The organism is Nesterenkonia sp. F (assembly GCF_000220985.1).
GTDB lineage: Bacteria > Actinomycetota > Actinomycetes > Actinomycetales > Micrococcaceae > Nesterenkonia.
Genome location: NZ_AFRW01000119.1, coordinates 1 through 41,992 on the forward strand (window position 1 = coordinate 1; position 41,992 = coordinate 41,992).

The 41,992-nt window shown below is 71.5% G+C and carries 32 protein-coding genes and 5 pseudogenes; 5 read left to right on the forward strand and 32 right to left on the reverse strand.

Translation table 11 applies throughout. The annotated features are described in order from the left end of the window. The 21 genes and pseudogenes from GU5_RS15355 to GU5_RS15400 all read right to left on the reverse strand — a co-directional run. A pseudogene (locus GU5_RS15355) lies at window positions 1-1,049 on the reverse strand (primosomal protein N'); the annotation flags it as partial. Window positions 1,050-1,058: 9 nt separating this feature from the next. Beyond that, window positions 1,059-2,288 (reverse strand): methionine adenosyltransferase, encoded by a 1,230-nt coding sequence (metK, locus tag GU5_RS0111000; RefSeq protein WP_010525627.1) that lies wholly within the window; start codon window positions 2,286-2,288, stop codon window positions 1,059-1,061. 49 nt (window positions 2,289-2,337) lie between these two features. Continuing rightward, window positions 2,338-3,663: a phosphopantothenate--cysteine ligase family flavoprotein gene (locus GU5_RS0111005; RefSeq protein WP_010525628.1), complete on the reverse strand. Its 1,326-nt coding sequence runs from the start codon at window positions 3,661-3,663 to the stop codon at window positions 2,338-2,340. Window positions 3,664-3,689: 26 nt separating this feature from the next. After that, window positions 3,690-3,953, reverse strand: a complete 264-nt coding sequence (gene rpoZ, locus GU5_RS0111010; protein WP_010525629.1) for a DNA-directed RNA polymerase subunit omega — start codon at window positions 3,951-3,953, stop codon at window positions 3,690-3,692. Between the two features lie 67 nt (window positions 3,954-4,020). Further along, window positions 4,021-4,653 (reverse strand): guanylate kinase, encoded by a 633-nt coding sequence (gmk, locus tag GU5_RS0111015; protein ID WP_033228197.1) that lies wholly within the window; start codon window positions 4,651-4,653, stop codon window positions 4,021-4,023. A gap of 166 nt (window positions 4,654-4,819) precedes the next feature. Then, window positions 4,820-5,137, reverse strand: a complete 318-nt coding sequence (gene mihF, locus GU5_RS0111020; RefSeq protein ID WP_010525631.1) for an integration host factor, actinobacterial type — start codon at window positions 5,135-5,137, stop codon at window positions 4,820-4,822. A gap of 181 nt (window positions 5,138-5,318) precedes the next feature. Next, a complete protein-coding gene (gene pyrF, locus GU5_RS0111025) occupies window positions 5,319-6,266 on the reverse strand; it encodes an orotidine-5'-phosphate decarboxylase (RefSeq protein WP_033228198.1) in 948 nt (315 codons plus the stop codon). Further along, window positions 6,263-9,562: pseudogene (gene carB / locus GU5_RS16020) on the reverse strand (carbamoyl-phosphate synthase large subunit). Before carB ends, pyrF begins: the two are co-directional and overlap by 4 nt. Continuing rightward, window positions 9,555-10,736 (reverse strand): glutamine-hydrolyzing carbamoyl-phosphate synthase small subunit, encoded by a 1,182-nt coding sequence (gene carA / locus GU5_RS15365; protein WP_010525634.1) that lies wholly within the window; start codon window positions 10,734-10,736, stop codon window positions 9,555-9,557. The pseudogene carB and the gene carA overlap by 8 nt, the downstream one beginning before the upstream one ends. Continuing rightward, window positions 10,733-11,362 (reverse strand): hypothetical protein, encoded by a 630-nt coding sequence (locus GU5_RS15370; protein ID WP_010525635.1) that lies wholly within the window; start codon window positions 11,360-11,362, stop codon window positions 10,733-10,735. Before GU5_RS15370 ends, carA begins: the two co-directional genes overlap by 4 nt. After that, window positions 11,359-12,768: a dihydroorotase gene (locus GU5_RS0111045; protein WP_010525636.1), complete on the reverse strand. Its 1,410-nt coding sequence runs from the start codon at window positions 12,766-12,768 to the stop codon at window positions 11,359-11,361. Before GU5_RS0111045 ends, GU5_RS15370 begins: the two co-directional genes overlap by 4 nt. Then, window positions 12,765-13,808, reverse strand: a complete 1,044-nt coding sequence (locus GU5_RS0111050) for an aspartate carbamoyltransferase catalytic subunit (RefSeq protein ID WP_010525637.1) — start codon at window positions 13,806-13,808, stop codon at window positions 12,765-12,767. Before GU5_RS0111050 ends, GU5_RS0111045 begins: the two co-directional genes overlap by 4 nt. Beyond that, window positions 13,805-14,377 carry a bifunctional pyr operon transcriptional regulator/uracil phosphoribosyltransferase PyrR gene (pyrR, locus tag GU5_RS0111055; protein WP_010525638.1) on the reverse strand — a complete coding sequence of 191 codons (573 nt, stop codon included), beginning with the start codon at window positions 14,375-14,377 and terminating at the stop codon, window positions 13,805-13,807. Before pyrR ends, GU5_RS0111050 begins: the two co-directional genes overlap by 4 nt. Before the next feature lie 198 nt (window positions 14,378-14,575). Continuing rightward, window positions 14,576-14,983: a transcription antitermination factor NusB gene (gene nusB, locus GU5_RS0111060; protein WP_010525639.1), complete on the reverse strand. Its 408-nt coding sequence runs from the start codon at window positions 14,981-14,983 to the stop codon at window positions 14,576-14,578. A 66-nt stretch (window positions 14,984-15,049) separates the two neighbouring features. Further along, on the reverse strand, window positions 15,050-15,613 hold the full coding sequence (efp, locus tag GU5_RS0111065) for an elongation factor P (RefSeq protein WP_010525640.1): 564 nt from the start codon (window positions 15,611-15,613) through the stop codon (window positions 15,050-15,052). Window positions 15,614-15,758: 145 nt separating this feature from the next. Beyond that, window positions 15,759-16,779 (reverse strand): annotated as a pseudogene (gene aroB / locus GU5_RS16025) (3-dehydroquinate synthase). Window positions 16,780-17,022: 243 nt separating this feature from the next. Then, window positions 17,023-17,592 (reverse strand): shikimate kinase, encoded by a 570-nt coding sequence (locus GU5_RS16030; RefSeq protein WP_010525641.1) that lies wholly within the window; start codon window positions 17,590-17,592, stop codon window positions 17,023-17,025. A gap of 20 nt (window positions 17,593-17,612) precedes the next feature. Next, window positions 17,613-18,859, reverse strand: a pseudogene (gene aroC / locus GU5_RS16035) (chorismate synthase). Between the two features lie 87 nt (window positions 18,860-18,946). After that, a complete protein-coding gene (locus GU5_RS15390) occupies window positions 18,947-19,969 on the reverse strand; it encodes a shikimate dehydrogenase (RefSeq protein ID WP_010525642.1) in 1,023 nt (340 codons plus the stop codon). A gap of 5 nt (window positions 19,970-19,974) precedes the next feature. Then, window positions 19,975-21,735, reverse strand: a complete 1,761-nt coding sequence (gene mltG / locus GU5_RS16465; RefSeq protein ID WP_010525643.1) for an endolytic transglycosylase MltG — start codon at window positions 21,733-21,735, stop codon at window positions 19,975-19,977. 313 nt (window positions 21,736-22,048) lie between these two features. Next, the gene (locus GU5_RS15400) at window positions 22,049-23,443 is read right to left on the reverse strand and encodes a DUF349 domain-containing protein (protein ID WP_083830502.1); all 1,395 of its coding nucleotides are present in this window, start codon (window positions 23,441-23,443) and stop codon (window positions 22,049-22,051) included. Between the two features lie 296 nt (window positions 23,444-23,739). Between GU5_RS15400 and hisS the strand changes: the two genes are divergently transcribed. Together hisS and aspS are read left to right on the forward strand one after the other, a co-directional pair. After that, entirely contained in the window at window positions 23,740-25,065 is a 1,326-nt protein-coding gene (gene hisS / locus GU5_RS0111105) for a histidine--tRNA ligase (RefSeq protein ID WP_010525645.1), read from the forward strand. Between the two features lie 179 nt (window positions 25,066-25,244). Further along, window positions 25,245-27,053 (forward strand): aspartate--tRNA ligase, encoded by a 1,809-nt coding sequence (aspS, locus tag GU5_RS0111110; RefSeq protein WP_010525646.1) that lies wholly within the window; start codon window positions 25,245-25,247, stop codon window positions 27,051-27,053. Between the two features lie 106 nt (window positions 27,054-27,159). Here the strand turns inward: aspS and dtd are convergent, their stop codons facing one another. Further along, a complete protein-coding gene (gene dtd, locus GU5_RS0111115) occupies window positions 27,160-27,627 on the reverse strand; it encodes a D-aminoacyl-tRNA deacylase (protein WP_010525647.1) in 468 nt (155 codons plus the stop codon). Between the two features lie 127 nt (window positions 27,628-27,754). Between dtd and GU5_RS0111120 the strand changes: the two genes are divergently transcribed. Then, window positions 27,755-29,143 (forward strand): replication-associated recombination protein A, encoded by a 1,389-nt coding sequence (locus GU5_RS0111120; RefSeq protein ID WP_010525648.1) that lies wholly within the window; start codon window positions 27,755-27,757, stop codon window positions 29,141-29,143. 146 nt (window positions 29,144-29,289) lie between these two features. On the opposite strand, the gene GU5_RS0111125 is transcribed toward GU5_RS0111120, so the two are convergent. The 4 genes from GU5_RS0111125 to GU5_RS0111140 all read right to left on the reverse strand — a co-directional run bounded on the left by GU5_RS0111125 (window position 29,290) and on the right by GU5_RS0111140 (window position 33,692). Further along, window positions 29,290-31,008: a cytochrome bc complex cytochrome b subunit gene (locus GU5_RS0111125; protein WP_010525649.1), complete on the reverse strand. Its 1,719-nt coding sequence runs from the start codon at window positions 31,006-31,008 to the stop codon at window positions 29,290-29,292. Next, window positions 31,005-32,063 (reverse strand): ubiquinol-cytochrome c reductase iron-sulfur subunit, encoded by a 1,059-nt coding sequence (locus GU5_RS0111130; protein WP_010525650.1) that lies wholly within the window; start codon window positions 32,061-32,063, stop codon window positions 31,005-31,007. The genes GU5_RS0111125 and GU5_RS0111130 overlap by 4 nt, the downstream gene beginning before the upstream one ends. Before the next feature lie 77 nt (window positions 32,064-32,140). Further along, window positions 32,141-32,938, reverse strand: coding sequence for a c-type cytochrome (locus GU5_RS0111135; protein WP_010525651.1), 798 nt, complete (start codon window positions 32,936-32,938; stop codon window positions 32,141-32,143). Window positions 32,939-33,044: 106 nt separating this feature from the next. Next, window positions 33,045-33,692: a cytochrome c oxidase subunit 3 gene (locus GU5_RS0111140; protein WP_083830504.1), complete on the reverse strand. Its 648-nt coding sequence runs from the start codon at window positions 33,690-33,692 to the stop codon at window positions 33,045-33,047. 276 nt (window positions 33,693-33,968) lie between these two features. On the opposite strand from GU5_RS0111140, the gene trpD reads away from it, so the two are divergent. Further along, complete coding sequence (trpD, locus tag GU5_RS0111145) at window positions 33,969-35,072, forward strand: anthranilate phosphoribosyltransferase (RefSeq protein WP_010525653.1); 1,104 nt, start codon at window positions 33,969-33,971, stop codon at window positions 35,070-35,072. A 103-nt stretch (window positions 35,073-35,175) separates the two neighbouring features. On the opposite strand, the pseudogene def reads toward trpD, so the two are convergent. The 5 genes and pseudogenes from def to GU5_RS0111170 all read right to left on the reverse strand — a co-directional run bounded on the left by def (window position 35,176) and on the right by GU5_RS0111170 (window position 39,780). Further along, window positions 35,176-35,857 (reverse strand): annotated as a pseudogene (def, locus tag GU5_RS16040) (peptide deformylase). Window positions 35,858-35,965: 108 nt separating this feature from the next. Then, window positions 35,966-36,367, reverse strand: a complete 402-nt coding sequence (locus GU5_RS0111155; RefSeq protein ID WP_010525655.1) for a cytochrome c oxidase subunit 4 — start codon at window positions 36,365-36,367, stop codon at window positions 35,966-35,968. Next, the gene (gene ctaD, locus GU5_RS0111160; RefSeq protein ID WP_010525656.1) at window positions 36,367-38,091 is read right to left on the reverse strand and encodes a cytochrome c oxidase subunit I; all 1,725 of its coding nucleotides are present in this window, start codon (window positions 38,089-38,091) and stop codon (window positions 36,367-36,369) included. The genes GU5_RS0111155 and ctaD overlap by 1 nt, the downstream gene beginning before the upstream one ends. 2 nt (window positions 38,092-38,093) lie before the next feature. Next, the gene (coxB, locus tag GU5_RS0111165) at window positions 38,094-38,963 is read right to left on the reverse strand and encodes a cytochrome c oxidase subunit II (RefSeq protein WP_010525657.1); all 870 of its coding nucleotides are present in this window, start codon (window positions 38,961-38,963) and stop codon (window positions 38,094-38,096) included. A gap of 433 nt (window positions 38,964-39,396) precedes the next feature. Further along, complete coding sequence (locus GU5_RS0111170; protein ID WP_010525658.1) at window positions 39,397-39,780, reverse strand: iron-sulfur cluster assembly accessory protein; 384 nt, start codon at window positions 39,778-39,780, stop codon at window positions 39,397-39,399. A gap of 230 nt (window positions 39,781-40,010) precedes the next feature. Here GU5_RS0111170 and GU5_RS0111180 point away from each other — a divergent pair, with 230 nt between their 5' ends. Then, entirely contained in the window at window positions 40,011-40,643 is a 633-nt protein-coding gene (locus GU5_RS0111180; RefSeq protein ID WP_010525659.1) for a DUF3043 domain-containing protein, read from the forward strand. On the opposite strand, the gene GU5_RS0111185 is transcribed toward GU5_RS0111180, so the two are convergent. Next, on the reverse strand, window positions 40,618-41,772 hold the full coding sequence (locus GU5_RS0111185; protein WP_010525660.1) for a quinone-dependent dihydroorotate dehydrogenase: 1,155 nt from the start codon (window positions 41,770-41,772) through the stop codon (window positions 40,618-40,620). The two genes, GU5_RS0111180 and GU5_RS0111185, sit on opposite strands and share 26 nt — an antisense overlap. Between the last annotated feature and the right edge of the window lie 220 nt (window positions 41,773-41,992).

Consider the following 41,992-nt stretch of genomic DNA (forward strand, 5'->3'; position numbering starts at 1 on the left):
GCGGCGGAGAGGAACAGCAGCGACGCGCCGGTCTGCACCGTGCGCAGCAGCGCGGTCTCCCGGACGTGGTGGTACGGCGCCCGCGGCTCGGCATGGGAGGGATCGTCGTCGTCGAGGACGACGATCAGCCGCGGGGCGGCCACCGGGGCGAAGATCGCCGAGCGGGTGCCCACGGCGATCCGCGCCTGCCCCATCCGCAGCCGCAGGAAGGCCCGGTAGCGCGGGGTCGGACCGACGTCGGCGGTCAGCCGGGCGACGGCCTCGGCGCCGAAGACCTCCTCCAGCCGGGTGGCGGCGCGGTCGACGTCGCGCTGGTCGGGCAGCACGACGACGGCGTCTCCCCCGGTCTCCGCATCCGACGCCGCGGCGCCGTCCGAGCCCTCGCCGGGCTCCAGCGCTTCGCGCACTGCGCTGACGATCATCTCCACCCAGCTCTGCGACCCGTAGGAGGTCAGCGCCAGCGCGGCCCGGCGCGGTCCCGGGGTCTCGGGGCGCAGCGAGTCCTCGGGAGGGACCAGTCCCTCGAACTCCTTCTCCACCCGGGCGACCCGCGGCGGCACGGCCGCCCGCAGCACGTCGGAGGCGACCCCGGCGCCGCGGGCGGCGACCTGCTCGGCCAGCTCGAGGATCTGCGGCGCCAGCACCGGCGTCGAGGAGACGACTTTATGGATCAGCGCCAGCCGCGAGGAGGTGCCGGCGGCCTCGACCCGCTCGACGACGTGGCCGAGCATCTCCCGGCCGGAGAAGCGGACTTTGACCCGGCAGCCGGGCACGACCTTGTCATCACGGTCGGCGGGGACGACGTAGTCGAAGGGGCGGTCGAGATGCGGCACGCCCGAATCGAGCAGCACGCGGGCGATGGGCTGTTGCGTCGCGGCACCGGCGGGCAGACTCGGCGCCGGCGGCGGAGCGAGGCTGTCCAGCAGAGCCGGCTGACGCGGCGCGGGATCCTGCCCCGCGCCACCGGCCGCATCGTCCGCGCCGCCCGCCGCGTCCGGCGGCGAGCCGGGGTCCGGCCCGTCCGCGTCCATGCCGTCCACGCCGCGCACCGGCGCGCCTCAGGCGCCGACGAAGGACGTCAGCGCATCCACCCGGTCGAGACGCTCCCAGGGAAAGGTGTCGCCGTCGTGGCCGAAGTGGCCGTTGCGCGCCGACTGCCGGTAGATCGGTCGTTTGAGGTCCAGATCCTCGATGATGCCCAGCGGCCGCAGGTCGAAGACCTCGTCGACCGCCCGGGCGATCAGCTCGGGGTCGACGTGCTCGGTGCCGAAGGTCTCCACGTAGACCCCGACCGGACGGGCCCGGCCGATGGCATAGGCGACCTGAATCTCGGCGCGGTCGGCCAGTCCGGCGGCGACGACGTTCTTCGCCGCCCAGCGCATCGCGTAGGCGGCCGAACGGTCCACCTTCGACGGATCCTTGCCGGAGAAGGCGCCGCCGCCGTGGCGGGCGAAGCCGCCGTAGGTGTCGACGATGATCTTCCGGCCGGTCAGTCCGGCGTCGCCGACGGGCCCGCCGACCACGAAGGGTCCGGAAGGGTTGATGATCGTGTCGGTGCCTGAGACGTCCAGCCCGGAGGACTCCACCACCGGGGCGATGACCTGCTCGTTCAGCGCGGCCTGCAGCTCGGCCTGGGTGGTCTCCTCGGCGTGCTGCGAGGAGACCACCACGGTGTCCAGGGTGACCGGGCGGGCGCCGTCGAAGCCGATGGTCACCTGGGTCTTGCCGTCGGGGCGGAGGAACTCCAGCTGGCCGTTCTGCCGCACCTCGGTCAGCCGCGCCGAGAGCCGGTGGGCCAGCGCGATGGAGGTCGGCATGTAGGTGTCGGTCTCGTTCGTCGCGTAGCCGAACATGATGCCCTGGTCGCCGGCGCCCTGCGCGTCGCGCGGGTCGCGGGCCCCGGAGCGGGCCTCCAGCGAGTTGAACACCCCGGCGGAGATGTCCGGCGACTGCTGGCCGATGCTGACCGAGACGCCGCAGCGGGCGCCGTCGAAGCCGTTGGCCGAGGAGTCGTAGCCGATGTCCAACAGCGTCTGGCGGACGATCTGGGGGATCTCCACGTAGCCGGAGGTGGTGACCTCGCCGGCCACGTGGACCAGGCCGGTGGTGGTCAGCGTCTCGACGGCGACGCGGGAGTCGGGGTCGACGCTGAGCATGGCGTCGAGGACCGCGTCGGAGATCTGGTCGCAGATCTTGTCCGGATGCCCGATGGTCACCGATTCGGAGGTGAACAGGCGGAGGGCGCGGTCCTGCGCCGTCTGGCTTGCTGCGCGGTTGCTCGAAGTCACTGCCACATCCTACTCCCCGGCCCGCGGGGCGGGACGGTCGGCGTCACACTCAGAAACGGCCGCCGGAGGCGGCCAGCAGCCGCGACGCGCGATCCACGACGGCGTCGGCGGCCTCCCGTTTGGTGCCGACGACGTGGGCCGGCTCGACGTCGCCGAGCACGCCCTGGACGCCGAAGGAGGCCAGCACGTGGATCTCGGTGCTGTCCTGCCCGAACACCAGCCCCTCGCCGACCCGGTTGAGCACCAGGAGCTCGCAGCCCTTGCGCAGCAGCTTGGCCTGCGCCAGCTCCAGCGGGTCGGTCGCGTCGTCGCCGGTCTCGGCGGCGAAGCCGACGATCACCGTCGGCCCGCCGCGGGCGGCGCGGGCGCGCACGGTCTCGGCGAGGATGTCGGGGTTGCGGGTCAGGGTGATCGTCGGGGCGTCGACGTCGTCGGTCTTCTTGATCTTCGCCGCCGCGTAGTCGGCCGGGCGGAAGTCGGCGACGGCCGCGGCCATCAGCAGCACGTCGGCACTCGGCGCCTGCGCGGCGACGGCCTGCTGCAGCTCACGGGCCGACTCGACGTGCTCGAGGCTCAGCCGGGGTCCTGCCGCCGGCAGCTCGGTCTCGACGATTCCGGCGATCAGGTGCACCTGAGCGCCGGCGGCAAGCGCGGCCTCGGCCAGGGCGACGCCCTGACGGCCCGAGGACCGGTTGCCCAGATAGCGCACCGGATCCAGCGCCTCGCGGGTCCCTCCGGCGGTGACCACCACGCGGCGGCCGGCCAGCGCAGGCTGAGCATCGGGGTGCGGAGCATAGAAGGTGCCCGCCAGGGGCGCATAGGCATAGATGGGCCCGTCGACAGCGTCACCGCCGTCGAGCAGCGGGCGCAGATGCGCGTGGATCTCCTCCGGCTCGGGCAGCCGCCCGGGCCCGGAGTCGGCTCCGGTCAGCCGTCCGGAGGCGGGCTCGACGACGTCGACGCCGCGGTCGCGCAGCGCGGCCACGTTGTCGACGGTGGCCGGGTGCCGCCACATCTCGGTGTGCATCGCCGGCACCAGCACCGTCGGCGCCTCGGCGGCCAGCAGCGTCGAGGTCAGCAGATCGTCGGCCATGCCTGTCCGGGCGCGGGCGAGCAGATCGGCGGTCGCCGGAGCGACGACGACCAGGTCGGCTTCCTGGCCCAGTCGGACGTGACGAACCTCGTCGACCGATTCGAAGACGTCGGTGGTCACCGCACGGCCGCTGATGGCCTCCCAGGTCGGACGGCCCACGAACTCCAGCGCGGCACGGGTCGGCACGACGTCGACCTGGTGGCCCTCCTCGCGGAGCAGGCGCAGCAGATGCACGGCCTTATAGGCGGCGATGCCTCCGCTGACTCCCAGGACGATGCGCATGCTGCGGTGCCGTGCCTCGCGGGGCCTCAGGAGGCCGGGTTGCTGGCCGGGTGGTTGACCAGCAGGTCCTCGTTGATCTCGCGCAGCGCGATGGACAGCGGCTTCTCGTTCAGCTTGGTGTCCACCAGCGGGCCCACGTACTCGAACAGGCCCTCGTGCAGCTGGGCGTAGTAGGCGTTGATCTGCCGGGCGCGCTTCGCGGCGAAGAGCACCAGGGCGTACTTGGAGTCGGTCTTCTCGACCAGGGAGTCGATCGACGGGTTGATGATGCCTTCGAGCTGCTCAGTCACTGCGGGGGTGTCCTTCGGGTCTCGGGTGCTGTGTCGGATGACGTGTCGGACGGCGCCACGGATGATGTCACGGGCGATCCGTCGACGGCTCCGCGCTCGGCTCGGCGTGCTGCGAGTCCGGGCCGAAGCCCATGAGGGAGAGAAGTTCGGCGGCGGCGCGCTCGAGGTCGTCGTTCACCACGGTGACGTCGAACTCCGATTCCGCCGCGAGCTCCATCCTAGCGGTTTCCAGCCGTCGACGCTGTTCCTCCTCGGACTCGGTGCCCCGTCCGGTGAGGCGACTCACCATCTCCTCCCACGTGGGCGGAGTGAGGAAGACGAACTGCGCGTCGGGCATGGTGCGCCGGACCTGCCGGGCGCCCTGCAGATCGATCTCCAGCAGCACGCTGCGGCCGGCGTCGAGCGCCTGCTGCACCGTCGACCGCAGCGTGCCGTACCGGTGGGTGCCGTGGACGGTGGCCCATTCGAGCAGCTCGTCGGCATCGATGAGCCGGTCGAACTCCTCGGCGCTGAGGAAGTGGTAGTCGACGCCGTCGACCTCTCCGGGCCGCGGCTTCCGGGTGGTGGCCGAGACCGAGAAGGTCACCTCCGGGTGGTTCTTGCGGATGTGCCGGCTCATCGTGGACTTGCCCACCGAAGTGGGTCCGGCCAGCACGGTGACCTGGGGTCGGCTCACAGAGTGCTCCTTCTTCGAGCGCATCGACGGGCGGGATCGCAGACCATCGTACCGCCTGCCCGGCGCACCGCGCCCGCCGGGGCTCCGCGGCGCGGGGCGCACCCCCCTCCACTCGCTCCGGTCTGACCCGCTCCCCGGCGGTCGGCAGGCCGTCGGAGGGCCGACGCCTCCGGCTCGGGCGGCCGGTCGGTCAGAGCTGGGCCAGGTGGCGCGCCAGCGCGGTGCGCTGCTTCACGCCCAGCCCGCCGATGCGACGGTTCTCCGAGATGCCCAGGTCCTCCAGGGTCTTCGCCGCGGTCACCTTGCCGATGCCCGGCAGCGCCTCCAGCAGCTCGACCGTCTTCAGCCGGGCCACCGCCTCGGAGCGCTCGGCCTTGTTCAGCACGTCGTCGAAGCTGATGCGTCCCTCCCCGAAGGCCTCCTTCAGCTCGGCACGCTCGATGCGCGCCGCCAGGGCCTTCTGGCGGGCGACGTCGCGTTCTTCCTTGCTCAGTTCTCGCAGGGCCACGTGATTCTCCTCACGACGAGGCGCCCGGGGTGCTCCTGCGTCGAGCAGCCTCCCTCACGCCATCCAACTCATGTCGACGAATCTAGCCCTGTTCCGTCGTCCGGGGCAATAGATCAGCGACGAGCGATTCCCCGGGCAGAGATCCATCTTTCCCCAGGTCCGGGCACCGGGCACAGCTCCGTCAGGAGTCGAGGTCCTCACGTGCGGTCTCCATCGCCGCGACCAGATCGCGCTCCTCGGGCCCGGCGCGCAGGATCCCGCGCGAGGCATTGACCAGCACCTGACGCTCCCAGGCGTCGCCGAAGCCGGCGCGCATCGCCGCGACGTCGGCGCCCTGGGCTCCGTAGCCCGGCGCCAGCAGCGGCGGACGCCCGGCGGTCAGGTCCACGCCATGCTCGGCGGCCAGCGGCGCCGTCGTCGCGCCGACGACCAGCCCCAGGTCGCCCAGCGGCGCAGTCCCGCCGCCGTCGGCCGCCGCGCCGGTCTCCCCCGCGGCCTCGTCGGCCTCGTCGTCGGCCCGCGCGCGGTTCAGCGCCGCGACCCCGGCGGCGACCTCCCCGGCCACCGTCGCCCCGGAGGCGGAGCGGACCAGCTGCACGTCCCGCCCCTCGGGGTTCGAGGTCAGCCCGAGGACGAACAGTCCGGCGCCGTGGATCCGGGCGGACTGCACCGCCGGCGCCAGCGCCCCGACGCCGAGATAGGGGCTGACGGTCAGCGCGTCGGCGGCCAGCGGAGCGTCCGGGTCCAGCCAGGCGTCCGCGTAGCCGGCCATCGTCGAGCCGATGTCGCCGCGCTTGGCGTCGGCGATCACCAGCAGGCCCGCCTCCCGGGCGCTGCGCTGGACCTCGGCCAGCGCCTGCATCCCGGCCGGACCGTGACGCTCGAAGAAGGCCGCCTGCGGCTTGACCACCCCGACGACGCCGGCCGCCGCCGCGACCACCCGCTCGCCGAAGGCGCGCAGTCCCTCGGCGTCGTCGGACAGCCCCCACGCGGCCAGCAGCTCGGCATGCGGGTCGATGCCCACGCAGAGCCGGCCGGAGGCGGCCATCGCCGCGCTCAGCCGCTCCCCGAAGCCGGGTCTCGCGCCGCGGCCGGGACTCGCAGCCGGTGGTCGGGGTCCGCCGCTCATCCCAGGCTCGCCAGACGCTCGTGGTGATCCTGCAGCGAGGTCACCGACCAGCTGAACCGGCCCAGCGCCTCGATGGCCTGCACGGCGGCGCCGAACTCCGCGACGGTGGTGATCACCGGAGTGCCCACCGACGTGGCCGCCGCGCGGATCTCGTAGCCGTCGCTGCGGGCGTCGCCGCCGGAGGGCGTGTTGACGATCAGCGAGATCTCGCCGCCCTCGACCAGGTCGAGCACGGTGCGGCCGCCGTCGACGTCGGCGATCTTGTCGACCACCTCGGTCTCGACGCCGTTGCGCCGCAGCACGTCGGCGGTGCCGCCGGTGGAGACCACGTCGAAGCCGAGGTCGACCAGCCGCTTGACCGGCATGATCACCGCGCGCTTGTCCCGATTGGCCACCGAGACGAACACCCGGCCGCCGGTGGGCAGCGGGTTGTTGCCCGCCAGCTGGGACTTCGCGAAGGCGGTGTCGAAGTGCTTGTCGATGCCCATCACCTCGCCGGTGGACCGCATCTCCGGGCCGAGCAGCGAGTCGACGACGCGCCCCTCGGGCGTGCGGAAGCGACTGAAGGGCAGCACCGCCTCCTTGACCGCCACCGCCGCACCCGGAGGCAGCTGGGAGCCGTCGCCGGCGGCCGGCAGCACCCCGGCTCGGTCGTGGTCGGAACCGGCCCGCAGCTCGGCGATCGAGACGCCGGTGCCGATCAGTGCGGCGGCCTTGGCCAGCGCCACCCCGGTGGCCTTGGAGACGAAGGGCACCGTGCGCGAGGCCCGGGGGTTCGGCCTCGATGACGTGCAGCACGTCGGAGGCGACGGCGAACTGGATGTTGATCAGCCCGCGCACGCCCACGCCGCGGGCGATGACGTCGGTGGCCTGCCGGACCCGCTCGACGACGTCGGGGCCGAGGGTGATCGGCGGCAGCGCGCAGGCCGAGTCGCCGGAATGGATGCCGGCCTCCTCGATGTGCTCCATCACCCCGCCGAGGTAGAGCTCCTCGCCGTCGAACAGCGCGTCGACGTCGACCTCGATCGCATCCTCCAGGAAGCGGTCGACCAGCACCGGGTGCTCGGCGGAGACTTCGGTGGCGTTGCTGATGTACCGTTCCAGACCGGCCTCGTCGTAGACGATCTCCATGCCGCGGCCGCCCAGCACGTAGGAGGGCCGGACCAGCACCGGGTAGCCGATCTCCTCGGCGACGCGCTTCGCATCGGCGAAGCTGACCGCCGTGCCGTTCTTCGGGGCGATCAGCCCGCCGCGGCGCAGCACCTGGTCGAACTCGCCGCGCTCCTCGGCCAGGTCGATGGCCTCCGGCGAGGTGCCCAGGATAGTCACGCCGGCGTCGGCGAGCTGCTGGGCGAGCTTCAGCGGCGTCTGGCCGCCGAGCTGCACGTAGACGCCCAGCATCCCCCGGTGCGCTCCTCGGCGGCGATGACCTCGAGGACGTCCTCCAGGGTCAGCGGCTCGAAGTAGAGCCGGTCGGAGGTGTCATAGTCGGTCGAAACAGTCTCTGGATTGCAGTTGATCATGACTGTCTCATACCCGGCCTCGCGCAGCGCCATCGTCGCGTGGACACAGGAGTAGTCGAACTCGATCCCCTGACCGATGCGGTTGGGCCCCGAACCGAGGATGATCACCGACGGGTCGTCATGAGAGGCGATCTCGTCCTCACGGTCATAGGCCGAATAGTGATAGGGCGTGAAAGCCTCGAACTCCGCGGCACATGTGTCCACCGTCTTGTAGACCGGGCGGATCCCCAACGCATGGCGCACGCCGCGGACCACCGCCGGATCCATGTGCCGCAGCGCGCCGATCTGCTCGTCGGAGAAGCCGTGGCGCTTGGCCGCACGCAGCACCGTCGGGGTGAGGTCGCCCGCCTCGCGCAGCGCCTCGGCGGTCTCGTTGATCAGCTGCAGCTGATCCAGATACCAGGGGTCGATGCCGGTGATCTCCTGAACACGCTCCAGCGCCGCGCCGGCGTGCATCGCCTGCTGGACCTGATGGATGCGCTCAGTCGTCGGCGTGGCCATGCCGGCCAGCAGATCCTCGGTCTGCTCGGCGCTCAGCTGCGGGAAGGCGAACTCGCTGTCGCGCTGCTCCAGCGACCGCAGGGCCTTCTGCATCGCCTCGGTGAAGCTCCGACCGATGGCCATCGCCTCGCCCACCGATTTCATCGTGGTCGTCAGCGTCGGGTCTGCCGCGGGGAACTTCTCGAAGGCGAAGCGCGGGACCTTGACCACCACGTAGTCCAGCGTCGGCTCGAAGCTCGCCGGCGTCTTCTGCGTGATGTCGTTGGGGATCTCGTCGAGGGTGTAGCCCACCGCCAGCTTGGTCGCGATCTTCGCGATCGCGAAGCCGGTGGCCTTCGAGGCCAGCGCCGAGGAGCGCGAGACGCGCGGGTTCATCTCGATGACCACCACGCGGCCGGTGGCCGGGTCGACGGCGAACTGGATGTTGCAGCCGCCGGTGTCCACGCCGACCTCGCGGATGACGTTGATCGCGACGTCGCGCATCTTCTGGTACTCGCGGTCGGTGAGCGTCATCGCCGGCGCGACGGTGATCGAGTCGCCGGTGTGCACGCCGACCGGATCGAGGTTCTCGATGGAGCAGACGACCACGACGTTGTCGTTCGCGTCGCGCATCATCTCCAGCTCGTACTCCTTCCACCCCAGGATGGACTCCTCCAGGAGGACCTCCGAGGTGGGGCTGTAGTGGAGGCCGGCGCCGGCGATGCGCCGCAGATCCTCCTCGTCGTGGGCCAGCCCGGAGCCGAGCCCGCCCATGGTGAACGACGGGCGCACGACCATCGGATAGCCGAGGTCCTCGGCGGCGGCCAGCGCCTCGTCCATGGAGTTGACGATCCGCGAGCGGGCCGACTCGGCGCCGGAGCGCTCGACGACGCCCTTGAACTTCTCGCGGTCCTCGCCCAGCTCGATCGCGTCGATGTTCGCACCGATCAGCTCCACGCCGTGCTCGGCCAGCACGCCCTGCTTGTCCAGGGCGATCGCGGTGTTCAGCGCGGTCTGTCCGCCGAGGGTCGGCAGCACCGCGTCGGGCTGCTCCTGGGCGATGATCTTGGCGACCACGTCCGGGCTGATCGGCTCGACGTAGGTCGCGTCGGCGAACTCCGGGTCGGTCATGATCGTGGCCGGGTTGGAGTTGACCAGGATGACCCGGATGCCCTCCTCCTTGAGCACCCGCAGCGCCTGGGTGCCGGAGTAGTCGAACTCGGCGGCCTGGCCGATGACGATCGGCCCCGAGCCGATGACCAGGACCGAGTGCAGGTCGGTGCGCTTAGGCATGGGTGGTGTCTCCTCCTGTGGTCGTGGCGGCGGCGCCGGTCATCAGCTCGACGAAGCGGTCGAAGAGGTAGGCGGAGTCGTGGGGACCCGCCGCGGCCTCGGGGTGGTACTGGACGGAGAAGGCCGGCACGTCCAGGCAGCGCAGGCCCTCGACGACGTCGTCGTTGAGGCTGGAGTGGCTGACCTCCACCCGGCCGAAGCGCTCCTCGGGGGCCGTGACGACCTGCCCGATCGGCGCGTCGACGGCGAAGCCGTGGTTCTGCGCGGTGATCTCCACCGTGCCGGTGGCGTGGTCCATCACCGGCTGGTTGATGCCGCGGTGGCCGAAGGGCAGCTTGTACGTGCCGAAGCCCAGGGCGCGGCCGAGGATCTGGTTGCCGAAGCAGATCCCGAAGAACGGGATCCGCGCCTGGAGCACCTCGCGCAGCAGACCGATCTGCGCGGCCGCCGTCGCCGGGTCCCCCGGGCCGTTGGAGAGGAAGACTCCGTCGGGGCCCAGCTGCTGCAGCTCGGCGAAGCTCGTCGTCGCCGGCAGCACGGTGACCCGCAGTCCGCGCTCGGCCAGCCGCACCGGGGTCATCGTCTTGATGCCCAGGTCGATCGCCGCGACCTGGCGGAGCGGCTCGCCGACGAATCCGTGGTCGGCCGGCTCGACGACGTAGGGCTCGGAGACGCTGACCTCCTCGGCCAGTCGGGTCCCTGCCATCGGCTCCTGGCCGCGGACGGCCTCGAGCAGCTCGGCGGTCGGCCGCTCGGCGTCGGCGCCGGAGAAGATCCCGGCCCGCATCGCGCCGGCCTCACGCAGGTGCCGGGTGATCGCCCGGGTGTCCACGCCCTGGATGCCGACGACGTCCTGGGCGATCAGCTCCTCCTCCAGCGTGCGACGGCTGCGCCAGTTCGACGGCCGCCGGGCGGCGTCGCGGACGACGTATCCGGCGACCCAGATGCGGCGCGACTCGGGATCCTCGTCGTTGATCCCGGTGTTGCCGATGTGCGGGGCCGTCTGGACGACGATCTGCCGCGCATAGGACGGGTCGGTCAGCGTCTCCTGGTATCCGGTCATGCCGGTGGAGAAGACCGCTTCGCCCAGTCGCGTGCCGCGGGCGCCGTAGGCGGTCCCCTCCTCGACGGTGCCGTCCTCGAGGACGAGGAGGGCCGGCTCGAAGGTGTTCATGGGTTGTGTCGCTCCTCAGGATCGGTCGACGGATCCGTCGACATGCTCTGGTCCGACGTGCTCGTCGTCGCGTCCGTGCCGGCCGAGGGAGAGTCGGTCGACGCCGGTCCGCCGGACGGGCCGTCGGTGGTCGGGGTCAGGCGGTGCAGCGCCTCGAGCAGCGTGCGATGGGCGTCGGCGTGACGGGCGCGGAAGGCTGTCTCGACCCGCTGGTCGCCGAGTCGCCAGCCGACGATCAGCGCCCCGTCCCGCTCGACGAATCTACCGACGACGCCGCGATCGGTGCGCGCGTGGGTGAGGTGCTCCCGCGGAATGAGATGGTTCGGCGCGCCCGCCCGGAAGACGGCGACGCCGGACTCGTGGACCTCCAGCCGCCCGTCGGTGCGGATGCCGAGTCCGTGGACGGCCACCCGGTCCAGCGGGTCGGCGGCGTCGACGGTGCCGATGACCATGCCTTCTCCGGCGGCGAGGGGCTCCTCGCGGACCAGCTCCTCGGGCAGCGCCGCAGGCGCGGGCAGGTGTCTCTGCCGTCGTCGTCGCGCCCGCCAGCCCAGCCCGAGCAGCAGCACGAGCACGACGACGACGGCCGCCGCTCCGGCGAACCAGAGCAGATAGGTCGGCGTCATGGCGCGACCGTCCGGTCCGCAGTCCGTCCGGTCCGCGAGGTCGCCGGCGCACCGTCGAGCACCACCGGGTGGCCCGCCAGGAAGGTCGCCCGCACCCGGCCGGGCAGCTCCCGGCCCGCGTACGGCGAGTTCCGGCCCTTGGTCGCGTGCTCCCCGGGGCGCACGGTGCGCCGCTCCGCAGGGTCGACGAGCACCAGGTCGGCGGTCTCGCCGACGGCGATCGGCCGGCCCAGGTGCGCGTGGCGGTGGATCTGCGCCGGACGCTCCGAGGTCACCTCGGCCAGCCGCCGCCAGTCCATCAGCCCGGTCTCGATCATCGTGGCGATGAGCACCGGCAGGGCGGTCTCCAGGCCGGTCATGCCCATCGCCGCGTCGACCCACTCGCACTCCTTGGCCTGCTCGGGGTGCGGCGCATGATCGGTGCCGACGACGTCGATGGTCCCGTCGGCCAGCGCGGCGCGCAGCGCCTCGACGTCCTCGGCGGTGCGCAGCGGCGGGTTCACCTTGTAGACCGGGTCGAAGCTGCGCACCTGCTCGTCCGTCAGCAGCAGGTGGTGCGGGGTCACCTCGGCGGTGACGTCGACGCCGCGGGACTTCGCCCAGCGGATGATCTCCACCGAGCCGCGGGTGGAGACGTGGCAGACGTGCAGCCGGGAGCCGACATGCTCGGCCAGCAGCACGTCGCGGGCGATGATCGACTCCTCGGCGACCGCCGGCCAGCCGGGCATGCCCAGCTCCGCGGAGACCGCGCCCTCGTGCATCTGCGCCCCGGCGGTCAGCCGCGGCTCCTGGGCGTGCTGGGCGACGAATCCGTCGACGGCCTTGACGTACTCCAGCGCCCGGCGCATCAGCACCGGATCGTGGACGCACTGTCCGTCGTCGGAGAACATCCGCACCGCCGCCGAGGACTCGGCCATCGCGCCGAGCTCGGCCAGACGTTCGCCGGCCAGCCCGACGGTGACCGCCCCGACCGGCTGCACACGGGTCCAGCCGGCCTCGCGGCCGAGCCGATGGACCTGCTCGACGACGCCGGCGGAATCTGCGGCCGGGGTCGAGTTGGCCATCGCGTGCACGGCGGTGAAGCCGCCCAGGGCGGCCGCCCGACTGCCGGTCTCGACGGTCTCGGCGTCCTCCCGACCGGGTTCGCGCAGGTGGGTGTGCAGGTCGACCAGGCCGGGCAGGGCGATCTGTCCGGCGGCCTCGACGGTCAGCGCCGGCGTCCCGTCCTCGGCCAGATGGGTCGCCGTCGCTGCCGCCTGCTCGCCGAGAGCCGCGATGCGCCCGGCGCGCAGCAGCAGGTCGGTCGGCGCGTCGCCGTACGGCCGGGCACCGCGGATCAGCACCGGCGTCGTCGCGTCGTCGGCGCTCCGCGAGGCGGCGTGCGGCGGCTGGGAGATCGTGCTCATGAGCGGCTCCTGTCCGGGGATGGGTCGGCGGCGGGCGCGGCGGTCTCCGAGGCCCGATCGGGGCCGCGGTCGCCGCTGAGCAGCAGGTGCAGCACCGCCATCCGCACCGAGACGCCGTGCGAGACCTGGTCGAGCACCCGGTTCAGCGGAGAGTCGGCGGCGGCGGAGGAGATCTCCACCCCGCGGTTCATCGGCCCGGGGTGCAGGATCATCGCCCCCGAGCCGTCGCGCGCCGGGCCCGGCAGGCGTTCGACGACGGCGAGCCGCTCGTCGGTCAGCCCCCAGCGGCGGGTGTACTCGCCGGCGCTCGGAAAGTAGGCCCCGCCCATCCGCTCGGCCTGCACGCGCAGCATCATCACCGCGTCCGGCTCGGCGTCCAGCGCGGCGTCGACGTCGTAGTGCACGACGGCCGGCCACTGCTCGACGCCGATCGGCAGCAGCGTCGGCGGGGCGGACAGATGGACCTCGGCGCCGAGGGTGTGCAGCAGCCAGACGTTGGAGCGCGCCACGCGGGAGTGCAGGATGTCGCCGACGATCAGCACCCGCATGCCGGCCAGATCCGTGCCGCGGGGGTCCACGCCGGCGGCCGCGGCGCGTCCGCGACGCAGAGTCAGCGCGTCGAGGAGCGCCTGGGTGGGGTGTTCGTGGGTGCCGTCGCCGGCGTTGACCACCGCGCAGTCGGTCCAGTCCGCGGCGGCGAGCTGATGGGCCGCTCCGGCGGCGGCATGGCGCATCACCACGGCGTCGGCGCCGAGGGCCTCGAGCGTCTGGACGGTGTCCTTCAGCGACTCGCCCTTGGAGACCGAGGACCCTTTGGCCGAGAAGTTCATCACGTCGGCGGAGAGGCGCTTGGCCGCGGCCTCGAAGGAGATGCGGGTGCGCGTGGAGTCCTCGTGGAAGAGGGTGACCACTGTGCGGCCGCGCAGCGTGGGGAGCTTCTTGATCTCCCGGGCGGACACCGCCGACATCTCCTCGGCGGTGTCCAGGATGGACAGGGCGTCGGCGTGCGCCAGTGCGGCGGTGGAGAGCAGATGCTTCATGCCCGCCCCCTCTCGATGAGCACGCCCTCGTCGTCGCCGGCGACCTCGTCGACGGCGGAGAGCACCACGGAGACGCGCTCGTCGCGGGAGGTGGGCAGATTCTTGCCGACGTGGTCGGCGCGGATGGGCAGCTCGCGGTGGCCGCGGTCGACCATGACGGCCAGTCGCACTGTGGCCGGTCGGCCCAGCGCGGAGAGCGCGTCGAGGGCCGCGCGGACGGTGCGGCCCGAGTAGAGCACGTCGTCGACGAGCACCACCGTGGTGCCGTCGACGCCGGCGCTCGGCACCCGGGTGGGCTCGGGGGTGCGGGCCGCCGCGGTGCGCAGATCGTCGCGGTGCAGCGTGATGTCCAGCGACCCGACCGCGTCCTCGGGCGAGAATCGGGGGTCGATGCGCGCCAGCCGCTCGCCGAGGCGGCGGGCCAGCGGCACGCCGCGGCGGGGGATGCCGAGCAGCACCAGACCCTCGACCCCGCGATGGGACTCGACGATCTCGTGCGCGATGCGGGTCAAGGCCCGGTCCAGATCGGACGCGGACATGACCTGGGAGGTCTCCGGGGTCTGTGCCACCAGGGGCTCCTTCCTCGCCTCACGGGACGATCATTAAAGGAGATGCGCTCCCCCGGCAGGTCGCCGGGGAGCTCGTTGTGCAGTTGTCGGCGCCGTCGCCGCAGGAGCGGAGACGCCGGCCCCCATCCTAGCGCGTCGCGGCCGACGGCGCGCGGCGCGCGTCATGGGCGGCGGCGGAGCCGGGACAGGGTCCGTCGGTCACTCCAGCGTGGGCTTGAGCTGCTGGAGCCGACCGAGCAGACCGTTGACGAAGGACGGGGACTCGTCGGTGGACATCTCGCGGACCAGGGCGACGGCTTCGGCGACCGCGACGCCGTCGGGGACATCGTCGTTGCTGAGCAGCTCCCAGGCGCCGAGGCGCAGGGCCATCACGTCCACCCGCGGCATGCGGTCCAGCGTCCAGCCGCGGGCATAGGTGGAGATCAGCTCGTCGAGGCGCTCCTGCTCCTCCGAGACGCCCTGCACCAGGGTCACGGTGTAGTCGTTGACGACCATGTCGGCCCGCTCGCGGCGCCGACGCAGCACCTCGAGCGGATCGCCGCCGCGCTGCTCGGCCTCGAAGAGGATCTCCAGCGCCCGCCGGCGCGCTTTGCTTCGTTTGGCCACTGTTCCTCGTCCGTCCTGGGGTCCGTCGTCTCGTCCGTCGTCTCGTCGCTCGTCGCGGCCGGAGCCTCAGTCGCTGACGCGACCGAGGTACTCCGAGTTCCGCGTGTCGACCTTGATGCGCGTGCCCTGATCGACGAACAGCGGGACCTGCACCTCGTGGCCGGTCTCTACGGTGGCCGACTTGGTCGCCCCCGAGGAGCGGTCGCCCTGCAGGCCGGGCTCGGTGTAGGTGATCTCCATGACCACCGACGGCGGCATCTCGATGTAGAGCGGCGTGCCCTCGTGCAGCGCGACGGTGACCTCCTGGTTCTCCAGCAGGAAGTTGGCCGCGTCGCCGACGACCTCGGTCGGCACGCCGATCTGGTCGAAGTCCCGCAGATCCATGAAGACGTACTCGTCGCCGTCGGCGTAGAGGAACTGGTAGTTCGAGCGGTCCACCACGGCGAACTCGACCTTCGCGCCGGCGTTGAACGTGCGGTCCACGACCTTGCCGGAGGTGACGTTCTTCAGCTTGGTGCGGATGAACGCGCCGCCCTTGCCGGGCTTGACGTGCTGGAACTCCAGCGTGGTCCAGAGCTGGCCGTCCAGCTCGAGGACGGCTCCGTTCTTGATGTCGTTGGAGGAGGCCACAGACTGCCCTTCTTCACGTGGTCGTATCGCGTGGTCATGGTCGCGACCCCGACGGGATGTCGTCGACGTCGGGGTGCTCGGTCGGCTCGCCGCGCGTCCCGCGACGACGCGTCGGGACGGCGCCGGCGGACGCCGACAGTCGATTCTACAGGCTCACCGGACCGGTCGTCTCCGGCTCGGCGATCTCCTGGTAGGTGGCGTAGAGGATCGACGCGTCGGGGATCTCGACGGTGGCCGGCTGCCCCTGCGCGGAGAGCAGCACGAAGCGCAGCTGGTCGCCGCGGTTCTTCTTGTCCCGGCGGATGCCCTCGAGCAGCTGGTTCCAGCGGTCGTCGCGGTAAGTCGTCGGCAGGCCCAGCAGCTGCAGCACCGACCGGTGTCGGTCGGCGGTGGCGTCGTCCAGGCGGCCCAGACTGCGCGCCAGCTCGGCGGCGTAGACGAGCCCGACCGAGACCGCCGCGCCGTGACGCCACTGGTAGCGCTCGGCGAGCTCGATCGCGTGGGCCAGCGTGTGGCCGTAGTTGAGCGCCTCGCGCAGGCCGGCCTCCTTCGGGTCCCGGCCGACGACGGCGGCCTTGACCGCGATGGCCCGCTCGATGAGCTCGCGCAGCTGCGCCGAATGCGGATTCTGCGCCTGCTCCGGGTGCTCCTCGATGATCTCCAGGATCCGCTCGTCGGAGATGAACCCGCACTTGACCACCTCGGCGAGTCCGGCGACCAGCTCGTTGCGCGGCAGCGTCAGCAGCGTGTCCAGGTCGGCCAGCCACCCCCGCCGGCTGGTGGAAGGAGCCCACCAGGTTCTTGCCCTCGGCCGTGTTGATGCCGGTCTTGCCGCCGACGGCGGCGTCCACCATGCCCAGCAGGGTGGTCGGCATGTGCACCACCCGCACGCCGCGCAGCCAGGTGGCGGCGACGAAGCCGGCCACATCGGTCACCGCTCCCCCGCCGACGGAGACCACGGCGTCGGAGCGGGTGAAGTCGTTCTGTCCCAGGACCTGCCAGCAGAAGGCCGCGACCTGGATGTGCTTGCCCTCCTCGGCGTCGGGGATCTCGGCGACGACGGCCTTGTATCCCGCATTCTCCAGATCCTCGCGGACGACGTCGCCGGTCGCCCGCAGCGCGCGCGGATGGATCACCAGCACGCGCTCGGGCTGCGTGCCGATCATCTGCGGCAGCCGCGCGAGCAGCCCGTTGCCGACCACGACGTCGTAGCCCAGCGCCTGGCCGCCGGATCCACCGCCGTCGCCGACGGTGATCGTCGTCGGCTCCGGCGCCTCGCCGGCGGGCGCGGCGCCCTCGTGGGTCTGCTCGGCGCCCGTCTCCTCGCCCTGCGGGCGCTGGTCGGGCTCGGGTGCGGGGTCGGCCTGGTCGTTCATCGAGTCTGGTCTTCTCCTGACGGGGTGGGACGCTCAGTCGTCGGACCGGGCCCGTCGGCCGCGGTCCAGCTGCGCAACGATGGTATCGACTCTCTGCTCGATCGTCCCATCGGCCGGGTCGAGCACGACGTCGGCGCACTGCCGATACAGCGGCTCGCGGGCCGCGTAGGTCTCGGCCCACCGGGCCGCCGGGTCATCGCCGAGCACCGGGCGGGAGGAGCCGTCGCCCAACCGCGGCAGCGCCTGCTCCGCGGTCAGGTCCAGCATCACCACCAGGTGCGGACGCAGCCGCTCGCGCGTTGCGGTCGAGAGCACCGAGCCGCCGCCGAGACTGATCACCGACGGGCGCGGCGCGTCGAGCAGCTCGGCGACGAGCCGCTCCTCCTCGGTGCGGAAGGCCTGTTCCCCGTGATCGCGGAAGAAGTCGCCGATCGGTCCGTGTCGCGCGACGAAGAAGTGGTCGCTGTCGACGTGCGGACGCGCCAGACGACGTGCCAGCGCCGCTCCGACGGTGGACTTGCCCGAGCCCATCGGGCCGATCAGCACGATGCTGCGCGGCTCGCCCTCCTGCGGCTCCGGGACGGGGACCTCGCTCGTGGACACCCTGACACCCCCGTCCGTGCTCATTCGTCCTGCATCGCCGCCGGAGCCTGCAGCGGGTCCCCGTCGGCGCCCGCGACGCCGGGCTCCTCGCCCAGCCGCGGCAGGTTCTGCCTGTACCCCTCCAGATTGCGGCGCACCTCGGCGACGGAGTCGCCGCCGAACTTCTCCAGCACCGCCTGAGCGATCACCAGCGCGACCATGGCCTCGGCGACGACGCCGGCGGCCGGCACCGCGCAGACGTCCGAACGCTGGTGGTGGGCGGTGGCGGCCTCTCCGGTGGCGGTGTCGACGGTGCGCAGCGACTTCGGCACGGTCGCGATGGGCTTCATGCCGGCCCGCACGCGCAGCGGGGTGCCGATGCTCATCCCGCCCTCGACGCCGCCCGCGCGGTTGCTGGTGCGCCGGACCTCGTCGCCGTCGGGCTCGATCTCGTCGTGGGCGGCCGAGCCGCGCCGCCGCGTGGTGCGGAAGCCGTCGCCGAGCTCGACGCCCTTGATCGCCTGGATCCCCATGAGCGCGCCGGCCAGCCGGGAGTCCAGCCGGCGGTCCCAGTGCACGTAGGAGCCCAGCCCCGGCGGCAGTCCGTCGACGACGACCTCCACGGAGCCGCCGAGCGTCTCGCCGGCCTTGTGCGCGTCGTCGACCTCGGCGACCATCCGCTCGGAGGTCGCCGGATCGGTGCAGCGCAGCGGATCGGCGTCGAGCCGCTCGACATCGGCGGCCAGGGGGTCTCGACGTCCTCGGGCACCTCCACCGGGCCGATGGCGGTGGTGTGCGAGACGGTGGTGATGTCCAGCTGGGCGAGGAACCGCTGGGCCAGCGTGCCCAGCGCGACGCGCGTGGCCGTCTCACGGGCGGAGGCGCGCTCGAGCACGGGCCGGGCCTCGGAGAAGCCGTACTTCTGCATGCCGGTGTAGTCGGCGTGGCCCGGCCGCGGCCGCGTCAACGGTGCGTTCCGGGCCAGCCCCTCGACCTCGGCGGGGTCGACCGGGTCCGGGGCCATGACCTTCTCCCACTTCGGCCACTCGGTGTTGCCGACCTCGATGGTCACCGGCGCGCCGAGGGTCAGTCCGTGGCGGACGCCGGCCAGCAGACTGACCTGGTCCTGCTCGAACTTCATCCGAGCGCCGCGGCCGTATCCCAGCCGCCGGCGGGCCAGCGCGGCCTGCACGTCCTCAGTCGTGACGGGGACCCCGGCCGGGAGCCCCTCGAGGATCCCGACGAGGGAGCGGCCGTGCGATTCTCCGGAGGTCAGCCAACGCAACATGGCTCCATCATGCCATGTCGACGCACCGCATCGAGGGGCGGGCGAGCCGGTCCCGCATCGTGGACGCGGCCCCCTCGCCGCCGCTCGTCAGACGGGCAGGCCGACGGACGTGCGCATCGCCGCGATCATCGCCGCCCGGCTCGCCGGCGGCTCGTCGGCCGCCGGACGCCGCGTCGCGGCGGTGAACAGGTCGATCTGGGCGACGGCCTGGTGCAGCAGCATCGACAGCCCGCTGACCACTGCGCCGCCGAGGGACTCCCAGGCCGTGGCCAGCCGCGAGGGCCAGGGGTCGTAGGCGACGTCGAGCAGCGGCACGCCCGCCGTGCTCGGCGCGCCGGCCGCGCCGGGGGCCGCCGACGAGGCGGCGATCTGCTCGGCGAGCCCGTCGGCGGCGCCCGGCGGCAGCGTGGAGACCACCGCGGCCGGCGCCGGATGCTCGCCCCGGCCGGCGAGGTCGTCCACGAGATCCTCCAGCGGCAGCGTGGACAGCCGCAGCCCGAGCGTCTCGCCCACCGGACGCAGCGCCTCGGCACGCTCCGGCGCCCGGGCGTGGCAGCGGACCTCGGCGAAGCCCAGCTCCGCGGCGGCGGCCAGGGTCGCGGCCGCCGTCGCCCCGGCGCCGACGATGACGAAGGCCCCGGACGCTCCGCCGCCTGCCGGGCGGAGACCCTCCGGGCCAGCCTCGCGCAGCGCGGCGACGATGCCGTCGACGTCGGTGTTCTCCCCGCGGCGCCGGCCATCCCGGTGGACGACGGTGTTGAGCACCCCGAGTCTGCGCACTCTCTCCGAGACGGCGTCCATGTGCTCGACCATGGCGGCCTTCAGCGGCATGGTCACCGACCAGCCGAGCCAGGGCGGCCCCGACGGATCGGCGTCGGCGGCGCGGAGGAAGGCGTCCAGGCCCTCGACGTCGACGTCCCGGCGGGTGTACTGCGCCGCCAGCCCGAGATGGGCGTAGGCCGCGCCGTGCAGCGCCGGCGAGAGGGAGTGGCCGATGGGGCTGCCCAGCACCGCAGCGCGGGCGATCGGCGTCCCCTCCGAGGCGCCGTCGGGGGCATCGTCCTGCCCGGCTCGGCCGTTCGCTCCGAGGCGCTCGGTTCCATCGGTCATCGGGCTCACTCGCTGTGCGTCTCGGTGTTGGGCGCGTCGCCGTCCCCGCAGACGTCGGGATTCTCCTCGCAGTACGCGTCGTACTCGTCCACGTACTGCTGGTGCTCCGCGTAGGTCTCGGCGAACTTGGTCTCGCCGGTGGCGATGTTCGTGGTCACCCAGTAGTAGTAGTCGTTGTCCGCCGGGTCCGTGGCCGCCTCAATCGCCTCCTGCGTGACCGCCTCGATCGGTCCCGGAGGCAGACCGCGATGGGCATGGGTGCTGTACTCGTTCTCGGGGTCGTCCAGCTGCTCGCGGCTCAGGTTCAGGTCGCGCTGCTCGAGCCCGTAGTTCGCCGTCGAGTCGATCTGCAGGAATCCGTCGGTCTCCGTGTTGTCCGGCTGCAGCCGGTTCTCGATGATTCCGGCGACGGTGCGATAGTCGTCCGGCTGCGCCTCGGCGGTGAGCAGCGAGGCCTTGGTGACCACCTCGTACTGCTCGGCCGGATCCGTCACGCCCGCGTCCTCGAGCCAGCCCAGCGTCTCGTCGACCATCTGCTGCAGGATCTCCGTCGCGGTGGCGTCGACGGGGAACTGGTGCTCGCCGGCGGCCAGGTAGCCCTCCAGGCTCTCGGCCTGCCCGGGCAGCCCGAACTCCGTGGGGTCGGCGGCCGCGTCGCGCAGCTCCCCGGCCGAGTACTCCGTCGCCTCCGCGATCTCCGCGTAGGCGTCGTCGAGCCGGGTGCCGGCGTCCAGCGCCACGTAGAGCCGGCTCTCCTGCTCGGCGGAGAGCACGCCGAGGGCGTCCTCGGCGGGCATCTGCTCATTCATCGCGTACTCACCGACCTGCAGCGTGCCGACCTCGTCGACGTCCTGCAGCGCCTGGTCGAAGGCCTCGGCACTGGCGATGATGCCCTCGGAGGCCAGGTCGTGGGCCACGGAGCTCCAGCCGTCGCCGCGCTCGACGGTGAAGGTCACCGGGCCGCCGGAGACCGCCTCGTAGTCCTCGGGCTCGCTGAAGATGCCGCCGAAGACGGTCCGGAAGACCACGGCCAGGACCACCATCAGCACCACCAGCCCGGCGAGCACGGAGGCCAGGGTGATGTTGCGCCGTCGACGGCGCTGGCGCCGCTTGTCGAGGATGCGGCGACCGGGCGTGCCGGCCAGCGGAGTCACGGTCTGGTAGCCGCGACCGTAGTCGGAGGAGCTGATGAGCACCGGAGTGCCCTCGGCGTCGTGCTCGATGTGCTCACCGGCTCCCAGCAGCCGGGCGTCGAGCGGAGTCTCGGACGACCCCGGAGCCTGCGGTTCGTCGGACGAGCCGCGTCCTCCGCCGCTCGTCGCGGAGTCGTCGGCCTCCGTCTCGCTCTCCGTCCCACTCTCGGGACCGCTCGCCGGATCATGCTCCGGCTCCGCCCGCTCCGGCGAGAGCGCGGCATCGAGGGAGCCGGTGCCGGCGGGCGCGGGCGACGGCGCGCCGGCGGCCGCCATACCGATGGGCGCCTCCGCAGGGGTCTCGGCGGACTGCGCGAGCGGCTCCGTCGACGCGCCGTCCGCAGAGGACTCCGAGTGGTGCTCCGCAGCCTGCCCGTCGAAGAGCACGGGGCCGTCGTCGTCCCGGCTCGAGGTCTCCGGCGAGGCCGGAGCTCCCCCGTCCGACTCGCCGGCGGCCGGGTGCGACGGCGGGCTCTCCTCCGCTCGCCGCTGCCGCGCGGCGCGCTCCCTCGCCTCCCGGATCTCACGGCGGCGGCGCCGCGACCCGTGCTCGGGCGGCTGGTCATCGCTCACGCGGGGGTCCTCACTGGTCGTCGAAGGGCTGGCGGGTGCCGGTCCGTCGCCGGGCGCCGTCGTCGGACGCCGGTGCTGCGCCGCGACGAGGTCGTCGCACGGGCGGCCCGGACCATGGCCCGCGCACCCGTCGGCCGGTCGGGCCGCAATGCTCGTCGCCTATCGTAATCCATCTGTGATCAGCGGGGCGCGGACCGGCTGCAGACGCCCGGCGGGCGTGTCGCCGCGATCGGCACATGGAGCGGACGACCGGATCCGGATCTGACGAGGACGCGACCAGCGACGTGCCGGCGCCCGCCCGCCGCGGGCGGGCTCATTCGCCGGAGAGCATCCGCCGCCAGCTGCGTCGGGCCTCGAGCGCCTCCTCAGCCTCCTTGATCCGATGGTCCTCGCCGTGCTCGCGGGCCGCCGTCAGCGACTCCTCGAGCTCGGCGATGGTCTCGTCGAGCTGCGCGAGCATCGAGTTCTGCCGTGCCTGAGTCTCCGGGTCCGACTGCCGCCACTGCGCGTCCTCGGCCTCGCGGAAGGCATCCTGGATGCGCTTCAGCGCGCCCTCCATGCGCTTGACGTCGCCGCGCGGCACGCGGCCGGCCTCGTCCCACCGCTCGAGCAGCGCGTGATACTGCTCGCGAACTTGGTCCGGCTTGGTGAAGGGCATCAGCTCCTCGAGCTCGGCGAGGATCTGTTCCTTGGCCGCCAGGTTCTGAGCGTATTGCGCGTCGGTCTCGGCGTTGGCCCGCTCGCGGGCGGCGAAGAAGACGTCCTGCGCCGCGCGGAACCGCGCCCACTGGGCGTCGTCGGTCTTCCGCGCGCCGCGGCCGACCGCCTTCCAGTCATCCATGAGCCGGTGGAAGGCCTTCGTCGTGGGGCCGAATTCGGTGCTGTGCTGCAGCTCCTCGGCCCGGGCGATCAGGTCCTCCTTGACCTGCTTGACCTCGGCGTGGTGCTGATCGCGCCGGCTGAAGAACGCCCGACGGTTCTTGTCGAAGGTGCTGCGGGCCGCGCGGAATCGCTTCCAGTAGGGGTCCTCCTGGGCCTTGGTGATCCGCGGCGGCTTCTTCTGCTCGGCCTTCCAGGCGTCGAAGAGCTCCTGCATACGCTGCTGGGCAGTCTTCCAGTGCTGCTGGTCCGGATCGGCCGCGGCCAGCCGCTCGGCCTCGGCGACGATCTCCTCGCGCACGGCCAGGTGGGCGTCCACGGCGGCCTCGGCCTCGGCCTTCTCCTGCTCGGCGAGCCCGTCCACGCCGGAGGCGATCTCGTCCAGCACTCCGCCCAGTGCGGCGACGTCGCCGACCCACGGCCCCGACTCCAGCTCGTGACGCAGAGCCTGCACGCTCTCGCGCAGGGACTTGGCGCCGTCGGCGGCGGACTCCACCCGGGCCTTCAGCAGCAGCGCCCGATCGTAGAGGTCGTCGAACTTCCGGGAGAAGTACAGCAGCGCCTCGTCGGCGGTCGCCTCGGGGTACTGACCCACATATCCCGGAGAGCTCGCGGAACTCTCCGCCGACGATGCGGCCGTGGCTTCGTGCGCGCCGTCGCCGACCGCCGTCCGCTCGGCGTCCGCCGCGGAGCCTGCCGCCTCGACCGACCGTCGCTCCGGTCGTCCGGCGGCGAGGGCGTAGACATGTCCTTCGTCGTCGACGCGGGCAAGCTGACGCGCCTGCTCCAACGACGTCTCGTGGTGACCGGGTTTCACTGCGGGACTCATGTCCACCAGCCTACCGGCCCGCACTCGCCGACGGTGAGCTGCACCTCAGCCGCGTCGAGCGCCACGGACCGACGACGCAGACCGACGACGCGGGCCGACCTGGCCTCCGACCCCGAGCTGACGCCGAGCCGGGCCCGAGCCCACACCGGCCTGCGCCCAGCTCACCGCGCGCCCTCGACGGCCGGTATGATGTCCTGCGGCCCCCGGACCGCGGTCCGGGCTCGTCCCGGCGCCGCGACGACGCCGCGACACGCCGCCCGCACCATCCCCACGATCACGAGGAGCGCGCACCCTCCATGGCACGTTCGACCTCCCTGTCCGGCTTCACCGAGTGGCTTCCCGACGAGCGCCTCGTGGAGCTGCATGTGCTCGACACGCTGCGGGAGGTCTTCGAGGCCCATGGGTTCGCCTCCGTGGAGGCGCGCGCGGTCGAGACCATCGACACGCTGCTCCAGAAGGGCGAGATCGACAAGGAGATCTACGGCATCTCCCGGCTGCAGGACGACGAGTCCTCCGCCAAGGACGCCCGGCTGGCGCTCCACTTCGACCTGACCGTGCCCTTCGCCCGCTATGTGGTGGAGAACGCCGGGCACCTGGCCTTCCCCTTCCGCCGGTACCAGATGCAGAAGGTCTGGCGCGGCGAGCGGCCCCAGGAGGGGCGTTACCGCGAGTTCACCCAGGCCGACATCGACATCGTCGGCGACGGTGCGCTGCCGTTCCGCAGCGACGTCGAGATGGTCGTGGTCATGGCCCGTGCGCTGGAGCGGCTGCCCATCGGCGACTTCCGCCTCCGGCTGAACAACCGCAAGCTCTCCGAGGGCTTCTACCGCTCCATCGGCCTGGAGGACACCGCCGCGGTGCTGCGGGCGATCGACAAGCTGGAGAAGATCGGGCCGGAGAAGGTCGCCGCCGAACTGTCCGAGACCGCCGGGGCCACCCGGGAGCAGGCCGACGCGGCGCTGAAGCTGGCCGAGATCCGCACTGACGACACCTCCTTCGTCGAGCAGGTCCGCGCCCTGGGCGGCGAGCACGAGCTGCTGGAGGAGGGCCTGGCCGAGCTGACCGAGGTCGTCGGCGAGCTGGAGCGCCGAGTGCCCGGCCGCGTCGTCGCCGACCTGTCCATCGCCCGCGGACTGGACTACTACACCGGCACGGTCTGCGAGACCGTGCTGGTCGGCCGCGAGTCGCTGGGCTCGATCTGCTCGGGCGGCCGCTACGAGTCGCTGGCCTCGACGGGGAAGCGCAGCTTCCCCGGCGTGGGGCTCTCCATCGGCGTGACGCGGCTGGTCTCCCAGATCCTCAAGGACGTCACCGCCACCCGCTCGGTGCCCAGCGCGGTCTACATGACCCTGCGCACCGACGAGGAGTGGGGCGCGGCCCAGGACGTGGCCGACACGCTGCGCGCCCGCGGCATCGCCGTCGAGGTCGCGCTGACCGCGGAGAAGTTCGGCAAGCAGATCCGCCACGCCGACCGGCGCGGCATCCCCTTCGTCTGGTTCACCGACGCCGAGGGGAACCACGAGGTCAAGGACATCCGCTCCGGCGAGCAGACCCCCGCCGATCCGCAGACATGGACTCCGCCGCTCGAGGACGCCGCCCCCCGCGTGGTGCCCGTCGAGTGATCGCGGAGTCGCCCTCCGGGCGCCGCGGGCCGACGCCCGCGACCCGGCCGACCCGCCAGTGACAGAATCATCCGGACGACCGCCTCCCCCCCCCCGGAGAGCTGAGCCGATCCGGGCTCCGACCAGCCGATGCGACCGGCCGACTCCGCGACCGCCGGAGGGCCTGAAGGAAGGACGACGTGCTCCGCACACTGCACAACGGCGACGTGAACGCCGCACACATCTCCGAGACCGTGACCCTGGTGGGCTGGGTGGCCCGTCGCCGCGACCACGGCGGCGTGGCCTTCCTCGACCTGCGCGACGCCTCCGGCGTGGTGCAGGTCGTCGTCCGCGAGGAGGAGGACTTCGCGCCGCTGCGCAATGAGTTCGTCCTGCAGGTCACCGGCACCGTCGAGCGGCGACCGGAGGGCAACGAGAACCCGCACCTGGCCTCCGGCGAGGTCGAGGTGATCGCCTCCTCCGTGACGGTGCTGAACAGCGCGGCCCCGCTGCCCTTCCAGATGGACGCGCACCAGGAGGTCGGTGAGGAGGCGCGGCTGCGCCACCGCTACCTGGACCTGCGCCGCGAGGGCCCGCAGCGGGCGCTGCGGCTGCGCTCGGAGGCCAATCGCGTCGCCCGCGAGCTGCTGCACTCCGAACGGTTCACCGAGATCGAGACTCCGACGCTGACCCGCTCGACGCCCGAGGGCGCCCGGGACTTCCTGGTGCCGGCCCGCCTGGCGCCGGGCTCCTGGTACGCGCTGCCGCAGTCGCCGCAGCTGTTCAAGCAGCTGCTGCAGGTCGGCGGCTTCGAACGCTACTACCAGATCGCCCGCTGCTACCGGGACGAGGACTTCCGCGCCGACCGGCAGCCGGAGTTCACCCAGCTGGACATCGAGGCCAGCTTCGTCGAGCAGGACGACGTCATCTCACTCTCCGAGGAGCTGGTCCGCCGGCTCTGGGCGCTGATCGACGTGGAGATCGACGCCCCGATCCCGCACATCACCTACCGCGAGGCGATGGCCCGCTACGGCACCGACAAGCCGGATCTGCGCTTCGGGCTGGAGCTGACCGAGCTGACCGAGTACTTCGCCGAGACGCCCTTCCGCGTCTTCCAGGCCCCCTACGTCGGCGCCGTCGTCATGCCCGGCGGCGCCTCCCAGCCGCGGCGGATGCTGGACGCCTGGCAGGAGTGGGCCAAGCAGCGCGGCGCCAAGGGTCTCGCCTATGTGCTGGTCGGCGAGGACGGCGAGCTCTCCGGTCCGGTGGCCAAGAACATCTCGGAGACCGAGAAGGCCGGCCTGGCCGAGGCCGTGGGCGCGAACCCCGGCGACTGCATCTTCTTCGGCGCCGGCGAGGCCTCGGCCTCCCGCGGTCTGCTGGGTGCGGCCCGCGTGGAGATCGCCGAGACCGTCGGTCTCATCGACCACGACGCCTGGTCCTTCGTCTGGGTCGTCGACGCGCCGATGTTCGAGCCGACCGACGAGGCGACCGCCGCCGGCGACGTCGCCGTGGGCTCGGGCGCCTGGACTGCCGTCCACCACGCCTTCACCGCGCCGAAGCCGGAGTTCGCCGACAGCTTCGACACCGACCCCGGTGCTGCCCTGGCCAATGCCTACGACCTGGTCTGCAACGGCAACGAGATCGCCGGCGGCTCGCTGCGTGTCCACCGTCAGGACGTGCAGGAGCGGATCTTCGAGGTCATGGGCATCGGCGAGGAGGAGGCCCGCGAGAAGTTCGGCTTCCTGCTCGACGCCTTCCAGTTCGGCGCCCCGCCGCACGGCGGCATCGCCTTCGGCTGGGACCGCGTGGTCGCTCTGCTGGCCGGCGAGGAGTCGATCCGCGAGGTCATCGCCTTCCCGAAGTCCGGGGGCGGATTCGACCCGCTGACCGCCGCACCGGCGCCGATCACCGCCCAGCAGCGCAAGGAGGCCGGCGTCGACGCGACGCGGGAGCCGGCGACGGCCGAAGGCGTGCAGGAGGCGAAGCAGCCGGTCGACGAGTCCTGAGACGCTGCGCCGGCGTCGGCGAGACCGATGCCGGAGGACCTCGTGAGAGGGCGCGTGCCGCGAGCCCGCGCCCTCTCGCACCTCCGGGGCCTCGCACCGTCGGGACTCACTCCCGCCGAGGGCCGCGGAGCTCCTCGGTGTCGACGACGAGCGTCACCGGTCCGTCGTTGACCATGTCGATCTCCATGTCTGCGCCGAAGCTTCCGGTGTGCACCCGGGCGCCGAGGCGGCGCAGCGCGGAGACGAAGGTCTCGTAGAGCGGCTCGCTGACCGGGCCGGGGGCAGCACGGCTCCACGAGGGTCGGCGACCGCGGCGGACGTCGCCGTGCAGCGTGAACTGACTGACCACCAGCAGGGGAGCACCGGCCTGCTCGCAGGACCGCTCCCCCGCCAGGACCCGCAGCCGGAAGACCTTGTCGGCCAGCAGCTCGGCCTCCTCGGCGGTGTCCTGGTGGGCGACGCCGAGCAGCACCACCAGCCCTCGGCCGTCGAAGCCGTTCGCCGTCGCCCGGGGGTCGTCGTCGCCGGTCAGCCGGACATGGGCGCGGGAGACGCGTTGGATGACAGCACGCATGCTCCATATTCTGGCACGGGCCGCCGCGCACGCCCCCGACCTCGCCGTGACGCGGCCGCCGGCTCCGGCGCGATAGAGTCGGGGCGGATCCGTCCGACGATGGCTGCGAGGAGGCGAGGAGGCGAGGGTGACCGATCAGCTCGGCGGGGACCTGTTCTCCAGCGCACAGTCCGACGACGGCGCGGCCCGGGCGTCCGGAACCGGACGCCACACGCCGCTGGCGGTGCGCATGCGCCCCCGCTCCCTGGACGAGATCGTCGGCCAGCAGCATCTGCTCGAGCCCGGCTCGCCGCTGCACGTGCTCGCCGAGGGCTCGCGGGGTCCGGCAGGTCCGGCGTCGGTCATCCTCTACGGGCCGCCGGGCACCGGCAAGACGACCATCGCCCACGTCATCGCCCGCGGGGACACGCGCCGCTTCGTCGAGCTCTCCGCGATCCGCGCCGGGGTCAAGGACGTCCGCAGAGTCATGGATCAGGCCCTGGACGACCGCGATCTGCGCGGCGTGACCACGGTGCTCTTCCTGGACGAGATCCACCGCTTCAACAAGGCGCAGCAGGATGCGCTGCTGCCCGGCGTGGAGAACGGATGGATCATCCTGGTCGCCGCGACCACGGAGAACCCCTCCTTCTCCATCATCTCGCCGCTGCTCTCCCGCTCGCTGATGCTCACCCTGCAGCCGCTGACCGAGGATGACCTCGGCGGACTGCTCGATCGGGCGCTGAGCGAACCGCGCGGGCTGGACGGCACGCTGGCCCTCGAGGACGAGGCGCGCGGCCATATCCTGCGGATGTCCGGCGGCGACGCCCGGCGGGTGCTGACCACGCTGGAGGCCGCGGCCGCCGTCGCCGCAGGGCGCGACGAGGGCGCCGAGGACGCCGGCGTGATCACCGCCGCCGACGCCGAGCAGGCCATGGACCATGCCGTGCAGCGCTATGACCGCGACGGTGATCAGCACTACGACATCATCTCGGCGTTCATCAAGTCGCTGCGCGGCTCCGACCCCGACGCCGCGCTGCACTGGCTGGCCCGGATGATCGTCGCCGGCGAGGATCCCCGGTTCATCGCCCGGCGCCTGGTGATCGCCGCCGGCGAGGAGGTCGGGATGGCCGACCCCACCGCTCTGCAGACGGCCGTGGCCGCCGCCCAGTCCGTGCAGCTCATCGGCATGCCCGAGGCGCGCATCCTGCTCGCCGAGGCGACGGTGCACATCGCCACCGCCCCGAAGTCGAACGCCTCCTATCAGGCGCTCGACGCCGCCATCGCCGATGTGAAGGCCGGACGGACCGGCACCGTGCCGCCCCATCTGCGCGACGCCCACTACGCCGGCGCGGCGCGCATGGGGCACGGGGCCGAGTACGCCTACGCCCACGACGGCCCGCACCATGTGGTGCCGCAGCAGTATCCGCCCGACGAACTGGTCGGCGTCGACTACTACCGGCCCAGCGGCAACGGCCAGGAACGGGCCGTCGCCGACCGGTTGGAACGACTGCGTGCGATCGTGCGCGGACAGCGCTGAGCGTTCCCCCGATGCGTCGACGCTGAGGGACCCGAGCAGCCGCTCCGTGCCGAGCCCCCGACCTCACACGACGAACGGGCCCGGCCCCTCCATGGAGGGGCCGGGCCCGTTCGAGCACCCGCCGGCGGCGGATCAGCACCGGTCGATCAGTGGTGGCCGGAGCCGATCTGCTGCTGCTCGCGGGCCTCGAGACCGCCGTCCTCATGACCGTCGTGGTGGTCGTGCTCCAGCGCCTCGAGGTACTCCCGGCGGGACACCGGGGCCACCCGGTCCTCGTAGAACCAGCGATTCAGTCGAGCTCTCAGCTTCTCGGTGCGGGTGACCTTGCCCTTCGCATTCGGCACCGGGCCCGAGGGCTCCGGCGACTCGAAGGCCACCAGCGTGTAGAGCTCATAGTCGTTCGGCCGCCGGTGCCGCTCGGTGAACTCGCCGTGCGGCTTCATCTCGATGACGCCGGCTTCGTGCCCGTGCAGCACCGTATCGCGATCCTTGCGCTGCAGCGCGAGGCAGATCCGCTTGGTGAGGATGAACGCGATCACCGGACCCACGAAGATCAGCACCCGCGACCAATAGGTGATGTCGTTCAGCGAGAGGTGGAAATGCGTGGCGATCAGGTCGTTCGCGCCCATCCCCCACAGGATGCAGTAGAAGGTCACCGTCGCGGTGCCGAAGGCGGTCCGGGCCGGGGCGTTGCGCGGACGGTCCAGGATGTGGTGATCGCGCTTGTCGCCGCTGATCCATGCCTCGATCCAGGGCCAGAGGAACATGCCGGCGAACAGCACCGCGATCGGGATCAGCGGCACCAGCACCGGAGTGGCGACAGTGTTGCCGCCCCACGGGGTCGGGATCACGAACTCCAGCGGGATGTCCCCGATCCACCCGGGCATCATGCGCAGCACGCCCTCGAAGGGACCGATATACCAGTCGGGCTGAGCGCCGGCCTGCACCGGCGAGGGATCGTACGGCCCGTAGTTCCACAGCGCGTTGATCTGGAAGGTGCCCGCGATCAGCGCCAGGATGCCGAAGACGATGAAGAAGAAGCCGCCGGCCTTCGCCGCATAGACGGGACCCACCGGGTAGCCGACCACGTTGCGCTCGGTCCGGCCCGGACCCGGGTACTGCGTGTGCTTGTGCAGCACGACCATGAACAGATGGACGACCACCAGCGCCAGGATCAGTCCCGGGATGATGAGGATGTGCAGCACGTAGAGCCGCGGGATGACCGCCTCGCCGGGGAACTCGCCGCCGAAGAGGAAGAAGGACAGGTAGGTGCCGACCACCGGCAGCGCCTTCATGATGCCGTCGATGATGCGCAGACCGTTGCCGGAGAGCACCTCGTCGGGCAGCGAGTAGCCGGTGAAGCCGGCGCCCAGGCCCAGGATCAGCAGCGCGCAGCCGACGACCCAGTTAAGCTCGCGCGGCTTGCGGAAGGCGCCGGTGAAGAACACCCGGAGCATGTGCACCGACATCGCCATCACGAAGACCAGCGCGGCCCAGTGATGGATCTGGCGCATGAACAGCCCGCCGCGCACGTCGAAGGAGATGTCCAGCGCCGAGGCGTAGGCCGCCGACATCTCCATGCCGTTCATCGGCGCGTACTTGCCCTCGTACTCGACCGTCGCCATGGACGGGTCGAACCAGAAGGTCAGGAAGATGCCGGAGATGATCAGGATGACGAAGCTGTACAGCGCCACCTCGCCGAACATGAACGTCCAGTGGTCCGGGAAGATCTTCCGCCCGAACTCACGGACCATGTTCGTGCCGCCCACGCGCTGGTCGACGTAGTCGGCGATGCGCCCCGTGCGGGTCTCCGGCTGGAAGGCCGCCGCTCCGGCCGCCGTGGAGTCGGATTCGTGAGTGCTCATGCGTTGCCACGCTCCCAGTAGCTCGGGCCGACGGGTTCGGTGAAGTCGCTGCGCGCCACGAGGTAGCCCTCGTCGTCGACGGCGATCGGCAGCTGCGGCAGCGGGCGGCCGGCCGGGCCGAAGATCACCTCGAACTCGTTGGCGGCGTCGAAGGTCGACTGATGGCAGGGGCACAGCAGGTGGTGGGTGTGCCGCTCGTACAGCGCCACCGGGCAGCCGACGTGCGTGCAGACCTTCGACGCGGCGATGATGCCCTCATAGGTCCAGTCCTCACGGCCCTCCGAGACCGTCTGGATCTCCTCCGGATCCATGCGGATCAGCAGCACCACGGACTTGGCCTTCTCGGCGAGCTTCTCTCCGTGGTCGGTGATGTCCAGCAGCGTCTCCGGCACGATGTGCATGGCCGAGCCGACGGTCAGATCGGCCGCGCGCACCGGCGTGCCGGTGGGGTCGCGGACCAGGCGGACGCCCTCGTCCCAGATGGTGTGCCGCATGCGCTCCGGGCCGAAGTCCTCGGAGAGGTCGAGGTCACGGAAGAGCACGACGGCGGGCAGCGGGGCCAGCACGGCAGCACCGATGAGCGTGTTGCGGATCAGCGGACGCCGCTTGATCCCGGACTCCTCCAGCACGTCCCCGACGATCTGCTCGGCCTCCTGCCGCTGCTCCTCGGTGCGCAGCGGCTTGCGGGCCTCGACCAGCTCGTGGTCGGGCATCAGCGTCTTCGCCCAGTGCACCACGCCCAGCCCGATGCCCAGCATGGCGAAGGCCACGCCCAGGCCGAGCAGCGTGTTCTGCAGCCGCACCTCGTGGAGATCGGCGGTGTGGCCCACGACGAAGTAGCCGATGAAGAAGATCACGGTGCCGATGATCGAGACGAGGAACAGCACCGCGACCTGACGCTCCGAGCGCTTCGCGGTCTTCTCGTCCTCGTCTGCCAGCCGCGGGCGGTGCGGGGGCAGTCCGGGGTCGTCGACGGCGTACTGCCCCGACTCCCCGTCACCGGCATTGATGACGGCGCCCGAATCCCTCGGGTCGCCGTTACCGTGCTCGCCCATATGGTTCTCGTCCTTTGCTTGAGTGATCGTGTGCTGGGTGCGTGTGCGCGGTGCTGATGCTCACCGCCGGGCGGAGATCAGGAGGACCGGGAGGTCAGCCAGACCATGGCGCCGATGAGCAGCGCCAGACCGCCGCTCCAGACGAACAGCCCCTCCGACACCGGTCCGAGAGAGCCGAGCGCGAAGCCCCCGGGCGTGCCCTGCGACTCGTAGGTCTTCAGGAAGGCGATGATGTCCTGCTTGTCCTCCGGGGGGATGTTCGCGTCGTTGAACACCGGCATGTTCTGCGGGCCGATCAGCATGGCCTCGTAGATGTGCTTCTCCTCGACGCCGTGGAGCGAGGGGGCGAACTTGCCCTCGGTGAGCGCACCGCCGGCGGCCGCGGCGTTGTGGCACATCGCGCAGTTGATGCGGAACAGCTCGCCGCCGCGGGTGGCGTCGCCCTCCTCTGCGTCGAGGTGCTCCTCCCCCGGCACCGACGGGCCGGCGCCCAGAGAGGCCACGTAGGCGGCCAGCTGCTGGGTCTGCTCGTCGTTGAACTGGGCCGGCTTCCGCTGCGCCTGCGGTCCCTGCATCTGCATGGGCATGCGGCCGGTGCCGACCTGGAAGTCCACCGAGGCCGCGCCGACGCCGATCAACGAGGGAGCGTCGTCGGTCCCCTCGGCGTTGATCCCGTGGCAGCTCGCGCAGTTGGCCGCGAAGAGCTTCTCCCCCTCGTCGATGTCCGAGGCGGAGTACTCCTGGGTCTCGCTGCTGGCCTGCGCCTCGTTGATGGTGGTGGCGGCGGCATACAGACCTCCGGTCACCAACAGACCCAGGAGGAGCAGTGCCACGCCGGCGAACGGGTGGCGACGCTTCTGTGAGAGTGCCTTCACGTGCCGTGTCCTAACTTCTCGGTGCGGGACCTGCGCTCCGCCCGCGGAGCGCGGTCGAGTGGACGGATGTCGATCGCCTGCCGGCGCCGTCTCCGGCGGGTGCGCGCTAGATGACGGTCGGCAGGATGTAGACGACGCCGAACAGGGCGATCCACACGACGTCGACGAAGTGCCAGTAGTACGAGATGACGACCGCCGCACTGGCCTCCTTATGGGTGAACTTCACGCTGAAGTACGCCCGGGCGATCACGTAGCAGAACGCCACGAGACCGCCGATCACGTGCAGACCGTGGAAGCCGGTGGTGATGTAGAAGGCGGAGCCGAAGGAGTTCGTCTGGATCGTCACCCCGTGGTGGACCAGCTCGGCGAACTCGAAGGACTGCCCGGCGATGAAGACCGCGCCCATGAGGAACGACAGGATGTACCACTCGACCATCCCCCAGCCCTTGACGTTCAGCAGCGAGCCGGTGCGGCGGGGCTGATGGCGTTCGGCGGCGAACACGCCGAACTGCGCGGTCACCGAGCTGGCCACCAGGATCACGGTGATCAGCGTCGCGAGTCGCAGGTCGAGCTCTGCGCTGTACTCGGACCACATCTCGGCCCGCGAGGACCGCAGCGTGAAGAACATCGCGAACAGGCCGGCGAAGAACATCAGCTCGCTGGTGAGCCAGACGATGGTGCCCACCGAGACCATGTTCGGCCGATTGGGCAGAGTGCGCGCCGGGACATTGGGGGCTTGGGTTGCAGACGTCACGGAGACATTATGGCCTGAATGCGGCGCTCTTCGCCATCTCTCGCAGGCGCGTGGCGGCCCTCCGATTCCACGTCAGCACGACGATCCCCCGCCAGCATCGGGGAGCGCGGCGCCGGCCGGATCCGTGAATGTGACCTAAATTTCTACGATATGTCGAACAACGGGCCGCGCGGAGGGCCCGGACGGGGGTCGGGACGGGCCTCCTCCGGGTGCCGCAGGGAGCCTTCCGACGACACGGGGACCGACGGCTGCGGCCCTGCGGGATATCCTGGCGGCGTGAGTGACCCAGCCGAGACCACCCCGTTCCCCGACGAGTCGCCGACGCCCCGTCCCGAGCAGCTGCCGGGCGGCTGGCCCGAGCTGCTCGAGACGCTGCTCGCCGACCGCGATCTCAGCACGCCGACCGCCGCCTGGGCGATGGACCGCCTGATGAGCGGCGAGCTCGCCGACAGCGAGGTCGCGGCCTTCCTGATCGCGATGCGCGCCAAGGGCGAGACCGCGGAAGAGCTCGTGGGCCTCAGCGCCACGATGCTGGACAAGGCCGTTCCGGTGCCGGTCCCCGGTCCGACGCTGGACATCGTGGGCACCGGCGGCGACCGTCTCGGCACGGTGAACATCTCGACGATGTCCTCGCTCGTGGCCGTCGGAGCCGGAGCACGGGTGGTCAAGCACGGCAACCGGGGAGCCTCCACCACCGCCGGCGCCGCCGACGTCATCGAGGCGCTGGGCGTCGACCTCTCCCCCGCCGCCGAGACCATCGCCGGCGCCGTCGACGAGGTCGGCATCACGTTCCTCTTCGCCGGATCGGTCCACCCGGCCATGCGCCACGTCGGCCCGGTGCGCCGTCAGCTGGGCGTGCGCACCATCTTCAACTTCCTCGGACCGCTGACCAATCCCGCCCGAGTCACCGCCCAGGCGTTGGGCTGCGCCCACGAACGGCTCGCCCCGCGGATGGCCGAGGTGCTGGCCGCCCGCGGCACCCGCGGCATGGTCTTCCGCGGCCGCGACGGACGCGACAAGATCACCACCTCCGCGGCCACCGACCTGTGGGAGGTCCGCGACGGCCGGGTGGCCCACCACGAGATCTCCCCGGAGCAGTTCGGACTGAGCCGTCAGCCGGTGGATGCGCTGGCCGGCGGCGACGGCGCGCAGAACGCCGCGCTGGTGCGTTCGGTCCTCGCCGGCGAGTCGGGCCCGGTGCGCGAGGCGGTGCTGCTCAACGCCGCCGCGGGACTCACCGCCCTGGACGAGGACCACGACGCCCCGCTGCCTGATCGGCTCCGGACCAACATGGCGCGGGCGGCCGCCTCGATCGACGACGGCGCCGCCGCCTCGGTGCTGCGCCGCTGGGTGGACTACACGACCTCCGGCCGCGCCTGACCCCTGAGGTCGCCCCCGGACCGCCCTGAGGCCGCCGGCGGCGCTGCGCGCGGCCGCGGGGACGTGCGTCCTGCTCTCCGGCGATCAGGAGGATGCAGGCGCCTCAGTCGGCCTCGCGCGGACCGACGTCGACGCCGTGGTGCGCGACGGATCCCGGAGCGCCGTCGTGCTGCGCGGCGCGCGGCTCGTCACGCTCCTCGTCGGAGTCGTCGTGCCCGAAGGGATCCCGGTCGACGCCCGGCGTCCAGGTGTTGCCCGGCACCGTCCATCCTTCCCTCTTCAGCGTCTTCTTCCAACGCCGCGACCAGCGGGAGTTGAGCCGGTCGACGTAGAGCCGGCCGTCGAGGTGGTCGTACTCGTGCTGCAGGATCCGGGCGAACCAGCCGGTGGCCTCGAAGGTCACCTCCTCGCCGTCGGCGTCGAGACCGCTGATCTCGACGTGGTGACTGCGCTTCAGCGGGAAGTCGCAGCCGGGGACGGAGAGGCAGCCCTCGCTCTCCTCGTCGCGGTCGGGCTCCTCCTGCGAGACCCGGCCGATCAGCCGCAGCCGCGGATTGATGAAGACGCCGCGGGCAGGCAGCCCGGGACCGGCCGGCGGATACGTGTAGGTGAAGATGCGCAGCCCCACCCCACCTGCGGGGCGGCCAGACCCACCCCGTGGGCGGCGTCCATGGTCTCGTACATGTCCTCGACAGGGTGCGGATCTCCTCGTCGACGACGCTGACCTCGGCGGCACGACGATGCAGCACCGGCTCGCCGTGGATGGTGATGGGGCGGATGCTCATGCGCATGATTCTATCGCGCACACGACGGCGGGCCCGCCGCGGAGCGTGTCCGCGACGGGCCCGCCGTCGTGTGAGATGCGTCCTGCCGGACGCGGGCGGCGACGCCGCTCAGTGGGCGTACCGTTTGCGGTTGTACTCCATCACCCAGCCGGTGACGAAGAACAGCGCCGGGATGCAGCCGAGGAAGAAGAACCACCAGCCGATGGCCACGCCGAAGAACACCATGGCGCTGGAGAAGCCCAGCCCCAGCGGCCACCAGCTCCACGGCGCGAAGTCCCCGTAGACGCCGGCCTGCTCATGGATCTCGCCCTCCGGGTTGTCGCCGTCCATCACCGGGTGGTGCTTGGCCGTCAGCCGCAGATAGAACCACAGCATGAAGCCCAGCCCGGCGGTGAGCAGCAGCAGCGGGAAGCCCGCCAGCTCCTCGAAGCCGGTCACGAAGCCGTAGACGAAGGCCACCACCAGGACGAAGACGCCCAGGGAGCCGAAGAGGGTCGCGTTGATCTTCATCAGATGCCTTCCTTGTCCTTCTGATCGGCCGGGCCGAACACCGAGCCGGCCGGGGACAGCTCACTGTGCCGGTCGGAGAGCTCCGGGTGGTGCAGGTCCAGAGCCGGGCGCTCCGACCGGATGCGCGGCAGCGAGTAGAAGTTGTGGCGCGGCGGCGGGCAGGAGGTGGCCCACTCGAGCGAGGCGCCGAAGCCCCACGGGTCGTCGACGAGGACCTTCTTGCCCTTCCGGTGCGTGATCCAGACGTTCCAGAAGAACGGGATCAGCGAAGCGCCCAGGATCATGGCGAAGACCGAGGAGAACTGGTTCATCGCGGTGAACCCGTCCTCGGGCATGTAGTCGGCATAGCGCCGCGGCATTCCCATCACGCCCAGCCAGTGCTGGATCATGAAGGTGCCGTGGAAGCCGACGAACAGCATCCAGAAGTTGATCTTGCCGAGCCGCTCGTTGAGCATCTTGCCCGTCCACTTCGGCCACCAGAAGTAGAAGCCGGCGAACATCGCGAAGACCACGGTGCCGAAGACCACGTAGTGGAAGTGGGCGACGACGAAGTAGCTGTCCGAGAGGTGGAAGTCCAGCGGCGGAGCCGCGAGGATGATGCCGGTCAGACCGCCGAAGAGGAAGGTCACCAGGAAACCGAGGCTCCACAGCATCGGCGTCTCGAAGGTGATCGACCCCCGCCACATCGTGCCGATCCAGTTGAAGAACTTCACCCCGGTGGGCACTGCGATGAGCATCGTCATCAGGGCGAAGAAGGGCAGCATGACGGCACCGGTGACGTACATGTGGTGCGCCCACACGGTCACCGAGAGGGCGGCGATGCTGATGGTCGCGTAGACCAGACCCTTGTAGCCGAAGATCGGCTTGCGGCTGAACACCGGCAGGATCTCGGAGATGATGCCGAAGAACGGCAGTGCGATGATGTAGACCTCGGGGTGCCCGAAGAACCAGAAGAGGTGCTGCCAGAGGATGGCGCCGCCGGACTCCGGGTCGAAGATGTGGCCGCCGAAGCGCCGGTCCAGACCGAGCCCGAACAGGGCCGCCGCCAGCGGCGGGAACGCCATCAGGATCAGGATCGCGGTGATGAGCGTGTTCCAGGTGAAGATCGGCATCCGCCACATCGTCATGCCGGGAGCACGCATGGAGATGATCGTGGTGATGAAGTTGACGCCGCCCATGATCGTGCCGAAGCCCGAGAGCGCGAGTCCGAAGACCCACAGGTCTCCCCCGACCCCCGGTGAATACGTGGTGTCGGCCAGCGGCGCATAGGCGAACCAGCCGAAGGACGCCGCGCCCTGCGGGGTCAGGAAGCCCGCGACGGCGATCAGCGAGCCGAACAGGAAGAACCAGAAGGCCAGCGCGTTCAGCCGGGGGAAGGAGACGTCGGGGGCGCCGATCTGCAGCGGCATCACCACATTGGCGAAGCCGGAGAACAGCGGCGTCGCGAACATCAGCAGCATCACCGTGCCGTGCATGGTGAACAGCTGGTTGTACTGCTCCTTCGTCTCCAGCAGCTGCATGCCCGGCTCGAAGAGCTCGGCGCGGATGAGCAGCGCCATGACGCCGCCGATGCAGAAGAACAGGAAGGAGGCGATCAGGTACATGTACCCGATGATCTTGTGGTCGGTCGTCGACAACCAGCTGACGACGATCTGCCCCTTGGAGCGCGGGACGACCGGCGCGATCTCGCGCGCGTCGTCGGCGCTGTACTCGTAGGTCGCCACGCTCAGTCCCCCTCGGTCGCGGTCACGTCGTCGTGACGGTTGGTGTTGCGGTCGTACTCGTCGCCGAGGTGCCCCTCGGGCAGCGTCTGCAGGTACTCGCGGAACTCGTCCTCCTCGACGACCTCCACGTTGAACAGCATCTCCGAGTGGTACTCGCCGCAGAGCTCGGCGCACTTGCCGTCGAAGCTGCCGACCTCCTGCGGAGTCAGGTGGATCTCGTTGGTCCGCCCGGGCACCATGTCCCGCTTCTGCAGGAACGCCGGGATCCAGAACGAGTGGACCACGTCGCGGGAGTTCAGCTGGAACTCCACCGGCTCGTCGACCGGCAGGTACAGGGTCGGCAGCTCCTCCTGCGAGCCCGACTCGCCGTCGAGCTGGCCCTGGACGCCGACCGAGTAGCGCTGCTCGCCGTCGTACTCGTAGTTGAAGTCCCAGGACCACTGCTTGCCGCGGACGTCGACGACGAGCGAGGGTTCCTCCTCGTCGGAGTCGACCGAGCGCTGCACCTGGTCGGTGTAGAAGAAGAGCACCCCGACCATGACCAGCGGCACGATCGTGTACATGATCTCCAGCGGGATGTTGTACGCCAGCTGGCGCGGGTAGCCGGAATCGCCCTTCCGGCGACGGTAGACCACCATGCACCAGAGCATGAGCCCCCAGGTCAGCAGACCCACCGCCAGAGCGGCGATCCAGGAGTTGACCCACAGATCGGTCAGTTCAGCAGTGTTGCTGGTGGTCTCTCGGCTGCCGGGCAGCCAGCCGCGCTGGACCTGCTCCGAACAACCCGTCAGCACCAGTGCCGCCGCGCTGGCCAGTGCGATGCCCTTGACTGCGCGCTGGCCTCGGCTGCCGGTTCGTCTCTCCGAACTCACAGACGGCCCTTCCTCTTCCTCGGTGTGCGAACGTGCTCGACACGTGGTGGGGCCGCCCCTCCCCCGCCTCGGCGGGGAAGGGCCGTCGACTCGGACGAGTGCTGGGCAGCACCCGGCGAGCCGCGGCGCGGAACGGCCTTGGACGCTTCGACCACAAGATTACTACCAACTGTAGTAGTTCGCCGCCCCCGGCGGTCCGCTGTGACACGGTGAGAACCGCCGAGGAGCCGGGATGACCTGGATCGACGGCGAACCCGTCGGCCGCATCCGTCGTCCTCCGGCCGCGCCGCGGCGCGGCGCGGCGCGGCCGGACGCGAAGAGGCTCCGCCCGTCCGGCGCGCCACCTCGGTGACGGCCGGTCGGACGGAGCCTCAGCATCGGCCGGATGTGGGCAGGATCTCCTGCCCGCTCCTTCTGCGGAGTCAGCCGACGATCAGTGGAAGGAGTCGCCGCAGGCGCAGGAGCCTCCGGCGTTGGGGTTGTCGATCGTGAAGCCCTGCTTGGAGATCGAGTCCTCGAAGTCGATGGTCGCGCCCTCGAGGTAGGGCACGCTCATCTTGTCGACGATGACCTCCACCCCCTGGAAGGAGCGCAGCGCGTCGCCGTCGAGCACCCGCTCGTCGAAGTACAGCTGGTAGATCAGGCCCGAGCAGCCGCCGGGCTGCACGGCGACGCGCAGGCGCAGGTCCTGACGGCCCTCCTGCTCCAGCAGCGAGCCGACCTTCTCGGCGGCCGCGTCGGTCAGCTCGACCTGGTGGACGGGGCGGCCCTCGACCGCGCCGGGGGTCTCTGCAACTTCCTGGGTGGGCGTGCTCATCGCGTGCACCTCTCTCGTGAGGAACGTCAGTGCTGGTCATGCCGATCGGTCCCGATCCTCGCCGGAAGTCGACGATCGGCGCAGAACTGGTCAGTGCTGGTCCGGACGATGCGGTCGGACGGATCGACCGGAGAGGCCGGACCGCCCGAGGCGTCGGACACCTCGCATGCCCGTCCTCTTCACCGTACCAACCCGACGGCGCTCAGGTTCATTCCCGCTACACTGGCGGGGTGTTCAGACGACAGAAGACGCAGACCGACCAGGAAGCCCGCGACCGCGACGTCGACGCCGCCGGTCACCACGCCGCGGCGGCCGGCGACGGGGCCGACGCGCCCCGGAAGCCGCAGCCGAAGGGCCGCCCCACCCCCAGGCGCCGCGACCAGGTGGCCGCGCGGAAGCAGCCGCTCGTCGCCGGCAGCCCGGCGGAGAAGAAGGCGGCCAAGCAGGCCCAGCGCGAGAAGATGCGCGAGCTGCGCGCCAAGCAGCGCGAGGCGATGGAGACCGGCGACGAGCGCTACCTCCCCGAGCGCGACCGCGGGGCGCAGCGCCGCTTCGTGCGCGACTGGGTCGACGCGCGCACCGGCATCGCCGAGTGGATGCTCGTCGTGGTGATCGTCTTCCTGTTCATCTCGCTGATCGTCGCCGAGCAGCTGCGCATCCTGATGTCCGGAGTGCTCTGGGCGATGGTGCTGGTGGTGCTCATCGAGGCCTTCTTCGTCGCCCGCGCCGCACGACGCCGCGTGGAGGAGAAGTTCGGGGAGCCGGAGCGCGGCATCCGCTTCTACGCGATCATGCGCACGCTGCAGATCCGCCGCCTGCGCCTGCCGAAGCCGCAGGTCAAGCGCGGCGAGCGCCCGAGCTGAGCCGCCGAGCGGCCAGCCCGCGATTGATCCGCCGGACCCACAGCGGCCCCTCGTAGATGAAGGCGCTGTAGCCCTGCACCAGGTCTGCGCCCAGCTGCAGACGACGCTCGACGTCGGCGGCGTGGACCACGCCGCCGACCGAGACGACCGTGGCCCCCGTCGGCAGGCGCCGCCGCAGGCGGACCAGCACCTCCTCGGCGCGGGCGGCCAGCACCGGACCGCTCAGTCCGCCCGCGCCGGCCGCCTCCACCTGCGCGGCGGAGGTGCGCAGTCCCTCGCGGGCGGTCGTCGTGTTGGCGGCGATCACGCCGTCGAGCCCCAGATCCGCGACCAGGTCCGCCACCGCATCGACGTCGGCGTCGGCGAGATCCGGGGCGATCTTCACCAGCAGCGGCACCCGGTGTCCGGGAGCATCCTCCATCGCCGCGTCGGCGGCCTCGCGCACCGCCTGCAGCAGCGGCCGCAGGGACTCGATGTCCTGGAGCTGCCGCAGGCCCGGCGTGTTGGGCGAGGAGACGTTGACGACCAGGTAGTCCGCCCAGGGGGCCAGCTCGCGGGCGGAGAATCGATAGTCCTCCACCGCCTCCTCCAGCGGGGTGGCCTTGGTCTTGCCGATGTTCACCCCGATGACCGGCACGTGGCGTCCGGCCGCACGCAGCCGCTCGACGCGCCGGCGCGTCGCCTGCAGCCGGCGCCGCACCTCGACCGCGCCGTCGTTGTTGAAGCCCATGCGGTTGATCAGTGCGCGATCAGCCGTCAGCCGCGCCAGCCGCGGTCGCGGGTTCCCCGGCTGGGCCCGGGCGGTGACCGTGCCGATCTCGATGTGGCCGAAGCCCAGCGCCGCCAGCGGCAGCACCGCCGCGGCTCCCTTGTCGAAGCCGGCGGCCAGGCCGAAGGGCGAGGGCCAGTCGCGGCCCAGCGCCCGGGTCCGCAGACTCGGTGCCGGCCGGGTGAGCCGTTCGACGGCGGCCGAGGCGCCGAGACGGTCCGCCAGCCGCAGTCCCGCGACCACCACCCGGTGGGCGTCCTCGGGGTCCATCCGGGAGAAGACCGTGCGGAAGAGCCGCGAGTAGACCGGAGCGGCGGAGCCGGCGTCCGGGCGGGAGGAGGTGGGGCGCGCTGTCGGCATGGCTCCATCCTAAGCGTCCTCCGTGGTCAGGGCCCCTTCGACGTCGCCGGGCCCGCCGTCCCGCGTCGCCCGGGATCCTCCGGCGAGCAACCCGATAGCATGCCGTCATGGACGTCTCCGACGACCCCTGCCGCAGCTCGGACGGCTCCGTCCTCGACGATGCCCTGCTCGGCGATTCGCCGCCGGGCGCGTGGGTGCCCGACGTGCTGGACGGCTGTTC

Excerpts from the sequence above, each read along its gene's own strand:
- GU5_RS15400 (WP_083830502.1), bottom strand. The coding sequence starts at position 23,443 with ATGAGTCCCGCAGTGAAACCCGGTCACCACGAGACGTCGTTGGAGCAG.
- GU5_RS0111045 (WP_010525636.1), bottom strand. The coding sequence starts at position 12,768 with ATGAGCACGATCTCCCAGCCGCCGCACGCCGCCTCGCGGAGCGCCGAC.
- pyrF (WP_033228198.1), bottom strand. The coding sequence starts at position 6,266 with ATGAGCGGCGGACCCCGACCACCGGCTGCGAGTCCCGGCCGCGGCGCG.
- gmk (WP_033228197.1), bottom strand. The coding sequence starts at position 4,653 with ATGCGCTCGAAGAAGGAGCACTCTGTGAGCCGACCCCAGGTCACCGTG.
- GU5_RS0111155 (WP_010525655.1), bottom strand. The coding sequence starts at position 36,367 with ATGAAGATCAACGCGACCCTCTTCGGCTCCCTGGGCGTCTTCGTCCTG.
- GU5_RS0111130 (WP_010525650.1), bottom strand. The coding sequence starts at position 32,063 with ATGGGCGAGCACGGTAACGGCGACCCGAGGGATTCGGGCGCCGTCATC.
- GU5_RS15370 (WP_010525635.1), bottom strand. The coding sequence starts at position 11,362 with ATGACGCCGACCTATCTGCTCTGGTTCGCCGGAGCGGCGGCCGTCGTC.
- hisS (WP_010525645.1), top strand. The coding sequence starts at position 23,740 with ATGGCACGTTCGACCTCCCTGTCCGGCTTCACCGAGTGGCTTCCCGAC.
- carA (WP_010525634.1), bottom strand. The coding sequence starts at position 10,736 with ATGAACACCTTCGAGCCGGCCCTCCTCGTCCTCGAGGACGGCACCGTC.
- dtd (WP_010525647.1), bottom strand. The coding sequence starts at position 27,627 with ATGCGTGCTGTCATCCAACGCGTCTCCCGCGCCCATGTCCGGCTGACC.
- GU5_RS15390 (WP_010525642.1), bottom strand. The coding sequence starts at position 19,969 with ATGACCGATGGAACCGAGCGCCTCGGAGCGAACGGCCGAGCCGGGCAG.
- GU5_RS0111005 (WP_010525628.1), bottom strand. The coding sequence starts at position 3,663 with ATGCGCATCGTCCTGGGAGTCAGCGGAGGCATCGCCGCCTATAAGGCC.
- GU5_RS0111125 (WP_010525649.1), bottom strand. The coding sequence starts at position 31,008 with ATGAGCACTCACGAATCCGACTCCACGGCGGCCGGAGCGGCGGCCTTC.
- GU5_RS0111170 (WP_010525658.1), bottom strand. The coding sequence starts at position 39,780 with ATGAGCACGCCCACCCAGGAAGTTGCAGAGACCCCCGGCGCGGTCGAG.
- GU5_RS0111185 (WP_010525660.1), bottom strand. The coding sequence starts at position 41,772 with ATGCCGACAGCGCGCCCCACCTCCTCCCGCCCGGACGCCGGCTCCGCC.
- GU5_RS0111050 (WP_010525637.1), bottom strand. The coding sequence starts at position 13,808 with ATGAAGCATCTGCTCTCCACCGCCGCACTGGCGCACGCCGACGCCCTG.